General features: G+C 36.3%; 54 protein-coding genes (2 of these 54 running past the window's edge). 49 read left to right on the top strand and 5 right to left on the bottom strand.

The genetic code is table 11. The features are described from left to right. The 7 genes from HUW50_RS06675 to kdsB all read left to right on the top strand — a co-directional run. A protein-coding gene (locus HUW50_RS06675) for an ABC transporter permease (RefSeq protein ID WP_066333152.1) crosses the window boundary here: on the top strand, positions 1 to 684 show its 3' portion. The gene continues 99 nt to the left of window position 1, outside the view; only the last 684 of its 783 coding nucleotides appear in the window; its start codon lies off the left edge, out of view; it ends in the stop codon at positions 682 to 684. A gap of 14 nt (positions 685 to 698) precedes the next feature. Then, positions 699 to 2,231: an ABC transporter ATP-binding protein gene (locus HUW50_RS06670; protein ID WP_066333156.1), complete on the top strand. Its 1,533-nt coding sequence runs from the start codon at positions 699 to 701 to the stop codon at positions 2,229 to 2,231. A gap of 25 nt (positions 2,232 to 2,256) precedes the next feature. Further along, entirely contained in the window at positions 2,257 to 4,827 is a 2,571-nt protein-coding gene (locus tag HUW50_RS06665) for a glycosyltransferase (RefSeq protein WP_066333158.1), read from the top strand. Beyond that, positions 4,796 to 5,539: a hypothetical protein gene (locus tag HUW50_RS06660; protein ID WP_066333161.1), complete on the top strand. Its 744-nt coding sequence runs from the start codon at positions 4,796 to 4,798 to the stop codon at positions 5,537 to 5,539. The genes HUW50_RS06665 and HUW50_RS06660 overlap by 32 nt, the downstream gene beginning before the upstream one ends. Before the next feature lie 73 nt (positions 5,540 to 5,612). Beyond that, complete coding sequence (locus tag HUW50_RS06655) at positions 5,613 to 6,605, top strand: KpsF/GutQ family sugar-phosphate isomerase (protein WP_083964640.1); 993 nt, start codon at positions 5,613 to 5,615, stop codon at positions 6,603 to 6,605. Positions 6,606 to 6,764: 159 nt separating this feature from the next. Then, a complete protein-coding gene (locus HUW50_RS06650; protein WP_185653791.1) occupies positions 6,765 to 8,729 on the top strand; it encodes a capsular polysaccharide biosynthesis protein in 1,965 nt (654 codons plus the stop codon). Between the two features lie 18 nt (positions 8,730 to 8,747). Next, a complete protein-coding gene (gene kdsB / locus HUW50_RS06645; protein ID WP_066333170.1) occupies positions 8,748 to 9,473 on the top strand; it encodes a 3-deoxy-manno-octulosonate cytidylyltransferase in 726 nt (241 codons plus the stop codon). Positions 9,474 to 9,499: 26 nt separating this feature from the next. On the opposite strand, the gene HUW50_RS06640 is transcribed toward kdsB, so the two are convergent. Together HUW50_RS06640 and HUW50_RS06635 are read right to left on the bottom strand one after the other, a co-directional pair. Next, a complete protein-coding gene (locus HUW50_RS06640) occupies positions 9,500 to 9,934 on the bottom strand; it encodes an HIT family protein (protein ID WP_066333173.1) in 435 nt (144 codons plus the stop codon). Between the two features lie 14 nt (positions 9,935 to 9,948). Beyond that, positions 9,949 to 10,743, bottom strand: a complete 795-nt coding sequence (locus tag HUW50_RS06635) for a glycosyltransferase family 2 protein (protein ID WP_066333182.1) — start codon at positions 10,741 to 10,743, stop codon at positions 9,949 to 9,951. 152 nt (positions 10,744 to 10,895) lie between these two features. Between HUW50_RS06635 and HUW50_RS06630 the strand changes: the two genes are divergently transcribed. The 3 genes from HUW50_RS06630 to HUW50_RS06620 are packed head-to-tail and all read left to right on the top strand — an operon-like array spanning position 10,896 to position 14,289. Then, a complete protein-coding gene (locus HUW50_RS06630) occupies positions 10,896 to 12,203 on the top strand; it encodes a UDP-glucose dehydrogenase family protein (protein WP_066333184.1) in 1,308 nt (435 codons plus the stop codon). A gap of 23 nt (positions 12,204 to 12,226) precedes the next feature. Then, positions 12,227 to 13,138, top strand: a complete 912-nt coding sequence (locus tag HUW50_RS06625; RefSeq protein ID WP_066333186.1) for an NAD-dependent epimerase/dehydratase family protein — start codon at positions 12,227 to 12,229, stop codon at positions 13,136 to 13,138. Positions 13,139 to 13,149: 11 nt separating this feature from the next. Next, complete coding sequence (locus HUW50_RS06620; protein WP_066333190.1) at positions 13,150 to 14,289, top strand: glycosyltransferase family 2 protein; 1,140 nt, start codon at positions 13,150 to 13,152, stop codon at positions 14,287 to 14,289. Between the two features lie 74 nt (positions 14,290 to 14,363). Here the strand turns inward: HUW50_RS06620 and HUW50_RS06615 are convergent, their stop codons facing one another. From HUW50_RS06615 to HUW50_RS06605, 3 genes are all read right to left on the bottom strand, one after another. After that, positions 14,364 to 15,449 carry a glycosyltransferase family 4 protein gene (locus HUW50_RS06615; RefSeq protein ID WP_066333196.1) on the bottom strand — a complete coding sequence of 362 codons (1,086 nt, stop codon included), beginning with the start codon at positions 15,447 to 15,449 and terminating at the stop codon, positions 14,364 to 14,366. 235 nt (positions 15,450 to 15,684) lie between these two features. Beyond that, positions 15,685 to 16,719, bottom strand: a complete 1,035-nt coding sequence (locus HUW50_RS06610) for an LCP family protein (RefSeq protein ID WP_066333200.1) — start codon at positions 16,717 to 16,719, stop codon at positions 15,685 to 15,687. Between the two features lie 18 nt (positions 16,720 to 16,737). After that, positions 16,738 to 17,376 (bottom strand): YigZ family protein, encoded by a 639-nt coding sequence (locus HUW50_RS06605; RefSeq protein WP_066333203.1) that lies wholly within the window; start codon positions 17,374 to 17,376, stop codon positions 16,738 to 16,740. A 177-nt stretch (positions 17,377 to 17,553) separates the two neighbouring features. Here HUW50_RS06605 and HUW50_RS06600 point away from each other — a divergent pair, with 177 nt between their 5' ends. The 39 genes from HUW50_RS06600 to HUW50_RS06410 form a co-directional block, all read left to right on the top strand. Further along, positions 17,554 to 18,717, top strand: a complete 1,164-nt coding sequence (locus tag HUW50_RS06600; RefSeq protein ID WP_066333205.1) for a two-component sensor histidine kinase DegS — start codon at positions 17,554 to 17,556, stop codon at positions 18,715 to 18,717. An 88-nt stretch (positions 18,718 to 18,805) separates the two neighbouring features. Beyond that, a complete protein-coding gene (locus tag HUW50_RS06595; protein ID WP_185653790.1) occupies positions 18,806 to 19,492 on the top strand; it encodes a two-component system response regulator DegU in 687 nt (228 codons plus the stop codon). A 470-nt stretch (positions 19,493 to 19,962) separates the two neighbouring features. Next, complete coding sequence (locus HUW50_RS06590; protein WP_066333209.1) at positions 19,963 to 20,805, top strand: DegV family protein; 843 nt, start codon at positions 19,963 to 19,965, stop codon at positions 20,803 to 20,805. Positions 20,806 to 21,164: 359 nt separating this feature from the next. Then, on the top strand, positions 21,165 to 22,655 hold the full coding sequence (locus HUW50_RS06585; protein ID WP_185653789.1) for an ATP-dependent helicase ComFA: 1,491 nt from the start codon (positions 21,165 to 21,167) through the stop codon (positions 22,653 to 22,655). Positions 22,656 to 22,725: 70 nt separating this feature from the next. Further along, a complete protein-coding gene (locus HUW50_RS06580; protein WP_066333221.1) occupies positions 22,726 to 23,010 on the top strand; it encodes a late competence protein ComFB in 285 nt (94 codons plus the stop codon). A gap of 199 nt (positions 23,011 to 23,209) precedes the next feature. After that, positions 23,210 to 23,701 carry a ComF family protein gene (locus HUW50_RS06575; RefSeq protein ID WP_232329038.1) on the top strand — a complete coding sequence of 164 codons (492 nt, stop codon included), beginning with the start codon at positions 23,210 to 23,212 and terminating at the stop codon, positions 23,699 to 23,701. Positions 23,702 to 23,759: 58 nt separating this feature from the next. After that, positions 23,760 to 24,182, top strand: a complete 423-nt coding sequence (locus HUW50_RS06570) for a TIGR03826 family flagellar region protein (protein WP_066333223.1) — start codon at positions 23,760 to 23,762, stop codon at positions 24,180 to 24,182. 67 nt (positions 24,183 to 24,249) lie between these two features. Next, positions 24,250 to 24,513, top strand: a complete 264-nt coding sequence (flgM, locus tag HUW50_RS06565; RefSeq protein WP_066333226.1) for a flagellar biosynthesis anti-sigma factor FlgM — start codon at positions 24,250 to 24,252, stop codon at positions 24,511 to 24,513. A 36-nt stretch (positions 24,514 to 24,549) separates the two neighbouring features. Further along, positions 24,550 to 25,035, top strand: coding sequence for a flagellar protein FlgN (locus HUW50_RS06560; RefSeq protein WP_066333228.1), 486 nt, complete (start codon positions 24,550 to 24,552; stop codon positions 25,033 to 25,035). A 19-nt stretch (positions 25,036 to 25,054) separates the two neighbouring features. Continuing rightward, positions 25,055 to 26,614, top strand: a complete 1,560-nt coding sequence (flgK, locus tag HUW50_RS06555) for a flagellar hook-associated protein FlgK (protein ID WP_066333230.1) — start codon at positions 25,055 to 25,057, stop codon at positions 26,612 to 26,614. Between the two features lie 11 nt (positions 26,615 to 26,625). Next, complete coding sequence (flgL, locus tag HUW50_RS06550; protein ID WP_066333232.1) at positions 26,626 to 27,504, top strand: flagellar hook-associated protein FlgL; 879 nt, start codon at positions 26,626 to 26,628, stop codon at positions 27,502 to 27,504. Positions 27,505 to 27,577: 73 nt separating this feature from the next. Further along, a complete protein-coding gene (locus HUW50_RS06545) occupies positions 27,578 to 28,147 on the top strand; it encodes a DUF6470 family protein (protein WP_066333234.1) in 570 nt (189 codons plus the stop codon). A gap of 4 nt (positions 28,148 to 28,151) precedes the next feature. After that, complete coding sequence (fliW, locus tag HUW50_RS06540) at positions 28,152 to 28,589, top strand: flagellar assembly protein FliW (RefSeq protein ID WP_066333237.1); 438 nt, start codon at positions 28,152 to 28,154, stop codon at positions 28,587 to 28,589. Positions 28,590 to 28,600: 11 nt separating this feature from the next. Continuing rightward, positions 28,601 to 28,834 carry a carbon storage regulator CsrA gene (gene csrA / locus HUW50_RS06535; protein WP_066333240.1) on the top strand — a complete coding sequence of 78 codons (234 nt, stop codon included), beginning with the start codon at positions 28,601 to 28,603 and terminating at the stop codon, positions 28,832 to 28,834. A gap of 171 nt (positions 28,835 to 29,005) precedes the next feature. Further along, positions 29,006 to 30,196: a flagellin N-terminal helical domain-containing protein gene (locus tag HUW50_RS06530; protein ID WP_066333243.1), complete on the top strand. Its 1,191-nt coding sequence runs from the start codon at positions 29,006 to 29,008 to the stop codon at positions 30,194 to 30,196. A gap of 667 nt (positions 30,197 to 30,863) precedes the next feature. After that, positions 30,864 to 31,214, top strand: coding sequence for a flagellar protein FlaG (flaG, locus tag HUW50_RS06525; protein WP_066333252.1), 351 nt, complete (start codon positions 30,864 to 30,866; stop codon positions 31,212 to 31,214). An 18-nt stretch (positions 31,215 to 31,232) separates the two neighbouring features. Next, on the top strand, positions 31,233 to 33,260 hold the full coding sequence (fliD, locus tag HUW50_RS06520; RefSeq protein ID WP_066333354.1) for a flagellar filament capping protein FliD: 2,028 nt from the start codon (positions 31,233 to 31,235) through the stop codon (positions 33,258 to 33,260). A gap of 17 nt (positions 33,261 to 33,277) precedes the next feature. Then, positions 33,278 to 33,679 (top strand): flagellar export chaperone FliS, encoded by a 402-nt coding sequence (gene fliS / locus HUW50_RS06515; protein ID WP_066333256.1) that lies wholly within the window; start codon positions 33,278 to 33,280, stop codon positions 33,677 to 33,679. Beyond that, positions 33,679 to 34,032 (top strand): flagellar protein FliT, encoded by a 354-nt coding sequence (locus tag HUW50_RS06510; RefSeq protein ID WP_066333261.1) that lies wholly within the window; start codon positions 33,679 to 33,681, stop codon positions 34,030 to 34,032. The genes fliS and HUW50_RS06510 overlap by 1 nt, the downstream gene beginning before the upstream one ends. Before the next feature lie 355 nt (positions 34,033 to 34,387). Further along, positions 34,388 to 35,392, top strand: a complete 1,005-nt coding sequence (locus HUW50_RS06505) for an RpnC/YadD family protein (protein WP_066333267.1) — start codon at positions 34,388 to 34,390, stop codon at positions 35,390 to 35,392. Between the two features lie 121 nt (positions 35,393 to 35,513). Then, complete coding sequence (locus HUW50_RS06500) at positions 35,514 to 35,753, top strand: hypothetical protein (protein WP_083964641.1); 240 nt, start codon at positions 35,514 to 35,516, stop codon at positions 35,751 to 35,753. Between the two features lie 124 nt (positions 35,754 to 35,877). Then, positions 35,878 to 36,141, top strand: coding sequence for a hypothetical protein (locus HUW50_RS06495; protein WP_066333272.1), 264 nt, complete (start codon positions 35,878 to 35,880; stop codon positions 36,139 to 36,141). 468 nt (positions 36,142 to 36,609) lie between these two features. Beyond that, a complete protein-coding gene (hpf, locus tag HUW50_RS06490) occupies positions 36,610 to 37,164 on the top strand; it encodes a ribosome hibernation-promoting factor, HPF/YfiA family (protein ID WP_066333277.1) in 555 nt (184 codons plus the stop codon). 56 nt (positions 37,165 to 37,220) lie between these two features. Beyond that, entirely contained in the window at positions 37,221 to 38,114 is an 894-nt protein-coding gene (gene rbsK / locus HUW50_RS06485) for a ribokinase (protein WP_066333281.1), read from the top strand. Positions 38,115 to 38,266: 152 nt separating this feature from the next. Next, entirely contained in the window at positions 38,267 to 40,777 is a 2,511-nt protein-coding gene (secA, locus tag HUW50_RS06480) for a preprotein translocase subunit SecA (RefSeq protein ID WP_066333293.1), read from the top strand. Positions 40,778 to 40,902: 125 nt separating this feature from the next. Then, positions 40,903 to 42,004 (top strand): peptide chain release factor 2 gene (prfB, locus tag HUW50_RS06475; RefSeq protein ID WP_157094406.1). Its coding sequence is split into 2 segments (ribosomal slippage): positions 40,903 to 40,974 and positions 40,976 to 42,004, totalling 1,101 coding nucleotides; the frame shifts between segments, so codons are not numbered across the junction. 412 nt (positions 42,005 to 42,416) lie between these two features. Continuing rightward, positions 42,417 to 43,277, top strand: a complete 861-nt coding sequence (locus tag HUW50_RS06470) for a YitT family protein (protein WP_066333372.1) — start codon at positions 42,417 to 42,419, stop codon at positions 43,275 to 43,277. Positions 43,278 to 43,328: 51 nt separating this feature from the next. Continuing rightward, complete coding sequence (gene cccB, locus HUW50_RS06465) at positions 43,329 to 43,643, top strand: cytochrome c551 (RefSeq protein WP_066333304.1); 315 nt, start codon at positions 43,329 to 43,331, stop codon at positions 43,641 to 43,643. Positions 43,644 to 44,015: 372 nt separating this feature from the next. After that, a complete protein-coding gene (gene ftsE, locus HUW50_RS06460; RefSeq protein ID WP_066333308.1) occupies positions 44,016 to 44,702 on the top strand; it encodes a cell division ATP-binding protein FtsE in 687 nt (228 codons plus the stop codon). Then, positions 44,695 to 45,585: a permease-like cell division protein FtsX gene (ftsX, locus tag HUW50_RS06455; protein ID WP_066333312.1), complete on the top strand. Its 891-nt coding sequence runs from the start codon at positions 44,695 to 44,697 to the stop codon at positions 45,583 to 45,585. Before ftsE ends, ftsX begins: the two co-directional genes overlap by 8 nt. A gap of 261 nt (positions 45,586 to 45,846) precedes the next feature. Next, positions 45,847 to 47,202 carry a murein hydrolase activator EnvC family protein gene (locus tag HUW50_RS06450; protein ID WP_260445666.1) on the top strand — a complete coding sequence of 452 codons (1,356 nt, stop codon included), beginning with the start codon at positions 45,847 to 45,849 and terminating at the stop codon, positions 47,200 to 47,202. Between the two features lie 422 nt (positions 47,203 to 47,624). Next, positions 47,625 to 49,082, top strand: coding sequence for a S41 family peptidase (locus tag HUW50_RS06445; protein ID WP_066333317.1), 1,458 nt, complete (start codon positions 47,625 to 47,627; stop codon positions 49,080 to 49,082). A gap of 173 nt (positions 49,083 to 49,255) precedes the next feature. Beyond that, positions 49,256 to 49,603 (top strand): swarming motility protein SwrAA, encoded by a 348-nt coding sequence (locus HUW50_RS06440; protein WP_066333320.1) that lies wholly within the window; start codon positions 49,256 to 49,258, stop codon positions 49,601 to 49,603. Positions 49,604 to 49,688: 85 nt separating this feature from the next. Then, positions 49,689 to 50,876, top strand: coding sequence for a PDZ domain-containing protein (locus HUW50_RS06435; protein WP_185653788.1), 1,188 nt, complete (start codon positions 49,689 to 49,691; stop codon positions 50,874 to 50,876). Between the two features lie 410 nt (positions 50,877 to 51,286). Next, positions 51,287 to 52,279, top strand: coding sequence for a galactan degradation operon transcriptional regulator GanR (locus HUW50_RS06430; RefSeq protein ID WP_185653787.1), 993 nt, complete (start codon positions 51,287 to 51,289; stop codon positions 52,277 to 52,279). Positions 52,280 to 52,563: 284 nt separating this feature from the next. Continuing rightward, positions 52,564 to 53,841 carry an arabinogalactan oligomer ABC transporter substrate-binding protein GanS gene (locus tag HUW50_RS06425; RefSeq protein WP_185653786.1) on the top strand — a complete coding sequence of 426 codons (1,278 nt, stop codon included), beginning with the start codon at positions 52,564 to 52,566 and terminating at the stop codon, positions 53,839 to 53,841. Between the two features lie 143 nt (positions 53,842 to 53,984). After that, complete coding sequence (locus HUW50_RS06420) at positions 53,985 to 55,241, top strand: galactooligosaccharide ABC transporter permease GanP (RefSeq protein WP_066333335.1); 1,257 nt, start codon at positions 53,985 to 53,987, stop codon at positions 55,239 to 55,241. A 6-nt stretch (positions 55,242 to 55,247) separates the two neighbouring features. Then, positions 55,248 to 56,096 (top strand): galactooligosaccharide ABC transporter permease GanQ, encoded by an 849-nt coding sequence (locus HUW50_RS06415; RefSeq protein WP_396652607.1) that lies wholly within the window; start codon positions 55,248 to 55,250, stop codon positions 56,094 to 56,096. 29 nt (positions 56,097 to 56,125) lie between these two features. Then, positions 56,126 to 57,671: the 5' portion of a beta-galactosidase GanA gene (locus HUW50_RS06410; protein WP_311774043.1), read on the top strand. 518 nt of this gene lie beyond the right edge of the window; the window shows 1,546 of its 2,064 coding nt (coding positions 1–1,546); its start codon is at positions 56,126 to 56,128; the stop codon falls past the right edge of the window.

Below are 57,671 nucleotides of genomic sequence, written 5' to 3'. Positions count from 1 at the left end.
AAGCTGTGGATTGTTATTCAACCTTTCATGTTTATGTTGATTTTAACAGTCGTATTTTCTAAATTTGCTCGTTTACCGAGTGAGGGAGTACCTTACCCGTTATTTTTCTTAACGGCATTACTACCTTGGAATTTTTTCACAAATGCTGTTAGTGCAGCACCAAGTGTCATTGTTGGGCAAACAGGATTAATCAAACAGAGAGCATTTTATCGGCTTTCTTTAGTAGTAAATCGAATGATAACTGAGTCAATTAACTACTTTTATTCGTTGATAAGTCTTGTTATTATTTTTATCTACTTCCAAGTGACATTAAGCTGGACAATGTTATTAATTGTTCCGTTATTTCTCTTACAGAGTTTCTTAATCATGGGTTTTATGATGCTTTTATCATCATTAAATGTATATGTGCGTGATATTGGACTTGCGACACCTATAGTCACTCGTCTATGGTTCTATTTATCTCCAGTCATTTATTCTTACGAACTAATTGGAGAAGAGTATCGAAAATGGCTCATACTAAATCCGATGACAGGTATATTGGACGCTTATAGAAAAGTATTATTACATCAACAAATGCCAGAATGGATCCCTTTAGCATATACTGTGGGATTTTCAATTGTTATATTTATTATTGGCTTTATCGTCTTTAATAAGTTAGAGAAAAAATTTGCTGATGTTTTATAAGAATGGTGGTTAACATGAATTCAACAGATATCGCTATTGAATTTTCTCAAGTAGGGAAAAAATATTCTAGAACAGCAAAATTAACTCGTCTCAAGGACGTGGTTACAAAGGTAACACAGAATTATCGCGGGGATAATGACTTTTGGGCACTAAGAGACATTTCATTCTCTGTCAATAAGGGAGAAGCAATTGGAATTATCGGCTCCAATGGTTCAGGGAAAAGTACACTGTTAAAGTTATTATCAGGTGTTACTGTACCAACTGAAGGTGACATTAATATAAATGGTACTATTGGTGGTTTAATTGAATTAGGAGCTGGATTTCACCCAGAAATGACAGGAAGAGAAAATGTTTATATTAACGGAGCAATTTTAGGTCTTTCTAAGCAGGAGATTGAAGATCGTTTTCCTCAAATTATCGAATTTTCCGGTTTAGCAGACTTTATCGATATGCCTTTAAAAAGTTATTCCTCTGGAATGAAAGTTCGTTTAGGATTTGCAGTTGCTATTACTATTGAAACGGATATCGTCTTATTAGATGAAGTATTAGCAGTAGGAGATAGTTCTTTTAGAAAAAAAGCCTTGCAAATGATGGAGAGCTTTCTTGCTGATAAAACAATTGTCTTTGTCTCACATGATATTGGACAAATAAAGAGAATCTGTGATAAATGCATTGTTTTAAATCGTGGAAAGTTAATATTTACTGGTGAGACAGAGGATGCAATTAAAGTATATCAAGAACTGTCAAATGCTACGCAATCCAGTTTTAATACAAGGCTTCAGAATTATCGAACACATCTAGTGGAAGGCATTCTATTAAACGATAAAGAAGAAGAAACGTCTATTATAAGTTATGGAAACGATCTATCAGTAAAATTAAAAGTGAATATTCATCCGAAAACGAAAAACCCTGTTATTAAAGTGAAAATAAAGGCGGATGAGATTTCGACCTTTACAGATACAATTTCAGAGTTTGTTATCAAACCAGAAGAGCCAGGTGTTTTAGATACGATACTTAGAATAAAGGAACTACCTTTATATAATGGTAAGTATAATATCGATGTAACCATATTAAATGGAGCTAACGATATTGTTGAAGTGAAGAATGATGTGATGAGTTTTTCAGTGATCAACCACAAGCCTGATTTCAAAATGAGAGGGTTTATCGAAGTTCCTCATTCTGTTTCATCTATTGATGAAACGTCTGAACAAATATGGTCTCTCAATGATGTGAATGAAGATGAGATGGAAGTAAAGTTATGCTTCCCAAACGAAGAAGTAAAGTATGGGATTGTAACATTCCATAAAATAATCAATAAGTCATTACATGTACCAATTACACATTTCACAGTACCAATTGACTATGGTAAAACGGGCGTGTTAACGATACGTAAATCTTTTCTAGGTAATGGAAACTATACTTTTGATATTATTACATTAAACAAAGATAAACGAACAATAAAAAAAGAACAAAATGTATTACAATGCTCCATAAATGATAGAAAAGAGAAAACCGGCCTAGTTTTTCTAAAACATTCATGGGATTGACACACAAAGGAGTGCAAACCTAGTTATGAAAAAAATTGATTTTTACTTTGTTGATCAAATTAACTTCCACAAACGAAATTTTGATAACTTTATTTCGTTTGTGGAGGATAATTTCACCTTTAAGTATAACAACGCATATCCATCTTTAAAGAAAAGTTTTGGGAAATATGAACTAAGGAAGATCAGTGGACTTCCAAATTTCTCAAAATATGAAGAGGTATTTAAAGGTCTTAATGAAAAACCTCTTTCAGAGCTGAAGCAAGTTAGCTATAAAGGCTATAATCTATGGGACGTAATCCATGCTGAGATGTATGCTTATTTAACACCAAGAATCTATCAACATTACATAGCGGATGAAATTACTAATCCACAATCTGATTCAGATGATTTATTACAATGGCTTAGAACCTCAAAACTAGAAGATGAGACCTTTCAAAATTTGGTTTTCTATAATTTTGCTATAGGTGCGTTTTGGATTGATTACTGGGCAGCAACATTTAAGAAATTCAAAATAAACAATGTATGTGTGTTCGGCGGTACGACAATCTATTCTAGAGCAGCAACATTAGTTGCACAATGGAACAATACAAATGTGCTTTCATTTGAAGGTTCATTTATTAAGGATTTCCACTATGCGGATAGTGGCTCAGGAATGATTACAAACAACCATCGCTTTGCAGATCATTCAAAATGGGTTCGATTACAAGGGTTAGATTTTCTTGACAAACAAGCTGAATGGCTAGAAAATGTCATGGCGAATCGCTTAAACCTAAATGTTGTCCAGCCTAATAAACTAACGAAAGCAGAGTTATATCAGCGTTATAATATAGATCCTAATAAAAAGTTAATCTTACTCATAGGTCAAGTATTAAATGATTTTTCAATTACGAGAGATTTGAAAAATTATGATTCTTCAATAGACTTTTATGTGGATGTTATTAAAACAATTGCGGATAAAGAAGATTGTCATCTGTTTATTAAGCTTCACCCGTGGGAAAACCATAAACAAAACAGTACAACTGAATTATCTAAGCGCGTTTTAGAGAAAAAATTAGCTGACCTTTCCATTACAAATTATACAGTTGACTATGATGTAAATATTGATTCCCTCATAGAATTCTCGGAAATTGGTCTAACATCTTGTAGCCAAGCAGGTTTAGAGATGCTTTATATGGGAAAAAGAGTTGTTCAGGTAGGAAATGCTTTTTATGGTAATAAAGGCTGGACGGTGGACGTAACACAACCAGAATTTTTACCGCTTGCAATTGACATAGCATTAGCTGAACCTCGTCTTGAAGAAATTGAAATAAAAGAAGTTAGGAAATTTATCTATCATTTACTACATAATCATTGTTTTAAAAGAACGGATGAGGACATAAATTTTGAAAAGAAGTTTTATGAAACGACTGCGTTCAATAAAAATAAAGAAGTGGGCCTCCTACGTCGGATAAACAAAAAATTCAAAAAGTACAAGTTGAAACTAAGACGTGTAAAATCAATTGCTAGAAAAGCTTATAAGGAACCTAAGAAGGCAACTCTAGCGCTAAAATATCGGGCTAGTTTGTATTTTAGTATTCTTCAGGCAAGAATGACTTCGAAAAAAATCGTCAACATGGTTATGGGACAAGCAACATATAGTAAAATCTTTGAGGATATGTTAGCAAGGTTTCGTAATGAATTAAAGGACGACTATTTAATGATTGTGACAGAAAAATCATTGAAAAATGCGGATATTTATCATTACTGGAGACCAAATGCTAGTAAAACGGATATTAAACATCCTGGAATTGTAACCGTACATCATGACTTTGATCGTGATTCAGAGGGTCTTAGCTTAAGACATTTTATTGATAGCTATAAACGAAGTGATATGATCCTATGTTTAAATGAACAACAGAAGCAAAGAATCACAGAATACATTGGTCAAACAAAACCGATTAAGGTTATTCCACATGGATTTGATACAAGCTTTACACCTAAGAAAACATATAAAGAACAGATCAATGCCAACAATAAGCTAGTGATTGGTTTTTCTAGTCGTCGATATCCTCGGTTAATAAAAGGAGAAGAGACGCTTTATAAAATTATCGAGGGCTTAAAAGATCAGCCTGTTAAGTTCATATTTATAGGACAAGATCGGAGTAAAGAGCATGAATTTTGCGAATCACTTGGAGTTGAGTCAGAGGTATATGAAAAAATAGCCTATAGTGAGTTTCCTCGTTTATATGATCAAATGGATTTATTTTTAATTACATCAAAGGCTGAAGGTGGACCGGCGTCATTACCTGAGGCGTTGGCAACTGGGCTACCTGTAGTATCAACTCCATGTGGTTTTGTACCAGATATGGTAACAAATGGACAGAATGGCTATATCGTTGATTATGATGAAGATGAAGCATTTGTTAACCGAATTGAACAATTTATTCATAATCCAGAATTGTTGAAACAAATGGGGTTACATGCCGTAGAATCTAAAAATTTAAAATCATGGGAAAATATTATTAAGGATTATATAGATGCGTATGAAGAAATGTTAGCTTATAAACAAAATGAAGGTGATGAGCTTGAAATTCAACGCAGAAAAGGTATTAGCTAAATACGAAAGAACTGCACATATTGGAGATAATAAGATCAAGTATGTGCTATACCCTTCTAAAAGTGATAAGATGCTTGTTTGCTTTACCACACTTGGTCCACATATTTATGAGAGAATTCGAATGTTTTGGGAAGAAACAGAAGAGTGGGATATTAATTTTCTGTTTATCTCAGATAATAACGGTGCACAAAAAGGTGGCTTATATTATCTAGGATATGAAGATAACTACTTTGTTGAAAAGCAAACGATTGAGTTAATCAAGCTTGTTAGTGAACTACAACGTACAAAAGAAATTTACACGATTGGTTCCTCAATGGGGGGATATGCGGCTATTTATTATGCGGTAAAGCTGAATTTAAAAGGTGCAATAGCGGTAGTCCCACAAGCTAATGAAGAGGTTATTCATCAGTATGGTTGGCAAAAGTGGAAACAAGTTCTACTTGAAGTAGGCCCGTTACCTAATTTAGGTTCATTGATTGCTACATATGATTTACTGCCAAGTCTTTATATTCAATACGGGACATATCCCGCAGACCTAGCAGCTGCTGAAAGCTTGAAAAATTCACTTGAATGTAAAAACGGATTATATATGTTTGATTGTTTTCCAAAAGAAGATCATACTTCAGACTTTATGACTAAAGAATTGGTATTACAAATCCTTCACCTTTTTTCAATAAGAAGTGATCAAGTAGTCAAAGGTGGGATAGGCTAATAACAGAGCGAATTGTTGAATGATGTCAGATCAGATTCACCCCATTTCTTAAGAGATAAAGGAGTGTAAACATATGTCATCACCAAACTCAGTATCCACTAAATATGATCAAATTATTTCTAAAGGTAAGGCGATTTTACATCAGGAAGCACAAGCGATTTTAAATTCAGAATTAGAGCTAGGAGAAAATTTTTATCTTGCTGTTGAAATGATCACAGCTTGTAAAGGGAAGATCGTTGTAACTGGGATCGGCAAATCAGGCTGGATTGGTAGAAAAATATCATCGACCATGTCTAGCTTGGGAATTCCAGCTGTTTACATGAGCCCTGCAGAAGGCTTGCATGGTGACCTTGGAATTGTTCAAAAGAACGATATCGTACTGGCAATTAGTAAAAGTGGTGAATCTCAAGAGATCTCAGATATTCTCCCAACTCTTAAAAAGATTGAACCGAAGATGATTGCGATAACCTCTAATGAAAATTCTACTATGGGAAAACATGCAGATATTGTGTTGAAATTTACGATTGAAAAAGAAGCATGCCATATGAATTTAGCGCCAACTACAAGTACGACTGTTACCCTAGCGTTAGGTGATGCACTAGCACTAGTTGTATCTGAGCAAAAGGGATTCACTTCCAACGATTTTGCTCTTTATCATCCTGGTGGAAGCTTAGGGAAACGTCTAACCTTGAATGTAGAAGATTTGCTAGCAGCTGATTCATATACATTTGTTTCTGATGATGATCACTTCCAAGAAATCGTTATGGAATTAACAAAAAGACCTCTAGGTGGCACAGTTGTTTTAGACTCTAATAAAAAAATGATAGGAGTCATAACAGACGGAGATTTAAGAAGATCGATTGAAAAGCATGGTGAACAATCTTTCCAATTGCAAGCAACACAAATTATGACTAAAAATCCAATTGTTATTAATAAAGGGCTAACAGCCGGTCAGGCTATTCAGGTTATGGAAAAGAAACAGCGAGAAATTTCAGTTATTCCTGTATTGGATGGTCATGAATATATAGGCATGCTGCGCTTACATGATATATTAAAATTAGGATAATTTGAATGTCCTCAGATCTTGATTATTGTTTTACTCAAGAAAGAGGACTTCTTTTGTATGAAGGAAATAGCTAAGAATAGTATTTAATAAACTTCCTTTCACTTTAGAATGATATAGCTTTATTTTCTATGGTTGAATTGATTTTAAGGAGTTAAAAATATGATTGGAGTTTTTTGTCCCAAAGGTCAGCGAATGCCCTTTATGGATTCATTCTTTCAAGAAAGAATTACATATCTACCTGCAAAATACGTGGATAAATTAACGGGTATAACAGCTTATGGTAATGAAACTTACATCCAGCAGGGGAAAAAACTAGCTAGAAAAAAGAATCTACCATATTATACGATAGAAAATGGGTTGTCTAGTCAATTAATTGATGATAAACAGCTATTTGAGTTTGACTATTCATTACTTATTGACAATAATGGCTCCATTAAAAATAGTGAGGATACTACACAACTCGAACAGTTGTTGAATTCGGTTGATATCGATGCGAATTTACTTAAGAAGGCAAAAGAGGTTTTCGACTACATCACGAAGGCTCCATTAACTAGTGAGAACATAGTATTAGTAGATGAAAGATTAGAAAGAAACAATAAGAAAGAAGACACTTTTAAGGAAATGCTAGAGAGGGCAAAGAACACTTATGCAACAAATAACATAAAAGTATTATCTACCTTTGATGAAGAAGGATACTTGAAAAAACTTTGCCAAAACGAAAATGTTGAAATTATTTCTAGCGTGGATAAAGCAAATCAACTCATACATACTGCAAAAAAGGTGTTTGTCATTGAATCGATTACTGGATTTATGGCATTGCTGCAAAATAGAGAAGTTCACTGTTTTGGTTTACCATTTTATTCTGGTTTGGGACTTACAACGGATGAAATCAAAAATAGCCGTAGAACAAAGCAAAGAACAATATTAGAGCTTTTTACAATCTTTTTTTATTTTTATGAAAAGCAAATAAATCCATTAACAGGAATGCCAACTAATTTAAATGAGATTATCAAAATAATAGAAGATAAAAAGGATTCTCAGTTGGAAAGTAAAGAGAAAAAAATCTATTGTTTTGGCATTCAGCCATGGAAAAGAGGGTTTGTACGACCGTTTGTTAAAAATCCTTACAATACAATTTATTTTCCGAAAACTGTACAAGAAGTTCAAAATAAGTTTGACACGCAAAGTGAACTTTTGGTGTGGGGACATAAAGAGCCAGCAGATGTAAGAGAGTTAGCTGAGAAATGGAATAAGCCGGTTATGAGGATAGAAGACGGTTTTATTCGTTCAGTTGGCTTAGGGACAAACGTGACGCTTCCCTGGTCCTTAGCGTTAGATCATAAAGGGATATACTATAATCCACAGCAAGTAAGTGAATTGGAACATATCCTGACTCATCAACTCTTTACTGAAAATATGCTAGAAGATGCGATGAACATCAGAAAGAAGATTGTTGAAAATCAATTAACAAAGTACAATTCTGAGCCAATTGAATCACTAAACCTTCCGAGCGAAGGGAAAAAGGTGATTTTAGTACCTGGCCAAGTAGAAGATGATGCCTCAATTCGTTATGGATGTAAGGACATTAAAACAAATACCGAGCTGTTAAATAGTGTTAGGGAAAAAAATCAAGATGCTTATATTATTTATAAACCACACCCTGACATTGTTTCGAGGAATCGACAAGGCGAGGTAACCTCAGATTTTATTACAGATGCATGTGATCATATTGAAATTGAAGCGAGCATCATTAGTTGTATTAATTATGCCGATGAAGTACATACGATGACATCCTTAACAGGATTTGATGCTTTACTTCGTGATAAAACAGTTTATACGTATGGATCTCCATTTTATTCCGGCTGGGGTCTGACACATGATCGCCATTCTATAGATAGAAGGAAACGTACACTAACTCTTGATGAGCTTATTGCAGGAGCTTTACTCGTATATCCTAGGTACTTTGATTGGGAAAATGGAATAAGGGTTTCCTGTGATACAGTTATAGACAAACTCATTGAAAAGAGAAATATGTATTTTGATAATAGGCAGGCTAATATCAAAATACCAAACCGGTTAAAAAAAGTAGGCTTTTTACTAAAAGAAATGATAGAAAATCATTAAGATGGGGGTATAACATTTATGAAAGTTACAGTTATTGTTCCAGCTCGATATGGGTCAACTAGATTTCCAGGAAAACCACTTGCCAATATTCTTAATAAGCCAATGATTCAGCATGTGTATGAAAATGTTTCTGCTTCAACGTTTGTGGATGAAGTAATCGTTGCAACAGATGATGAAAGGATCAAAAACGTTGTAGAAGGTTTTAACGGTAATTGTTTCTTAACATCTAAAGAACATGCCACAGGGACAGATCGAATCGCTGAAGTTGCACGAGATCTATCAACTGATATTGTGGTAAACGTTCAAGGTGATGAACCACTTATCTCAGCAGATCTCATTGAAACTTTAGTACAACCATTTCTAAAAGACGATACATTACAGATGGCAACTTTAAAAACAAAAATTAATAATCCTGAAGATGTAGCGAATCCAAATGTGGTTAAAGTGATTACAAATAAAGATAATCACTCGATCTATTTTTCACGTTCAACGATTCCATATAACCGGGAAAATATTGCAGTAGACTATTATAAGCATATCGGAGTCTATGCATATCGAAAGTCATTCCTGTTTGACTATATTAACTTACCAGAATCAATACTTGAAAAGGCTGAATCATTAGAGCAGCTAAGAGCAATTGAAAATGGTCATTCTATTTATGTATCGGAAGTTTCAAATGAGTTAATTGGAGTAGATGTACCAGAAGATATTGCCAAAGTAGAGGAGTATTTAAAAGCACGATAATTTGATTATCGTGCTTTTAAAAATGTTTATCCAGCTAAGAATTGTTTTGCCTTTAGAATAAATTTCTCAAATTGCTCTTCTTGGATCAATTCATCATTTTCGTTTGATAATTGTTGTGTAGCTTTTTCAATTAATGAAATTCCTTTCATGCTATTATCTTTATGTCGTGGGATAATATGAAAATGAATGTGGCGCACCATTTCACTAATTGTAACTGAATACACTCTTTCGGCTAGCTGTTCGTTTCTTAAGAGAAGGTCGATCTTTTTGACAGTACTTTGAACATCACTTAATACTTCTAAAGGGATGTCCGACCAGTCTTCAAAATGTTCTACTGGTTCAATATATACATAACCAAGAAGATTGGCATCTAGTGGTGCATGTGAAACCACTATGAACTGATTACGGTAAATTTCTGAAGGATTGTGCTTCTTATTTTTTTCACATATAGGACATTGCATAATTTAGATTCTCCTTATTTTTTGTAATTTAGCATCTCTTTTACTGTAGATAAAAAGGTTTTCGAAGGCTCTTGAATATGTTTTGCCTTTTTTAAAAAGAATAGAATGAGTAATATTGATGCTATCGGTGTGTTTGTTAATCGTTTAAATAATGGCCCTTTACTAATCATTTGTGCTGTTGTTAAGCGGGATGTTTGTTCAGGCTTTTTATGATAGACAATGATTTGTGGAAAATAGCTTATTTTAAGCTTTTTGTTCATTAAATCACTTAAAAATATATTTTCTTCACCAGATGGATACTTTGTACCAAGGCCAAAATTTTCATCAAATGTTAGCTCAGTTGAAGTAACATTTTTTAATCTTACAAATAATTCAATAGAAGACTTCCTAAGGATATCCTTCTTCGAAATCTGACTTTTTGCTTTTTGTTCATAACTTTTATAATGAACCTTCTGCAATGGATCAAAAATTTGAAAGCAGGCTACATCTAGGGAGTCATCCTTTTCAAAAGCATTGATCACGTTTTGAAGTGAATCCTCAGGATACCAGCAATCATCATCTGAAAAGGTGACGATCGATCCAGCTATAGCTTTTAAGCCTTCATTTCTTGAATAGGAGAGTCCCTTTTTATTTAGTTTAATTTGCTTTATTTTCATATCGTATTGTGGTAAAAATTGAATACAATCATGATTTAATTGAGTGACTAATAGGACTTCGAAGTTTTGATAGGTTTGAGAACTAAGGCTATCAAAAAGTCTTCTAAGTTCATCAGGGCGATCGCCAAGAGTTGGTATAATTATGCTTATCATCTAATGCTCCCTTTTCATATTTAAATAAAACTTAACATATATTATCTTATTTTTGGTTTATATTTATGATATAAAACTTTATTGAACATAATCAATAAAGAAATAGTAAAATTCTTATTTACAACACAAAGATATAAGGAGTAAATAAATTGATGAATATTTGTGTAGTAGGAACAGGATATGTAGGTTTAGTATCAGGTGTTTGTTTTAGTGAGTTAGGTAATCATGTTACATGTGTAGATGTAGATGAGCAAAAAATAGCAAAATTAACAGAAGGTAAATCTCCAATCTATGAGCCAGGTATTGAGGACCTCATTCAAAAAAACCTTCATAAAAATCGTTTGCTTTTTACAACAGATTTAAAGCAAGCAATGGAATCTGCACAAATCGTTATTATTGCGGTAGGGACACCTAGAAAACAAAATGGTGAAGCAGATCTTACATATATTGAAAAAGTAGCGGAATCCATCGGGCAGCATTTAAAAAGCTATAAGGTGATTATAACAAAAAGTACAGTGCCAGTTGGAACTGGAAAAATCGTTAAAGAGATTATAAGACGTCATGCAGGAGAAGTGGAATTTGATGTAGCATCAAACCCGGAGTTTTTAAGAGAGGGTTCGGCAATTTATGATACATTAAACATGGAAAGAGCAGTTATAGGTGTTGAAAGTGAAAAAGCAGCGGAGCTTCTTATTGGATTACATAAACCTTTGACATCGAATATAGTTCTTACCAATATTGAAACAGCAGAAATGATCAAATATGCCTCAAATGCATTTTTAGCTACTAAAATTAGTTTTATAAATGAAATTGCGAATGTTTGCGAGTTATTAGGGGCAGATGTAACAAAAGTTGCTGAAGGTATGGGGTATGATAAACGGATTGGACATGCCTTTTTGCAAGCAGGTATTGGGTATGGAGGATCTTGTTTTCCAAAGGATACGAGTGCACTAGTTGCGATAGCTGAAAAGGCAGGTTATGATTTTAGAATTGTTAAGGATGTTGAGCAGGTAAATAAAGAGCAACGCTCCAAGGTAATTGATAAATTAAAAGTTGCATTAAAAAATGAACTATACGGAAAAAGGATTGCTGTACTTGGCTTGGCATTTAAACCAAATACAGATGATATGCGGGATGCTCCATCTGTGGATGTAATCCCAATTCTACAAAACGAAGGAGCAGAGGTTGTTGCATATGACCCTGTTGCAAATGAAAATGCCCAAAAAGTTATTCCTAATTTAGAAATCGCAGATACTATGCAAGAAGCAATTATTAACAGTGATGCAATCATGATCTTAACAGATTGGAAGGAATTTAAAGAGATAGATTTGACTGAAGTTTCAAAGTTAGTCAAACAAAAAATCATCATTGATGGTCGTAATATTTTTTCAAATGAACATATGGAACAAATGGGATTTTATTACGCTTCAATCGGTCGAAAAACAGTCTCTTTCAATTAATAGGATGTAGAGGAGATTTTCAAATGAAAGTTTTACTAACTGGCGGAGCTGGCTTTATAGGATCTAATCTAGCTGAAGAATATATAAAAGCAGGTTATGACGTTGTCGTAGTTGATAACTTAATAACTGGGAAACAGGAACATATTCATCCAATGGTAAAATTCTATGAGGTAGATATATGTTCTCAGGAATTCTATGATATTGCTATCAAGGAAAAGCCTGATCTGATTAATCATCATGCTGCAAATATAGATGTGCAATCTTCTATTAAAAACCCTGGGTTAGATGCGAAGATAAATATTATCGGAACGATAAATGTATTGGAAGTATGCAAGGAATTAGGTGTACCACTGATTTACCCATCATCTGCAGCTGTTTATGGGACACCTAATTATTTAGGAATTGATGAAAAACATGAAATTACACCAATATCTAATTACGGAATATCCAAATATACGCCTGAACAATATATCAGACTCTATCATAATCTCTACAGAGTCCCTTATACGATTTTCCGTTATGCAAATGTGTATGGAATGAGACAAGATCCAAAAGGTGAAGGTGGAGTAATATCTGTATTAATGAAGTCAGCAATTGAAGGGAATTCCTTTAATTTATATGGTGATGGTAAACAAACAAGGGATTTTATCCATGTTTTTGATGTAGTAAGTGCAAATCTGTTAGCAAGTGCAAAGCCTCTAAACGATGTTTTTAACATTAGCACTGGAAAACAAACTGATTTACTTCAGCTTATTAACCTCGTAAAGGAAACGATTCACACTCAGTTTCCCGTGAATTTTATGGCAGATCGCAAAGGGGATATAAAACATAGTTTTCTTCTAAATGATAAGTTTAAGAAGCATGTTGATTGGAAGCCATCAGTCGAACTTTTAGAAGGAATTAACATGACATATCAGTACTATTTATCTCAGTAAGGAAGTGCATTATGGTATTAATACAAGTGTTATTATGGTTTTTTATCTTTCTAATTATTTATATTTATTTTGGTTATCCTACTTTATTATGGATGGTTTCAAAAATAAAACAAGCAAAAACAATTACTGATGACGAATATCAACCGAAGGTAACGATGTTTATTGCGGCATATAATGAAGAAAAGGTCATAAAGAATAAGCTCCTTAACACAATTGATTTATCGTATCCAAAGGACAAATTACAAGTTATTGTCGTATCAGATGATTCATCAGATCGTACAAATGAATTTGTTAATGAAATTGCTGAGGATTATCCTTTTATAAAATTAAATATTGTATATGGGCGTAAAGGGAAGACAGAAGCATTAAATAAAAGTGTCCATTTAGCTAATGGTGATATTCTCGTGTTTTCAGATGCAAATTCCATGTATAAGGAAGATGCAATCCATCATTTGGTCAAATACTATGTTGATGAGTCTATTGGTGGTGTTTGTGGGGAATTAAAATTGATTAATCCAACGAATTCTGCTATTGGTGAATCGGAAGGCGTGTATTGGAAATACGAAAGATTGTTAAAAACATTAGAAAGTAGAACGGGTACAAGTGTTGTGGGAAATGGATCAATCTATAGTATTCGGAAGTCATTATTCAAACCTATGAATCCGAATGTTGGTGATGATATGCAAAATCCGCTCATCATTATTGGACAAGGTAAACGATATATTTATGACCGAGATGCGGTAACGGTTGAAGAAACATCACCTAGTAATGTAGAGGAATTTGGCCGCAAAGTGAGGATTGTGACTAGAAGTTTCACTGGAGTTCTTTCTTACAAACGTTTGTTTAACCCATTTACACGGTTTGAACTATTTTTTAAATATTTATCACATAAATTATTACGATATCTAGTTCCATACTATATGATCATTGTTTTTATCCTAAATATCACTCTGATCACTCAGCCTTTTTATATGGTATTGTTTGGGCTTCAAGTGTTGTTTTATTTATTAGCTTATGTAGGGAAATTTATAAAAAGTTTTGTCACTTACATACCATACTATTTCTGTATCGTTAACCTAGCAGCTCTAATAGGAACTTATCGGGCTTTAACAGGAAAACGACAAGCAGTTTGGAAACCTACTTCTAGATAATGTTGGACAAGGCCATAGTGTAACAAAATAAAAAGTGAAGAGAAACCATCGCTTCTCTTCACTTTATGTGTGTATTAATTATTTTTATTTTTAAGAGGCTCTCTTTTATTTATTAATTTAGCTAAAGCAGTGAGCAATGGCTTGTGGTTTCCGATTAATCCAATTAATTCTGCTAGAAGCTGGAACAATATCAACAATGCTACCATGAATAATAAGGATAACCAAAGTGTCGTTCTTGTAAAGAGGATAGCCGATAATCCAAAGGATACACCAATTGCATAAATGATCATAACTGTTGCCCGATGACTAAAGCCCATTGCTAATAATCTGTGATGAAGGTGAGCCTTATCTGGTGATGAGATACTTTGCTTATTAAGCAATCTTCTCACAATGGCGAATATTGTATCGAAAATTGGAACTGCTAGAGCAATAATTGGTAAACCTAAACTAAAGATTGTCACACTTTTATATAAGCCTAATATTGAGATAACGGCAATGCAATATCCAAGAAATAATGCGCCTGTATCACCGAGAAAAATTTTAGCAGGGTGGAAGTTATACGGTAAAAAGCCTAAAATACTACCAATTAGGATTACAGTTATAGATATAACGAACATTTGCCCATTCAAGATCGAAAGAACAAGTATCGATGATAGCGCAATAGCTGATATTCCTGCAGATAATCCATCAAGACCGTCGATTAAGTTGATGGCATTTGTTATTGCAATTATCCATATTACAGCAATAATATAGCTAAATACCCCAAGTTCAATTTTTTCACCTATAAAGGGGATTATGAAAAAGTCAATCTTAACCCCAGCTGAAACGACGATAATGGCCGCAATTAATTGGCCCAAAACCTTCCATTTGGGTGTTAAATTATATTTATCATCTATCATACCGATAACTAGTATAATAAAGCCTCCAAGCATAACTGGTACTAGATAATTATAAAAAGGCTTTAGATATAGGATACCAGCAGTTGCCCCGAGGACAATGGATAGTCCACCAATCAGAGGTTTAGGTGCTTTATGAACTTTACGATAATTAGGTATATCGACAAAACCGAATCTTTTTGCAAATTTAATAACAAATGGAGTTGATACTAAAGAAACTGTGAATGCAAGTATAAACCCAAATAGTTGGTATATTGTTATCATTGTGTTCACCTCTTTTAAGGTGTAGTTTATTAAATCATCTCATGAGAAGGATAAATGATTTTAATTAATTATGCAATCTTTTTTCTGAAATGTAATCGTTTATTAATAGTAGCATCTTTTATTAGACGTGATTAAGGTAAAAAAGGTTTCAGTATTATTGTTCATCTATTTAATAAGAAATAAACCCTTTTATATGAAAAAAACTGAGGAGAAGAACCCCACAGTTATTTTCACTTTATTCTTCAATAGTACTATCCGCAGAAGTAGTATCAGTACTACCAGATGAGCTACTATTACTATGATTCAAATGAGTTTGTAATTCTGTTGTTAATTCAGCGAGCTTTTCTTCATCTGGGATATAATAATATGTCCCATTTATATACTCATCAGAACCTTCGACTGATAATTGCTCAATAGAAGATGCATTAAAGTTTTTAAATTGACTTTGTAATCCCAGACCTTCACTTACTTTCATATTTGTTTCAACGTTATTCCCAATATGTTTAGCAATATCATCAAATTTTAACAAATTTTTCGGTGACAGCATAGAATTAACAGCAGCAGTGATGATTTGTTTTTGACGATCATTTCGGCCAAAGTCACCTCGAGGATCACGCTTTCTCATCCTTGCATAGGCCAATGCTTCTTCTCCATCTAATTTCATTGTTCCTTCATAAAACTCGATTCTTCTTTTATTCTCCGGATCATCGCTGTTTTCCCAAAAATCGAAAGGGACATCAACCGTAACTCCACCAATTTCATCAACAATTTCTTTAAAACCATTAAAGTTTACTGTTGCATAATAATCTACTGGAATGTCTAATAAGGTTTCAACTGCATTAATTGTTGCTTCTTTACCACCAAAAACATAGGCATGATTAATTTTGTCTTCCTTTTCTCGTTCCTCCTGGTATACCATCGTGTCCCTAGGAATACTAATCAGTTTAACTGATTGATCCTTTGGGTTAATTGTTGCAACAATAATTGAATCTGTTCGGCCTTGTTCACCACCAGAGGAGTAATCCTCAATGCCTAAAAGTAATACTGAAAAAGGATCTTCAGAAATTTCTACTGCTTCAGTTCGAAGCTTAGATTTTTCTCCTCTTTCCAATTCTGAATATGACTCACTTGCCGCTTGATAGGTTTCAAATAAAACATAACCGATATAACAACTGATAACTAAAAATAAAAGAATTGTAAAAAAAAGAATTCTCCTAAGGATAGGACGTTTTCTTTTTTTTCTAACCTTCCTCATTTGTTTTCTATCCATAAATTTCTCCTCTTACAGTTAATTTTGAACTATTTGTTCTAGATAAGTGACTTCGCCTTCTGAAATATAACCTTTCCCATTCGTAAGCTCCGTCATCCAGTCTATAAAGGTACCCTTATTATCTTCTTCTACATATGCTTCCACTTCAACATCATTTAAATAATGAATTTCTTTCAACAAAAATGTGGAAGAACGTAATTCATTTTCCACTTTTCCCAACCATGTATAATCAATTTTTGTATGCATCACACGCATTAGCTTTCGTTCGACAATTCCGATCGCGCCTAACCCTTCAGAAACAGACTTTCCGTAAGCGCGTATCAATCCACCGGTTCCAAGCTTAATACCGCCGAAGTAACGGGTAACAACGACTACCGTGTCTTTTAATTGTTTCTTTTTTAGAACCTCTAGCATGGGAACTCCGGCAGTTCCACTAGGTTCACCATCATCATTTGCTTTTTGGATATGATCATTTTCCCCAATGATATATGCAGAGCAATTGTGATTGGCGTCATAGTGTTTCTTTTTTATTTGTTGAATAAAGCTCTGAGCGTCTTGTTCATTGGTTACTCGCTCTATATAACAAATAAAACGTGATTTTTGGATAATTATTTCATGCTCTCCATAGCCTTTTACGGTATAATAATGTGAAAGCATGCTTGTACACCTCCTGACAAGCAAGCAAAATTAGAATAGCATATTCTTTTATTATAAAACGACATTTTTTTTACTTCAATCGTTAATAATGTGACAAACTAAAAAGAGTTACGTTGAAATTTGTAAAATGGTGTTGTTAGTCAGGTTTAGCTTACATAAAATAGCGGAGGGAAAATCGTGAACTCCAATAAGATAGATAGCAAATTACTCGATGAAGTTTTAGATAAAATGATCCATACGGTGGATGGAAGCAAGGGTGAGATTTTTCAAATTGGTGAGCAGTCTCGTCAGCAATATGAAGAGTTAGTAGTGGAACTAAAGGATATAAAAGTCCAAGTGAGTAAAGTGATTGAAGAAGGAGATAAGCTTGAAGTCCATGCGCGATTTGCACGTAATCGACTTTCACAAGTGAGTAAACATTTTAAGGAGTTTTCCGAGGATGAAATTCGGGAGGCTTATGAAAAGGCTCACAAGCTTCAAGTAGAGCTTACAATGATTCAGCAGCATGAAAAGCAGCTGCGTGTTCGTCGTGATGATCTCGAGCGTCGTTTACTTGGGCTTCAGGAAATTATTGAACGTTCTCAGTCACTTGTTAGTCAAATTACAGTTGTTTTAAATTATTTAAATCGTGATATTCGTCAGGTCGGTTTACTATTAGAGGATGCCCAGCAAAAACAGGACTTTGGGTTACGGATTATCGAAGCCCAAGAGGAGGAGCGAAAGCGGGTATCAAGAGAGATACACGATGGCCCGGCGCAAATGCTTGCCAACGTGATGATGCGTTCTGAACTAATTGAACGGATTTATCGTGAACGTGGTGCTGAGGAAGGCTTTAAGGAAATTCGCAACTTGCGACAAAACGTTCGTAATGCTTTATATGAGGTTCGTCGGATTATCTATGACTTAAGACCAATGGCGTTAGATGACTTAGGACTTATTCCGACCCTCAGAAAATATATGAATACAATCGAAGAATATAATGGAAAAACGAAGATTTATTTTGAAAGTCTTGGCTGCCTTGAGGCTAAACGACTTACTTCTCGATTTGAGGTTGCCCTATTCCGGCTTGCTCAAGAGGCGGTTACAAATGCCTTAAAGCATGCGGAAGCTACAGAGATTTCTGTAAAGGTCGAAGCAGCCGAGAAGACCTTTACAATGGTCATTAAAGACAATGGTAAAGGGTTTAAATTAGAAGAATTCAAAGGGAATAAAGACAAGAAATCATTTGGACTTATTGGCATGAAGGAAAGAGTTGACTTGTTAGAAGGGAAAATGACGATTGATTCTAAGGTTGGTTTAGGGACTTTTATCATGATTCAAGTACCATATCAAGTTGGTTAACAAAGGTATTCAGATAAATACGGTCTAAAGGCTTATTGACGGTATAGATGGCTAATAGACTAGAATAAACTAGTGGGGAGGCGTAAGCATGAAGACGAAAATTGTAATTATTGATGATCATCAGTTATTTCGTGAAGGTGTAAAACGCATTTTAGATTTCGAACCAAGTTTTGAGGTTGTTGCAGAAGGTGATGACGGGGAAGAGGCTTTAGCAATTGTTGAGGCACACAAGCCTGATGTCGTGATCATGGATATCAACATGCCAAAAGTAAATGGTGTCGAAGCAACAAAACAATTAATTGAAGCGAACGCTGATACAAAGGTCATTATTTTATCAATACATGATGATGAGAACTATGTAACGCACGCGTTAAAGACAGGTGCAAGAGGTTACTTATTAAAAGAGATGGACGCAGATACACTAATTGAGGCAGTAAAGGTTGTCGCAGATGGTGGCTCTTATTTACATCCAAAAGTAACCCATAATTTAGTCAATGAGTTTAGACGACTGGCAACATCAAGTGGACAAGCTAATCCAACTCAGCACTTACAACCGGAAATCCGTCGTCCATTACATATTCTTACTCGACGCGAGTGTGAAGTCTTACAAATGCTTGCAGACGGTAAAAGCAACCGTGGAATTGGTGAAGCATTATTTATTAGTGAAAAAACAGTTAAAAACCATGTAAGTAATATTTTGCAAAAAATGAGTGTAAATGATCGTACACAAGCTGTTGTTGTTGCGATTAAAAATGGTTGGGTTGAAGTAAAGTAAATGTAATTAGCGGGTCAGGCTCTTTTTAGGGGTCTGGCTCTTTTTGTTTCGGTTGATATAATTAGCATTATGAATATTTAAGGCTGTTTTAGCAAACTTTGTTGGTAGTACCAAGTTGTGGTGTGGTTGATTTCCGCTCCAGTTGCTCGCTTTCCGCGGGGCGGGCGGTGAGCCTCCTCGGCATAAACGCCTGTGGGGTCTCACCTGTCCCGCTACTCCCGCAGGAGTCTCGCAATCCGTTCCAATCAACCTGAATTAGTTTTTGTTTTAAAAACAACAAGCACATAGAAAAGAGCAAAAACTGGACAAAAACGTACGAACTCGACAATAAAAGCATAACAGGCGACAATAAATTCATTTTCCACTTTAGATTGCTATTGACTTCAATGCTAAAGGTAGTGTAATTACATACATGATCCGTTAAAATATAAGTAAACTATAAGTATTGTTACAAGGAAGGAATTAAAATTATGAAAACGGCTATTTTAACAGATAGTACCGCATATATCACAAAGGAAATCCGTGATAAGCATAAGATCCATATGATTCCATTAAGCGTCAATTTTGGGATGGAAACCTATCAGGAAGAGGTCGAAATTACAGCAGAGCAATTTTTCGCTGAAATTAGAGAGAAGCAGGAGCTTCCTACAACATCACAGCCTCCGGTGGGGATGTTTGTGGAATTATTCGAAAAACTATCTGAAGAATATGATGCAGTCATCTCAATCCACCTTTCAAGCGGAGTTAGTGGTACATACAGCGGAGCAGCAACCGCAGCTACTATGGTTGATCACATAAAGGTTTACCCATTTGATTCAGAAGTGAGCTGTATGGTACAAGGTTTTTATGTGCTTGAAGCAGCAGAAATGGCGCAAGCTGGAAAAACTCCTGAGGAGCTCTTAGCTCGCTTAGAAGAAATGAAGCAGTCAATGCGTGCCTATTTTATGGTTGACGATTTAACGAACTTGCAGCGAGGGGGACGTTTAAGTGGAGCCCAAGCATTGATCGGTAGCTTACTACAAGTTAAACCGATTCTCCATTTTGAAGATAAAGTCATTGTTCCTTTTGAAAAGATTCGTACAAGGAAGAAAGCGTTAAACCGAATGTATGAGCTTTTTAACGAGGATGCTGAAAAAAACATTCCAATCCGAGCAGTGGCGATTCATGCCAATCAACCAGATGTAGCCGAGAAACTGAAGCAGGAGCTTGAATCAAAGTATCCAAATGTTGAATGCTTGACTAGCTATTTTGGACCTGTGATTGGAACTCATCTAGGAGAGGGTGCGATTGGTCTAGGGTGGTATAGGAAATAAGTGTTGTTTTAAATAGGATTTATAAAAAAATGCATAAGGGAAAAGTACAGAAGTTCTAGTACTTTTTTCCTCTATTTTAGTAAATTATGGACAGGCTGGTAAATATCATTCATAATACTCATGTACTATGCAGAGGAAGGTTTGATTGCTATGAGTTTTACCTCAAGTCAAGAAATAAAAAACAAAAGTGAAGACAAGAAAAGAACTTATCGCCATTGGACAACCTTAGAAGACCGCAAACTCTTAGAATTACGCAATAGCGGCATGAAATTTAGACATATCGCTACCCAATTATCTCGTACTGCGATTAGTGTAGAAAAACGATATCGGAAAATTTTAAGAGGTGAATGAGGTGACAAATGAGATTTACTGTTCAAAATAATAGTCTTACTCCAGTACTTTCCCACCAAGAAGGATTGCCGATTTCTAAGTGCACATCCATTCCACAAAACCCAATTAATGAAGAATTTAATTTCTCTCCAGAGCTACAGCAATACCTATCAGGTAAGGAATTGCTTCATTCGGAAATTCCCTTCACAGTTGAACAACTTCACACTCATTATCAGCATGGCTTTATTACATTAACTCATGGTATTTTTCGTGAAAAGGATCACTTAACCTGCAATCGTTGTGGCAACAATAATCCTTCACTATTTGCGTACTTTTCCTGTGCCCGTTGTGGAGAACAGCAATGTCATTATTGCAGAAAATGCATAATGATGGGGCGAGTAAGCGAATGCACTCCCTTATATAGTTGGGTGGGCACTCCACCAGCAGAAAGATCATCCGCATCTCTAGATTGGAACGGAGTCCTGTCGAAGGGACAGGCTCATGCATCGGAGCAGGTAGTAAATGCCATCAAGCATGATCAAGAGCTTCTCGTATGGGCTGTCTGTGGTGCTGGAAAAACAGAGGTATTATTTAAAGGGATTGAATATGCATTATCTATTGGAAAGAAAATCTGCATTGCCACTCCACGCACAGATGTTGTCCTAGAATTAACCCCACGACTTAAAAACGTATTCCCAACCACCGCCGTCGCTGCACTATACGGAGGAAGTGAAGAAAACCACAAGCCCGCATCACTCTATCTTTCAACAACACATCAATTATTACGATTCAAAGAAGCATTTGATACGGTCATTGTAGATGAGGTGGACGCGTTTCCTTACACTGCTGATAGTTCCCTACAATATGCGGTAGAAAAATCCCGCAAAGCCACTAGTTCTCTCATTTATCTAACAGCTACTCCCTCTAAGCAATGGAAAAAAGATGTGGAACAAAAGAAACGAAGAACTGTGAAAATACCAGCTAGATATCACGGACATCCATTACCCGTTCCACAATTTTCTTGGTGTGGAAATTGGAAGAAGCAATTAAAAAAGGGAAGATTACCAAACGTTATTATCAAGTGGATGACCAAACAGCTGCAACGTAACAAGCAGGCGTTTTTATTTGTGCCATCTGTTAAAATCATCGACCAAGTTGTACAGCTGTGCAGGCATTACGATGAGCGAATTGTCGGCGTCTATGCAGAAGACCCAGAGAGAAAGGAAAAGGTAAGGAGTTTTCGTAACGGAGAAGTGCCAATCATAGTAACTTCTACGATATTAGAACGAGGCGTGACAATTGCAAACAGTGATGTAGCTGTGCTCGGCAGTGAGGATGATATTTTTACTGAAAGTGCACTAGTGCAAATATCTGGCCGAGTTGGAAGAAGTGCATCATATCCAACTGGCGACATCATTCTGTTTCACTTTGGTAAAACACAAGCGATGCTGGATGCCAAAAGCCATATTCTACAAATGAATAAGGAAGCAGTAAGGAGTGAGGATTTTACCAATAAATAGTATAGATCTTTCGCATAAATCCTTTCTATGTCATAATCAAAGTAATATTGACAGCAAGGAGATCGTAAGCATGATCATTAACGCGATGGAACGGATTATGAAGGATTTATTAGACGAATATAAAACTCGACTACAGCTAAATTGCACCTGCAATGAGTGCTTAGACGACATCCTAGCCCTCACATTAAATAAAACCCACCCTCGTTATGTGACGAAGGCAGAGAAAGTCATGTATATTAAGGCCGAATTTATTGATAAACAAGAAATGACTTCACTTCTAGTAAAACTAGCTGAATGTGCAAAGATTGTTTCTGATAATCCGACATGCCAAAATCAACAAAAGGAGAAGATCTAAGATTATATGTCTTATCTGTAATGAAGAGATTGCTAACAAGGCTTCATGGACAAGCTTGCTGTTGCTACCTGAAAATACAGCATGTGATGAGTGCTATCAAGCGTTAAAAAAGATTACAGGGGCAACCTGTCCTAGCTGTAGTCGGCCACAGGAAACAGAAACGCGGTGTAGTGACTGCCAAAGGTGGGAGGATGATCCTATGTGGAAAAACATCCTCCACAAAAACATCTCAGTATTTGAATATAATGACGCAGTAAAGGAAGTTCTTGCAACCTTTAAATTCCGTGGAGATGCTGCTTTGGTTAACGTATTTCAAAACGACTTTCTTGGCGTTTATAAAAACCAAATTTCCTCTCAAAATATTGACTATGCAATCCCGATCCCCTTAAGCAAAGAACGCTTGTATGAACGTGGTTTTAATCAAGCAAAACTGCTCGCTGATTTCCTCCCTATTCCCCAACTAGACGTTCTCCAACGAACCCACCATGAAAAACAATCAAAAAAATCACGTCTCGAACGATTAACAGCCTCAAATGTGTTTTCTGTGACAGAATCAAGTAAAATAGATAATAGAAGTTTTTTATTAATAGATGATATTTATACAACAGGGAGCACACTTAGGCATGCTGCAAAGCTACTTATTCAACACGGAGCTACAAGTGTTTCCTCTTTAACATTAATTAGAAGCTAAAAAAATTAATATACCTGCCGATATAAGTAATAGATCATATTCGGATAGGAGAATGACAATGGGAGAACTATCAAACTGCCCAAAATGTAATGCCTTATTTGTAAAAACACAGTTTCGTTCAGTATGTGATGGCTGTTTCAAAATAGAAGAAAAAGCATATGAAACAGTCTACCAATTTTTACGCAAGCGTGAAAATCGCAAAGCAATGCTTCATGAAGTCGTTGAAGCGACGGGTGTTGAGGAAGAATTGGTGTTAAAATTTATACGTAATGGTAGAATTCAGCTTTCTAATTTTCCTAATCTCGGATACCCATGTGCAAAATGTGGAAAAACGATTAAAGAAGATAAGATTTGTGAAAGCTGTAAACAGGATATTCACAAGCAACTGGATCAAATGGAGCAGGTAGAAAAGATTAGTGAGCGGAACCAACTAAAAACGTCTAGTTACACTTACTACTCCCAAAGTACTAAAAAAAGGTGAATCACTAAAACTTGGTTAAAACAATCCGATAAATAATATATATAACGCACGAAAGCGAGGGATCCTCTTGAAAATAAATAATCTTGGTTCTATGGGTGTAAATCCATATAAACGCAGTTTAGAAAAAAGTGCTACAGCAGCACAAAAACCTCAAACAAAGGAAGATAAAGTAGAGATTTCCTCAAAAGCAATCGATCTCCAACAATCAAACGAGGTAACAAAAGCAAGACAAGAAAAGGTTCAAGCGATAAAAACACAACTAGAGAGCGGCACATATACAATTGATCCGAAGGCGATTGCAACGGGATTGGTTAACTTTTACAAAAAATAATTGACTTACAAGCTTTCAATACGGAGGGTTATATAAATGTCAGCTGAGAAATTGATTAAAAATCTAGAGAAACTTTTACAACTTCATCAAAATCTCCATAAAATAACCCTCCAGAAAACGGAAAGCTTGAAGAGTGAGAATATCGAAGAATTAAAGGAATTGCTGAAAAAAGAGCAAATGTTTGTTCAGGCAATTAAACAACTGGAAGCAGAAAGAGTCCAGGTTACTTCAGAATTTCTGGGTCATGCTGAAAATTTAACACTTTCAGCATGTATTGAAAAATCTTCAGGTCATGAAAAACAATCCCTGGAGAGAATCGCTAACGAATTCACCGAAGTGATGGAAAAGCTGACAGCAGCTAACCAGCTAAATAGAGATTTAACACAGCAGGCCTTACAATTTGTGTCCATTTCTTTAGATATGTTAATGCCTCAGGAAAGCCTTACGAACTACAATCGACCGGACGGAAATAAAACACAATCAGATATAAAGCGTCGATCTTTATTTGATTCACAAGCATAACGAAAGGAGGAAAAACTCAATGACATCTACTTTTTATGGATTAGAGATTGCAAAACGAGGAATGTTCACACAACAAAGTGCCCTAAGCACAACAGCACACAATATTGCGAATGCAAATACACCTGGTTATTCACGTCAGCGTGTTAACTTTGTTCAAACAACACCATATCCAACTGTTTCAAAAAATAGTCCTGTCATACCAGGTCAAATGGGTACTGGTGTTGAGGCAGGAACGGTACAACGAGTTCGTGAGGATTTCTTAGATGTTCAATACCGAAGTGAAAATAACAAACTCGGTTACTGGGATTCTCGTGCAAACGCGTTAGAAAAGATGGAGGAAATTATGAATGAGCCATCTGATTCGGGCTTATCTATCACTCTTGATCGTTTCTGGCAATCCCTGCAAGACTTAGCGGTTAACCCAACAAATGCAGGCGCCCGCTCGGTCGTACGTGAACGCGGCATTGCTGTTGCAGAAACATTCAACTATCTTTCAACATCATTGAAATCCATTCAAGGTGATCTGAAAAATGAGCTGGATGTTACAGTAAAGGAAATAAATTCGCTAGCTTCACAAATTAATAACATCAATAAACAAATCTCTGAAATCGAACCGCACGGTTATTTACCAAATGACTTATATGATGAACGAGATCGTTTAATCGACCAACTTTCATCACTTGCTAATGTTAAAGTAACTTCAAATCCTTCTGGAGGTAATGCCCTTGCCATCGCAGAAGGTTCGCTAACAGTTGAAATCGTTGATGACAACGGAAACTCACTTGGTACACTAGTTGATGCAAAAAATAAAAAAGTAAATGAACTAACAGTGGGCTACAAAAAAGATAGCGGCTTAGTTGAAACCGTATCAATTGGTCAAAAAACACTAGGAGTTTTAGAGTTTAATAGTACTGGAAAAATTAGCAGTTTAATTGATTCATATGGCTATACGTATGAAAGTGGAACAAGTATCTTTGAAAAAGGACTATTTCCAGATATGCTTGGAAATATCGATACAATGGCATTTGAGTTTGCTACTAAATTTAATGAAGCACATAAGGAAGGCTGGAGTATTGAGGACTATAATTCAAAGACGCATACTCCTGTAGACTTCTTCGCATTCGGTGAAGATGGATTAACAGATTCAAAAGGAGCAGCAGAGCTTATCAAAATCTCACAAGATATCATCAATTCTACTGATCATATTGCTGCAGCACTGCCTAACGCAGATGGCGAAGTTGCAATAGGTGACAGTCAGAACGCATCCAAGCTTGCCGATGTAAAAAACAAAACATTTAGTATAGATGGAAACACGACTTCCTTTCAAAACTATTATGAAAGTATCATCGGTGGAATGGCAGTTGACGCACAAGAAGCTGAACGCTTAACAGCAAACAGTGGAGTTCTTAAAGATGCAGTAGATGTTAGAAGACAATCAGTCAGTGCCGTATCACTTGATGAAGAAATGACAAACATGATCCAATTCCAGCATGCCTACAATGCGTCTGCACGAATGATCACGATGCAGGATGAAATATTAGATCGTATTATCAATGGAATGGGATTATCAGGAAGGTAGGTAAGTAAAACATGCGTGTAACTCAAGGAATGCTGGCGACAAACTCGCTTCGCCACTTAAGCCAAAGCTATTCAAATATGGGGAAATACCAAGATCAGCTTGCAACAGGCAAGAAGATCAACCGACCTTCTGATGATCCGGTTGTAGCGATTAAAGGGATGTACTATCGAACGAATTTGACTGAAGTGGAACAGTATAAGCGGAATTTATCGGAAGGATATCAATGGATGGAAAGCTCTGAATCTGGTATTGAGCATGCAACACAGGTTATTCAGCGTGTACGTGAGCTAGTTGTACAAGGTAGCAACGGATCAAACAGTCCAGAGGATTTAAAAGCAATCGGAGTTGAAATTGGACAGTTAAAGGAAGACTTAGCAAATGTGGCAAACACACAAGTAGCTGGTCGTTATATCTTTAACGGAACAAAAACTGATAGTGCTCCTGTGACAATTGATGATAGTGGCATTACTGTGGATATGAATACCGATGCATTTAAAGTAGAAGTTTCAAATGGCGTAAAGCTCAAAGTGAATATAAACCCAACAAATGTGTTTGGTAGTGAACTATTTAATACACTGCAATCAATTGAGGATGCGTTAAATAGTGGCAGCATAGAAAGCGGCGATGAATTTCTTAGCAAAATAGATGAACATTTCGATGTCATGTCTGCAGAACGCTCTGAAATCGGAGCACGCTACAATCGTTTAGAAATGATTGATACAAGAATTCAAGATCAGGAAATTATCGCAAGTCGAATTTTATCTGAGAATGAAGATGCTGACATTGAGAAAGTCATCACCGATTTAACAATCCAAGAAAGCATTCACCGTGCATCCTTAGCGGTTAGTTCAAAGATTATTCAGCCGTCATTGATAGATTTCTTAAGATAAGTAACATTAAATAGGATTGATTGGGTCTGACACATTGGGATGAGTCAGACCTTTTTACTAGGGAGTGAAGGAAATGAAAATACCGCAAATTCGCTTGCAAAGTATAACCGCGCAAATTAGTATTCATACTACTAAAGGACAGCAAACAATCGAACAACCAAAAGCAGACCTTTCAATTGAACAGCCGAAAGCCGAGTTATCAATAGAAGCCACCCCGTCTAATCTATCAATTGATCAAACTGAAGCATGGGCAGACATGGATTTGAAGCATATTTCACGGCGAATTAGAGAGGCTGCACAACAGGGACATCAAGATGTAATGGCAGGAATCGCCCGCAGAGCTGAAGAAGGCGAACAATTAAAGCGGATAGAGGACGGAGGAAATCCGCTTGCTGATATAGCGAAGAAACGAAGTCAAAAGCCGATTTATCCATTTAATGTTGGGTTTATACCTTCGGCTGGTAGTGTGAAAATTCAATATGAGCCTGCGAAGGTAAACATCGAGGTTACGCAAAATAAACCTAATATAGACGTATCGCAAAATAAACCAATCATTGACTATCAACCAGGAACGGTTGAAGTGAATCTGGAAAGAAGAAACGAACTCCATACTGATTTTGTACCTGTAAATAAAGGAGAATAAATGAATGAAACTAACAACAAAGTATCATGGGGTTATTGAGATAGAGGAAAAGGACATTCTTCGTTTCCAAAATGGGTTGCCAGGCTTTCTAGATGAGAAATCATTTGTATTACTTCCTTTAGATAGCGATTCACCGTTTTGGATATTGCAATCAACAGAGACACCGGAGTTGGGGTTTGTCACTGTTAATCCGTTTGACTTTTTTGAAACGTATGAATTTGATATTACTGAAAACGATAAGCAATTACTTGAATTAACATCTGAAAAAGATGTAACAGTGTGGACAATATTGAACGTCAAGGATCCATTCGAAGACTCAACTGCAAATTTACAGGCCCCGATCGTTCTTAACACAAGGAATAATCAAGCGAAACAAATTATCTTAACAGATACTCAATATATAACTAAGCAAAAATTAATTCCAGAAAAAGTAGTGAAGTAGGTGGTGGATGGATGCTAGTACTAACAAGAAAACTAAATGAATCAATTCAAATTGGAGATAATATTGAAATTACCGTTCTTTCTGTTCAAGGTGACCAAATAAAGTTAGGAATTAAAGCTCCAAAGGACATTGAGGTTCATCGAAAAGAAATCTATATGTCCATCCAAGAATCAAATAATGAAGCAGCTTCCATACTCCCAAACATCCTAGAACTATTAAAAACACAGCCCAAAAACCTTAAGTAAAAAAACTTGAGGTTTTTTTATTTTTTTCTACAAAATCTATTAAACTTTTCAACCTAGCGACGATATATAAAGTAAGAGGTTGAACCAAATGGCGGCCGACATGAGGGACACCTTAACTTAGAAGATTCACAAGGATGTGGATCATTCATATATTCAAGGAGGAAATTTATAATGAGAATTAATCATAATATTGCAGCTCTTAACACTTATCGTCAGTTGAATAGTGCTTCAAGTGCTCAAGGTAAATCAATGGAGAAATTGTCTTCAGGTCTTCGTATCAACCGTGCTGGTGATGACGCTGCTGGATTAGCAATTTCTGAAAAAATGCGTGGGCAAATTCGTGGATTGGATCAAGCTGCCAAAAATGCTCAAGATGGTATTTCATTGATTCAAACTGCAGAAGGTGCATTAAATGAAACTCATAGTATTCTACAACGTCAACGTGAACTTACTGTTCAAGCATCTAACGGAACAATGACAGATGATGATCGTAAAGAAATACAAAAAGAGTTAAACCAATTAGTTGATGAAATTGATAGAATAGCTGATGATACTACATTTAACACTAAAAATCTGTTAGGTGGAAGTTTAAACGAGAAAATTCATATCGGTGCCGATCAAGGTCAATCAATGGATATTCAGTTCAATGATATGAATGCAGATGCAATTGGAACTGTTTCTGGAAGTGGCCAAGTCTCTAGTGCATCTATTGTTACAGATTTTTCAGGTGCGTTAGATTCTGAACTTGCCTTATCTGCAAATGCTGGTGCTGATACAATGGCAATTACTCTTGACCAAGATTATGGTAGTGTGAAGGGTGTAGTTGATGCAATTAACAATCAAATTCAGGGAAATGCTGTATTTAAGGATTTAGTATCAGTGCAAGTAAAACCAGATGGGAAAATTGCATTAGTAAATAAGACTGATAATGCAGTAACAACTGCTAATGGTGCAGGTGGTACTGTAGATGTAGCAGATTCGTTAAAAATAACTGTTGGAGCAATCGGAGGAACTACTACTAGTGTTTCATCTTTAAAAGTTGATCCTGATACTGCTTCAACTGGTGGAGTTCTAACTCAAAGTGATGCAGATTCTGCTATTAAGGTTATAGATGATGCAATTAAAATGGTATCTGCAGAACGTTCTAAAATGGGTGCTTACCAAAATCGTCTAGAACACTCAATCAATAACTTGAACACATCCTCTGAAAACTTAACAGCTGCTGAATCGCGTGTAAGAGACGTTGACATGGCGAAAGAAATGATGAACCAAACTAAGAATTCTATTCTTTCTCAAGCAGCACAAGCAATGTTGGCTCAATCCAATCAAATGCCTCAAGGTGTGTTACAACTTCTGAGATAATTGATTAGAGGGCGTCTAGCTTGGTAACGAGCTAGAGTATAACTGGGTGAATTGCTGGAACTTTCTAAAGCTTCATCAACCACAACGTAACCAGAAATGGTAGGCGTGAAGGTGTGAAAATGATGAAGATGTGATAATGGATAATCAGCAGCCAAGCTCCTGTGAGGAAACTCTGGAGAAGGTTCAACGACTAGAGAACACGGTCTAAGGCGAAAGCTATGACTATGAATCTCGTAGGGCAGTTAATGCTGTTCGAAGTGCCCAGCCCCTTTCTAGATTAAGGGTGAAGATATAGTCTATTCTATGATCGAAAGACATAGTCGCAAAGCAAGCGAACCAACAACCACAAGGAGTTCTTCAACTTCTTCGTTAATTTTACTAAAAAAAGGCTTTCTCTATTCAGAGGAAGCCTTTTTCCAAATAATACTAGCAATTAAAATATTTCTTTTCACTTCATTTAACTGATTTAACAATTCCACATTTGATCACCTCTCAATTTATTATAATAACGAACTGATGTTTCCATATTACTAAAATAATGTAAAAGTAAGGTATAGATACTATTTTGATAAAATTGAATTCTTATCAGTTTATTTCTCCATTTATTTAAACTTTACCAACTAATAGCCGATATAAATAATAGAGAATAATCAGAGGAGTGTTCCTAATGTCGGTAGAAAAACTATCTTCACAGCCAGCACTTCACAACTTTGAAACAACAAAACCAACTGGCCAAAATGAAACGATCGAACCTAATATAATTGCTAAGCAAAATATACAAGAAAAATCGCCATCTAAAGAGGAAATGGAACGTGTCATAGATGGAATTAATGAAGTATTACAACCGGCTAATACCCATATTAAATTTGAACTTCACGAAAAACTAAATGAATATTACGTAACTGTTGTTGATAACAACACAAATGAGATAGTCAGAGAAATTCCTTCAAAAAAGTGGTTAGACATTTATACTGCCATGACCGATTTTGTTGGGTTAATCGTCGATAAAAAAATTTAGGAGGTGGATGGAGTGGCAATGAGAATAGGTGGACTAGCTAGTGGTATGGATATTGATACGATCGTATCTGACCTAATGAAGGCAGAACGTATGCCGCTAGATAAATTAACGAAAAATAAACAAGTTATAGAATGGCAGCGTGATGCTTATCGCGAGATGAACACACTGCTATTAAACTTCCGAAATCAAACATTTGATATGAAGCTATCATCTAATTTTGGTGCACGTACTGTTACCTCGTCTAACGAAAGTAAAATAACTGCTATTGCAAAAAGTGCAGCAGACCTATCATCCTTTACAATTTCAAGAATTGATCAGCTTGCAACAGCTGCAACAAAGGTGAATGCAGGTGCAATTTCTAAAACTGGAACTAAGATCGATGCATCGGTAAGTCTTTATAGCATGAAAGATAACTTTGCTAATACAAACTTTGGTTGGACTTCTGGGAGTGTTGAAACTCAAACTATATCTCCATCAGCCAACGGAAAAACATTCAAGCTAACTCTGGCAGAAGGTGTAGAATTACAGGAAATTGCTAACCATACAACAGTTAAGGTGGATGGAAAGTCATTTAATATCATCACTGATCCAGCAGCTACTCTTCAAACTGGAGATGTAAGAGTTGATAAAGACGGCAATCTGGAGTTCTTTGATGAAATTTCTAAAGGAAGCACAATTAAGGTTGATTTTGCAGCAACTAAAAAAATTGAAATTTTAAAACCAACAGCCGACTTCACAGAAATCCAATTAGCCAAGAGTCCTATATCTCTACAGGACGAGGTTGTTGTTACAATTAACGGTATTGATTATCGAAATAGCGGTACAAATAAAAATGAACTTTTAGCAGCTGATAACTCGGTGTTTGCAAAAATTGATGAAAGTGGGAAAATTACGTTTACAAATCAACAAGCAAAAGATACGGAAGTAAAAGTAGCTTATGAACAAATGTATTTTGCATTCGATATTGGTTCCCATACTTCAAATGGTCAGGTAAACGAACGATTTCTTGTCCAAGGTTCAGATTCCCTTGATTCAGTATTAAGTAAAATCTCTTCTTCTGATGCTGGCCTATCAGCTTATTATGATACATTCACAGACCAAGTAACATTAACTCGCAAAGAAACTGGTGATTTTAACGAGGCTGGAAATGAAATCATCACTACACCTGGTTTTCTAAATAATATTTTACGCTTTGGAAGTGGATCAGAAACAGGTGGGGATAATGCTGTTTTTACTGTAAACGGACTCAGCACTGAACGTACATCAAACACGTTTGACATGAATGGTGTGACATTTACGTTAAAGGATAAGCTGTTAAGTACAGAACCGAGTATTTCGATTAACGTTGCTAACGATACAAATAAAGTCGTTGAAAATATTACAAAGTTTGTTAACTCTTACAATGAGTTAATTGAAAAAATTCAAACAAAGGTGAATGAGGAGAAATACAAGGATTATTTGCCATTGACAGATACAGAGCGAGAAGGGCTATCTGAAAAGCAACAGGAAAAATGGGAAGAGATGGCGAGAAGTGGTTTACTTCGCAGAGATTCCTTACTTTCAGGCCTACTTTCAAAAATGCGGACTGACTTTTATTCACCAGTAAGTAATGCAACAGTTGATTCCAACGTTAAACAATTATCTAGCATCGGGATAACCACAACGTCGAATTATCTTGAAGGTGGAAAGTTAGTTATTAATGAAGATGAGCTTCGGAAAGCAATTGAAGAAAATCCAGAATCTGTAGAAAAGCTATTTACTAGCAGCGGTTCTACAAGTGGAGAACAAGGAATTCTAAATCGACTATATGACAGTTTAACAAATACAATGGACAGTATTAAAACTAAAGCAGGAAATTTAAATGCAACTAATGATACTTTTACATTAGGGAAAAACCTTAACAGAATTACAGATCAAATGGATCGCTTTGAAGACCGCCTAACACAAGTCGAAAACCGTTACTGGGCACAGTTCACAGCAATGGAAAAAGCAATCCAAAAATCAAATTCACAAATGTCCTATCTCATGCAGCAATTCTCATCATAATAAAAGGAGTGTCACCTATGGCAATGAATAACCCGTACGCAGCCTATCAGCAAAATGCAGTAACAACCGCTTCCCCAGGTGAAGTTACGTTAATGCTATACAATGGCTGTCTTAAATTTATTAAACTAGCTAGCTCAGCAATTGAAAATAAAGAAATAGAAAATAAAAATACCAATATCCAAAAAGCACAGAAAATTATTACAGAACTCATGGTCACGTTAAATATGGATCTGGAAATCTCTAAAAATATGATCGTTATGTACGACTATATTAACCATCGTTTAACGGAAGCGAATGTGAAGAATGATGAGTCAATTTTAAAGGAAGTTGAAGGTTTGGTTGTTGAATTCCGCGATACATGGAAGCAGGTTATTCAAATTACTCGTCAACAACAGCATCGTCAAGGCGGTCAAGCGTAGTGTCTCGATTAAAAAAAGTATACGGAGTAACCGAACAGCTTTTTCAATTGGTGTCACAGCCGATCGCAAAGGAAGCAAGAGATGTATGTATTGAAAAGATAACATCTTTGTTAGAAAATCGTGATCAGCTCTTAAGCGATGTTCAGCCACCTTTTACTAAAAATGATCAGCAACTATTTCAGCAAATTGTCACTTGGAATGAAGTTATTACGAAAAGATTCACTGAGATTAAGCAACAAATCCAACAAGACATGATGCAATTAAAAAAGACGAAGTCGTCCAATCAACAATATGTCAATCCATATCAAGGCATTTCCACATCTGATGGCATGTTCTATGATAAACGAAAATAGGTGAACCGTAATGGTATCCTTAACAAGTGATCAATATGAGTTGATTCTTCACATCTAACTCTGCATTTGATCAAGTGATTTTAACTTTAGTCGGTGAGGCATCCATTTTCACAACTGTTAAAAAAACTTCACGAGTTTGTTAAAACGCAATTAGTTCATATCTATATAAAATGGAAAGAATCCGTTCAGACTCAGTTACAACCCTATATTACACAGTAAAACTCGTCTTTCATGGCGAGTTTTTTTCGTGAAAAGAGGTAGAGGATGAGATAAATATATGATAAAATAAATGAGAACAAATGTTCTGTACATTAAGCAATGAATGTATAAAATTAAAAAGGTATGTGATAAAATAATGTTATTAAACAGGGTTTTTGAGAAACCTCGAGAATACGGAACTGTTGATTATGATGGTCTATGGAAAAAGTTAATCTATGAGTTGTTTGAGGAGTTTGTCTTATTTTTTGTAACTGACCTGTATGAAAAAATTGATTTTTTAAAGGAACCTGAATTTTTACAACAGGAGCTTTTTCAGGAAATTATTCATGAAAGAAAAGGAAGACAAGTTGCTGATCAAATTGTAAAAGTATTTCTAAAAAGTGGAGAGGAGAAGTGGCTGTTAATTCACATTGAAGTACAGGGAGATCGTGATCCTGACTTTGCAAAAAGAATGTTTCGTTATTATTATCGAATATTTGATAAATACGACCAAGAAATTGTTGCGATTGCTTTATTAACAGATACCTCCAAACACTTCCGACCTAACACGTTTCATCGTACATCTTATGGAACAGTGTTAACTTATGAATATAATATTTACAAATTTATTGATCAAGATAAAACAAAGCTTCTGCAATCGAGTAATCCATTTGCTATTGCAGTATTAGCTGGAAAGCTTGCCAATGAAGCAAAAAATGACTCAGAGAAGCGTTATCGTTTTAAACGAAAATTAATCCAATTAGTGTTGCAAAAAAATGATTATCCCCAAGAAGAACGATACATATATTTATCCGCATTAATATACTTCATTGATTATTTATTACAAATCCCGATTGAATTAACACAAAAACTACAGAATGAAATCATTCTTACAAAGGAGGAAATAGAAATGATGTATTTAGATCGAAACAATTTGCCGCCGACTTTTGGGGAATTGAAGAGGTTGGTAAGAGAGGAAGGGAGAGAAGAAGGAAGAGAAGAAGGAAGAGAAGAGGGACGAGAAAAAGGAATTGAAGAAGGTCAGAAGCTGGTTGCAGTTGAACTTTTGAAAGATGGTATGCCTGTAGAACTAGTTGCCAAGTATGTAAAACTGTCAAGTGAAATAGTGAAGGAATTGAAGGGGGAATATCTGAACAATTAGGGGAAATATATTTATCCTTATCCGCATTAATATACTTCATTGATTATATCTATTACAACTCCCATTTGAATTAACACAAAAACTACGGGAAGAAATCATTCTTACAAAGGAGGAAATAGAAATGATGTATTTAGATCGAAACAATTTGCCGCCGACTTTTGGGGAATTGAAGAGGTTGGTAAGAGAGGAAGGGAGAGAAGAAGGAAGAGAAGAGGGACGAGAAAAAGGAATTGAAGAACGTCAGAAGCTGGTTGCAGTTGAACTAATGAAAGATGGTATGCCTGTAGATCTAGTATCCAAGTATGTAAAGCTATCAATTGAGATAGTGGAGGAACTAAAGAGAAAATATATGAACAATTAGGAAAATAAGTCTAAGACCCAAATGTATGTCCAGAATAATAATTCGCTCATCCATAAAATCTTCTAGGGAGAGTATGTAAATTTAGTCATAATGACTTTGAAATAATAATGAAGGAGGTATCATAATGGAACAGGAAACAATGCTAAAGGAAATACTCAATGCATTAAAAATACATTCAGATCATATGGATCAAAAGTTTAAAAAAGCTGATGAAAGATTTGAACAAGTTGATAAAAGATTCGACAATATTGATGACCGATTAGATAGAATAGAGAAGAAAAAGGATGGCTTTCGTGTTGGACTAACAGAGTCACAAGAAACGATTGATTTTATCTCCGTAAAAACTTTACAACATGAGAAAAAACTTCGTAAAATAAATCAATCGTAATACACTTCAGCCCCAAATTCCTCGTGCACTGTCACCACCCGGAAAAGTCCAAGCAATGCAGTAACAAGCAGGTATCAGCCGGCATTTTAAAATTGGAGACTATCATAAATTCACTCGAAATAATGTGGCAAAAACGAAGGGAATTCGATTATATTCGAATCACATTTTCGTGATATCGATATGTGGAACAAACGAAAAGTTCCATTCCTGCTCTAGCCAATCAACAACCTTAAAGAGTTCTGAATTTACTAAAGTAATTTAGTAAGTTTTTTTGTACCTTAATTAACCAATACATATCCCCAAATGTAAGCGCATATACTATTACACTTAATCCTGTATTTACAAAAATAAAACAATCTTCAACATTTTTCACAAATTTTTCACGAAATTTTTACGTTTTAGCAGGAGACAAGCAGGGAAATATAGAATTAAGTATACATAGCTTTATCATAAAGGAGGAGTTCAATCATGAGATATAACGTCAGAGGGGAAAACATTGAAATAACTCCAGCATTAAGAGAATATGCAGAAAAGAAAATTGGTAAGCTTGAGCGATACTTTGAAGATTCAGTTGACGCAAATGTAAATGTAAACTTAAAATTCTATAATGACCAGGAGTCAAAAATAGAAGTAACGATTCCAATGACAGATCTTGTGCTCCGTGCTGAGGAGCATAATCAAGATATGTACGCAGCCATTGATCTTGTGGTAAATAAATTAGAACGTCAAATTCGTAAGCATAAAACAAAAGTCAATCGCAAGCTTCGTGAGCAGGGTGCTCCAAAGTTTGTATTTAGCAATTTACTACCTGAAGAAAACGCTCCATTAGATGAGGAAGATCAGGAAGAGGTTGTTCGTACTAAGCGCTTTAACTTAAAGCCGATGGACAGCGAGGAAGCGATCCTGCAAATGGACATGTTAGGTCATAGTTTCTTTGTATTTACGGATTCTAAAACGAATAAAACGAATGTTGTCTATAAACGTAAAGATGGAAAATATGGCTTAATTGAGCCTCACGTATAAAACAAGGACAGCGCCTAATTAGGGCGCTGTTATTTTATTTCATAGGGGAGAAATTGATGAGTAAACCTAAAATTACCGTAATAGGTAGTATAAACATGGACCTTGTTACGAAAACAAATACAATTCCAAAAGTCGGGGAAACCGTTTTAGGGGAATCCTTTTTCACAATTCCAGGTGGAAAAGGTGCAAATCAGGCTGTTGCAGCTGCTAGATTAGGAGCAGAGGTCACAATGATTGGCTGCGTAGGAGACGACGCATTTGGGAGTGAATTAAAAAATCATTTAACCGCTCAAGGAGTTTCAATGGAAAATGTTAAAACCATCCCCGAAACTTCAACAGGTATTGCCTCGATAACTCTTTCCAATGGAGATAACAGCATTATCATCGTATCTGGTGCAAATCATTTTGTAACACCTGAAGTCGTTAAACAGCATGAACACATCATTGCTGAAAGTGATATCGTGCTTTTACAACTCGAAGTCCCATTACAAAGTGTTATTGAAGCTGTTCAACTAGCAAGAAAACATAACGTGCGAGTGATCTTAAATCCTGCTCCGATTCAAAAACTACCAAAGGAACTAATCCTACAAGTAGATTACATAACACCAAACGAACACGAACAAGAAATGCTCTTATCTAGAAATGACATGACTGACGAAGAATTAATCCAAGTTAAAGAAAAATGCATCGTAACAAAAGGATCAAAAGGTGTAATGCTTTATCAAAATGGAGAAACTTTTATCCAAGGCTATAAAGTCAAAGCTGTTGATTCTACTGGTGCAGGAGACTCCTTCAATGGAGCGTTAGCTTTCTCTTTAAGCAATGGTGCTGCCTTAAAAGAATCCTGCCAATTTGCCAATGCAGTTGCAGCATTGTCTGTTACTAAACTTGGTGCTCAAGCGGGGATGCCGACATTACAGGAAGCGGAAGAGTTTATTTCTACACGGTAATTGTCTCACCAGAGCGATTCGACAAAATTCGGGCGGTGACAGGCACCCGGTTGTACCCCATCTCAAATAGTGCTAAAATAAAGGATAGTTTAACAAAAAACAATCAACAAACAAAAATGATAATTTCACTCTAAACACAGAGGAGCGTTATGATGCTTGGAATTTTAAATAAGGTGTTTGATTTTAACAAACGTGCGTTAAATCGTTATGAAAAGATGGCTGATCAGATTGATGCATTAAGCAGTAAAATGAGCGGTTTATCTGATGATGATCTTAAAGCAAAAACAGAAGAATTTAAGGGTCGCGTTGCAAAAGGTGAATCACTCGACGATCTTTTAATAGAGGCGTTTGCTGTTGTTCGTGAAGCAGCGAAGCGTGTGTTAGGCTTACATCCATACAAGGTACAGTTAATGGGTGGTATTTCCTTACATGAAGGGAATATTTCAGAAATGAAAACAGGTGAAGGGAAAACCTTAACTTCAACAATGCCTGTTTATTTAAATGCGCTATCTGGTGAAGGTGTACATGTTGTCACAGTCAATGAATATTTAGCAAGTCGTGATGCACATGAAATGGGACAGTTATTTGAATTCCTTGGCCTAACAGTTGGTCTTAACTTAAACTCACTTAACAAAGATGAAAAACGTGAAGCATATGCTGCAGATGTTACATATTCAACTAACAATGAGCTTGGATTTGATTATTTGCGCGACAATATGGTTCTTTACCGTGAGCAAATGGTACAACGTCCACTTAATTTTGCCGTAATCGATGAGGTTGACTCGATCTTAGTCGATGAAGCGAGAACACCGTTAATTATCTCAGGACAAGCTGCGAAATCGACAAAGCTTTATATCCAAGCGAATGGCTTTGTTCGCCAATTAAAGCAGGAAGAAGATTTTACATATGATGTGAAAACAAAGGCTGTTCAGCTTACAGAGGACGGTATGACAAAAGCTGAAAAAGCCTTTGGAATTGAAAATCTTTTCGATATCAACCATGTTGCGTTAAATCATCACATCAACCAAGCGTTAAAAGCACAATTTGTGATGCAGCGCGATGTTGACTATGTTGTTGAAGAAGAACAGGTTGTCATTGTTGACTCGTTCACTGGTCGTCTAATGAAGGGACGTCGCTATAGTGATGGGCTTCACCAAGCAATTGAAGCTAAAGAAGGTCTAGAGATTCAAAATGAAAGCATGACACTTGCAACAATCACATTCCAAAACTACTTCCGTATGTATAAAAAGCTTTCTGGTATGACTGGTACAGCGAAAACAGAGGAAGAAGAGTTCCGCAACATTTATAACATGCAGGTTGTCGCAATTCCAACGAACAAGCCAATTGCTCGTGATGATAAAGCTGATTTAGTTTACCGTTCCATGGAAGGGAAATTCCGTGCAGTTGTCGAGGATGTATCACAACGTCATGATCTAGGTCAGCCAATTTTAGTTGGTACGGTTGCTGTTGAAACATCTGAATTAATTTCTCAGCTTCTTAAGAAAAAAGGAGTTCCCCATCATGTGTTGAATGCAAAAAACCATGAGAAGGAAGCAGAAATTATTGAAAATGCAGGTCAGCGTGGAGCTGTTACAATTGCAACAAATATGGCTGGTCGTGGTACAGATATCAAGCTTGGTGATGGAGTTCGTGAGATAGGTGGTTTAGCGGTTATCGGGACTGAGCGTCATGAATCCCGCCGTATTGATAACCAGCTTCGTGGACGTTCAGGACGTCAAGGTGATCCAGGGGCAACACAATTCTATCTTTCTATGGAAGATGAGTTAATGCGCCGCTTTGGCTCAGAAAATATGATGAATATGATGGATCGTCTAGGTATGGACGATACGCAACCAATTCAAAGTAAAATCGTCTCTCGTGCTGTTGAATCTGCACAAAAACGTGTTGAAGGTAATAACTTTGATGCACGTAAACAGCTTCTACAATATGACGATGTATTACGTCAGCAACGTGAAGTTATTTATAAACAACGCTTTGAAGTTCTTGATTCTGATAACCTTCGTGAGATTGTTGAAAAAATGCTTCTGTCAACGATTGAGCGCACTGTAGCTACTTATACACCACAAGATGAGGTTGAGGAAGAATGGAACTTAGAAGGTATTATCGATTATATGAATGCCAACATTCTTCAAGAAGGTGAACTTGGAATATCTGACCTTCGTGGAAAAGATCCAGAAGAAATGACAGAGCTTATTAGCAAAAAAGCAATCGCACTGTACAACTTGAAGGAAGAAGACTTCGGCGATGAGCAGATGCGTGAGTTTGAAAAAGTTATTCTTCTTCGTGCGGTTGATTCAAAATGGATGGATCACATCGATGCGATGGATCAGCTTCGTCAAGGTATTCATTTACGTGCATACGGTCAAAATGATCCGTTACGTGAATACCAAATGGAAGGCTTTGCGATGTTTGAAAACATGATTGCCTCCATTGAAGAGGATGTTGCGAAATATATTATGAAAGCACAAATTCGCAATAATCTTGAGCGTCAAGAGGTAGCGAAGGGCCAAACAGCCGTTCATCCAAAAGAAGGCGATGAACCGCCAAAGAAAAAACCGTCTCGTAAAGTCGTTGAAATTGGTCGAAATGAGCCGTGTATTTGTGGCAGTGGTAAAAAGTACAAAAACTGCTGTGGCCAATAAATAGCTTTCAATAGAGAAAAAGGTATATAATATAGAAATTACTTAAACTGAGAGAGGTGACATTACACCTCTCTCTTGTTTGCGGATTTATCCTGACAACACAAATTAAACCCGAGGTGACTGCAATGGAATTAGTAGAAATTCGACAAGAGCTTGAAAAAACAGCTAAACGTTTAGCGGACTTTAGGGGGTCTCTTTGACCTCGATATAAAAGAAGCTCGTATTCAGCAACTAGAAGGGCAAATGACTGCACCTGATTTTTGGGATAACCAAAACGCTGCACAAACGGTAATAAATGAAACAAACGCATTAAAAGAAATGGTTGACCAGTTTCATGAGTTAAATGAGTCATATGAGAATCTTCAATTAACTTATGAACTCGTGAAAGAAGAAGAGGATGCGGATTTACAGGAAGAGCTTGTTTCTGAAATCAAGGATTTAGTAGGGAAGTTGAATGACTTTGAACTTCAACTGTTACTAAGTGAGCAGCATGACAAAAATAATGCGATTCTTGAGCTACACCCAGGGGCTGGTGGAACGGAGTCTCAAGACTGGGGCTCAATGCTATTACGTATGTACACACGTTGGGCTGAGAAAAAAGGCTTCAAGGTTGAGACGCTTGATTATTTACCAGGTGATGAGGCTGGAATAAAAAGTGTTACCCTCCTGATCAAAGGACATAACGCATATGGCTACTTAAAAGCAGAAAAAGGCGTTCATCGCTTAGTACGTATTTCACCTTTCGATTCATCAGGCCGTCGTCATACTTCATTCGTTTCCTGTGAGATTATGCCTGAATTTAATGAAGAAATCGATATCGAAATTCGGACTGAAGATTTAAAAGTTGATACGTACCGTGCGAGTGGAGCTGGTGGACAGCATATTAATACAACTGACTCTGCTGTTCGTATCACACATGTGCCAACAAATATTGTTGTGACATGTCAAACAGAGCGTTCCCAAATTAAAAACCGTGAGCGTGCTATGAAAATGCTTCAAGCTAAGCTATATCAAAAACGAATTGAAGAGCAAGAAGCTGAGCTTGCGGAAATCCGTGGTGAGCAAAAGGACATCGGCTGGGGCAGCCAAATTCGTTCTTATGTATTCCACCCATATTCAATGGTAAAGGATCACCGTACCAATACAGAAATCGGAAACGTACATGCGGTCATGGATGGAGAATTAGATCCGTTTATTGATGCGTTCTTACGTTCGAAATTATCATAAAATAATGAAGCAACTCGTATTGTGAACGCAATCGGGTTGCTTTTTTTATAGCTGGGGCTAAGGGCATTGAATTAGTCAAATGCAAAATTATCAGTAAAAGTTGCAAAAAAATCATCCGCATTTGCAAAATTATTAATAAAAGTTGCAAAATTAGTATCCAAACTTGCAAGAATCACTAGTTAACTCCTCTAAACCTTCTATAGTGCCTCACATTTCTATGAACTTTTTCCTCTATAAAACCCCACTTCGTAATTTTTTCTCCAAAGTAGCAAACACTAATAAAAATTACCCTCTCTTTACCTCGTTACCACGTTATTTAGCTGTCATTCACAGACAAAATAACGAGTGCTATACTCATTTAGGACATCTCATGAATAACAAAAAAGCTAAAAAGGAGGTACATTTCCTATTGATTCGCAAAAGAAATCATTCATACAATCCTAGGCTAGAAAAAGTGATTGAATACATATACATATTAATTGGTTCATCATTCGTTGCGATCGGTTTTAATTTATTTTTACTGCCAAATCGAGTTGCATCGGGTGGTGTAAGTGGTATTAGTACGATCCTTGATGCGACATTTGGATTCGAGCCTGCGTATGTGCAGTGGGCCTTTAATATTCCGCTATTTATCGCCGGTGTGATTTTATTAGGGAAACAATTCGGTATCAAAACATTAGTTGGAACTATTTTTGTACCACTTGTTGTCTATCTTACGAGAAACTGGGAGCCGGCCACAATGGATCCTTTGCTCGGTTCATTATTTGGTGGAATTGCCATCGGACTTGGTTTAGGTATTGTATTTAGAGGAAAGGCATCAACTGGAGGGACAGATCTTGCTGCACAAATTATTCATAAGTATACAGGGCTTACACTTGGTACTTGTGTAGCACTACTAGATGGATTTATCGTGCTAGCGGCGGCGTTTGTGTTCGATATTGAAAGAGGGCTTTATGCGTTAATCGGCTTATATGTGACGAGTAAAACGATTGATATCGTTCAAATTGGCTGGGGGCGTTCGAAAATGGCGATGATAATAACTAATCAGCAAAAGGAGATTCAGGATGCGATCCTCCATGAAATTGATCGAGGTGTGACCCGGTTAGCGGCACACGGGGGGTTTACGAACAATGAACGACCCGTTTTAATGTGTGTTGTTGATCAAACGGAATTCACAAAATTGAAACAACTCGTTAAAAGCATTGATCCATATGCATTTGTTACTGTAACAGATGCTTCAGAGGTTCTTGGCGAAGGTTTCAAACGTGCCTAGTTAGGTTATAATAACCTAGAAATTATATACATAATGAAGGAGGAAATCCTGTTGAAAACCAAGCTACTTACATTATTACTTGGAACATCGGTTATTCTTGGCGCTTGTGGTGGTGGAGAAGAGCCTAAGGAAGAAGCAAAAGGCGAGGCTAGCGGTGATGCAGAAACGATCGTTCAACAAAGCTGTATTGGCTGCCATGGTGAAAATCTAGAAGGCAAAAATGGTCCAGACTTACGTGAAGTCGGAGCGAAATATGAAAAAGAAGAAATAAAAGAGATCCTAATCAACGGTCGTGGAGGCATGCCGGGAGTATTACAGGATGCTGACGCTGAAGTTGTCGCAACATGGTTGGCAGAGAAAAAATAAATCGCCCTAAATGAAATATATTGTAATAAAATGAAAGGTTGACTCCGACAAAGGTCATCCTTTTTTTATTTTTTCTTGCAATATTAGTCAGAAGGTTCTAAAATTTTAATAGTAAAACGCTTACTTATACATAATCCTTTTGTCACATTATCCCATACAACCCTCAAAAAAACTTATTATATCAAGGTTTTTGAAGGTTTAATATGCTTGAAATGAAATTGTAATATAAATTTAGTCTATTTTTGACGAAAATTGATGGTATAATAAATCTTGTAGTTTTGAAGACAAGGAATTATTATGTCTGTTTAGTCGACAATTTACGACAATGAACGACATATTTCCAAATAAAAACAACTATTAGGTGGTTTTTCTATGATAGAAATGTCAGAAGTATATAAAACATATCCCAATGGTGTTTTAGCCATTAATGGGCTTGATATAATGATTAACCAAGGTGAGTTTGTTTATGTAGTTGGACCTAGTGGAGCTGGGAAGTCAACATTTATTAAAATGATGTACCGTGAGGAAAAACCTTCAAGCGGGAAGATCATCATTAATGGTGTCGATTTATCAAAGCTTAAGGAAAATAAAGTTCCGATGTTAAGACGTAGTATTGGTGTTGTGTTCCAGGATTTTAAACTATTACCAAAGCTAACAGTCTTTGAAAATGTTGCTTTTGCATTAGAAGTGATCGGTGAAAACCAAAAAAATATTAAAAAGAGAGTACTAGACGTACTAGATTTAGTTCAGCTTAAGCATAAGGCACGATTCTTCCCTAATGAATTATCAGGTGGGGAACAGCAACGTGTTTCTATTGCGCGTTCAATCGTTAACAATCCTGCAGTAATGATCGCGGATGAACCAACTGGTAACCTTGATCCTGATACGTCATGGGAAATCATGCACCTGTTTGAGGAAATCAATAATCGTGGTACAACGATTGTTATGGCAACACATAACAGGGAAATTGTAAATACGTTGAAAAAGCGTGTCATCGCAGTCGAAGATGGAAAGATTGTGCGTGATGAAGCAAGAGGGGAGTACGGTTTATATGATTAATACTCTTGGTCGTCATTTCCGTGAAAGTTTAAAGAGTCTAGCAAGAAATGCATGGATGACGTTTGCATCAGTCAGTGCAGTAACTGTGACATTAATTTTAGTTGGTACATTCTTAGTCATTATGATGAACCTAAACAATGTTGCAGATAATCTTGAAAACGATGTTGAAGTTCGTGTTCTTATCGATGTAACCGCTAAAGAGGATGCACAAGCAAAGCTTAAAAGTGAGATCGAAAAGATTAAAGAGGTAGATTCTATTGTTTACTCTCCTAAGGAAAAAGAGTTAGATAACTTAGTTGAGAGTTTAGGTGAAGAAGGAGAATCCTTTGAGCTTTTTGAGCAAAATAATCCATTAAACGATGTTTTTGTTGTCAAAGCAAAAGAACCACAGGATACAAAGCTAATTGCAGATAAAATTGCAAAATTTGAAAATGCATCAAAAGTGAAATATGGCCAAGATGAAGTTGAAAAGCTTTTTGATGTTATATCACTTTCTCGAAATATTGGATTAGGTCTTATTATAGGTCTGATTTTTACAGCGATGTTCTTAATATCTAATACAATTAAAATTACGATTTTCGCTCGTAGACATGAAATCGAAATTATGAGACTTGTTGGTGCCACAAATGGATTTATACGCTGGCCGTTTTTCTTAGAGGGTTTATTTTTAGGAGTACTCGGTGCGGTTGTTCCGATCGTGCTTATCATAGCAGTATACAAATCGTTATACACATGGGCTTTACCAAAGCTTCAAGGCTCGTTTGTTGAGTTCTTGCCGTTTAGTCCATTCGTATTCCAAGTATCAGCCATCCTATTATTAATCGGTGCTTTAATCGGTGTATGGGGAAGCTTAATGTCAGTACGTAAATTCTTAAAAGTGTAAACTAGCAGTTTTTTGACTGCTAGTTTACTAGTTTTTGTAGATTAGGAAATTATAAAATTCTTGGACTATGGATATGAGCTCGACATCCAGCTCCAGCGCCTAGCGCCTAGTGAACTTCACACTCCTTATACGCTAAGTCAACATCGAATCGCTTACGCTCTTCGTGTTTCCTTTATCTCATACGGAGTGCTCCAGTTCATACGTCGCTGACCAAGGCGCTTGCGCTTTTGATACATAATGCAGGGGAGGAAAGAGAAAAACATGATGAAAAGAAAAATAGTAACGTTCAGCTTGGCTGCGATCATTGGGACAAGCGGGTTATTTCTGCCATATAACAATCTTGCCTTCGCTGAAACGTTAGATGAGAAAAAGAAGGATATTCAAAGCAAGCAATCTGACGTATCTTCTAGTATTGATGAAAAGGAAAGTGAAATCACAAACCTAGAGCAAGAGAAAGAACAGCTTAACGCGGATATCAAAAACATTGATATGCAAGTTGCTGAGACGAACGGTGAAATTAGAGAAAAAGAAGCTACTATCGAGGAAACAAAGAAAAAGATTGAAGAGTTAAAAGCAGAAATTGAAGTTGTAAAGGCAAGAATTGCTGAGCGTAATAAATTATTAGAAGACCGTGCACGTTCTCTTCAAGAGAGTGGCGGTATGGTTAGCTATTTAGATGTGCTACTTGGTGCTCAAAGCTTTGGTGACTTTGTCGGACGTGTTAGTGCCGTTACAACAATTGTCGAAGCAGACCGTGAAATTCTTAAAGCACATGAAGAGGATAAACAACTTTTAGAGCAAGCAGAGGCAGATCTAAATAGCCAGCTTCAATCGTTAGAACAATCACTAACTGAATTAGAAGGTCTTAAGGAACAATTAAGTGCTCAAGTCAAACAAAAGCAAGAACTTATGAAAAAAGTAGAGCTGCAGCATGATGAAGCGGTTCATGAAGTTCATGAATTAGAAGATGAAGCAGAATTTTTGGCGGAACAAGCAAAGGCAATTGAACTAGAACAACAAAGACAAAAAGAGGCAGCCGAAGCAGCAGCTCGTGCAGCCGCAGAAGAAGCAGCTCGTGCAGCGGCAGAAGAAGCTAAGAAGAAAGCAGCTGCTACTTCAAGCTCGAGTTCAAGTTCAAGCTCAAGCTCAAGTTCGTCTCCAGGCTCAACTACTTCAACAGCTTCAACAGAAAAACCAGCTGTTTCAAGTGGTAACTTTATGTGGCCAGCGTCAGGAAGACATTCTTCTGAATATGGATATCGTATCCATCCGATTACAGGGAATCAAAAATTACATTCAGGTATAGATATTGCAAATAGTACAGGTACTCCAATTGTTGCATCAGCTAGTGGGACTGTTATCCGTTCACATTATTCTAGTAGCTATGGAAATGTAGTCTACATTTCACACAACATTAATGGACAAGTTTATACAACCTTATATGCCCATATGGAAGCTCGCTATGTAAGTGCAGGTCAGTCCGTATCTAAAGGTCAACAAGTAGGTACTTTAGGTTCGACTGGGCAATCAACTGGACCACATTTACATTTTGAAATTCACAAAGGGCCATGGAACGGATCATCAAGCTCTGTAAATCCTAGAAGCTATCTACCATAAACATACCCTTTCAAAAACCTCTAAAACATCATGTTTTAGAGGTTTTTTTGTGTCTAACGCATTAAATTCCTCATCGCTAAATTAGCATAAAAAAGCGAATCCTATATCTCATACGGAGTGCTTCTATTCATGCGTCCCTAAACGAGTGCTTTTGTTCTACACCAGAATTTATATCTTTTCTTAATCAGTTTGGTGTCTAGCTCCAGCGCCTAGACCCTCTTAGGTCTACAGCCACTCAGGAATTGAAGACAAAGAACGTCTTCTATTCCTGAGCGTCTTATGCCTGCCTTAGTCTGTTCAAGGCGCTTCCGCTTTTCTTAGATTGCCTTACATGATTTGTACAAGCTTGACATATACTAAAAAAAGTCTAAATATCAGCTGTTTTACATAAACCTGGCTACATTGGAAATAGGAGGTATAGGATGAATCAGAGAATAACAGCATTGTTGATCGCATTAGCATTAGTAGTAGGGGCAGGTGGCATGTATGTTGGAATGGAGTTATCTGCTCATGAAGCTCCAAAAGAAGTTGAGGCAGTCCCGACACTTGGTAGTGTTTTTAATGCAGAAGAACAGGCATCAGAAATTGAGGGGTTTGATAAATTCAAACAAGCACTTGAGTTAATTTCAACTCGCTATGTGGAGGAAGTAGATGAGGAGGAGCTGTTAGAAGGGGCGATCCAAGGCATGCTCTCCACATTAGATGATCCGTACTCAGTGTACATGGATAAGGAAACGGCAAAGCAATTCTCGCAGTCACTTGATTCTTCCTTTGAAGGAATTGGTGCAGAGGTTGGCATGAAAAGTGGTAGAGTAACCATTGTTGCTCCTTTCAAGGGATCTCCTGCCGAAAAGGCTGGACTTCAACCAAATGACCAGATTGTTAGCATAGATGGTGAAGATGTAGAAGGATTAGATCTTCATGAAACAGTGTTAAAGATTCGTGGTGAAAAAGGAACAAAGGTAGCAATTGAGGTTGTACGACCAAATTCAAGGGAAAAGATAACATTTGATGTTGTTCGTGATGAAATTCCACTTGAAACCGTTATTGGTTCAACAAAGGAGTATAAAGGGAAAAAGGTAGGGTACATCCAAATAACCTCTTTTTCTGAAAATACAGCGGAAGACTTTCAAAAGACGCTAACAAAGCTAGAAAAAGATAATATTGAAGGGCTTGTATTAGATGTACGTGGAAATCCTGGTGGTTACCTGCAAAGTGTGGAGGAAGTTCTAAAACAATTTGTAACAAAGGAAAAGCCTTATATCCAAATTGAAGAGAGAAACGGTGATAAAAAGCGTTACTTTTCATCACTCACTAAGAAAAAGGAATACCCTGTCAGCGTGTTAATCGATAAAGGGAGTGCTTCAGCTTCTGAAATCCTTGCGGGGGCTTTAAAGGAAGCGTCAGGCTATGACATAGTCGGTGTCACCTCTTTTGGTAAAGGAACTGTACAACAGGCAGTACCAATGGGAGATGGCAGTAACATTAAACTAACCCTCTATAAATGGTTAACACCTGAAGGGAACTGGATCCACAAAAAAGGTGTTGAGCCAACCATTAAGGTAGAGCAGCCAGAAATATTCCAATTAAGCCCGATCCAGCTCGAAAAAAGTTTAGAGCCTGATATGAATAATGACCAGGTAAAAACAGCGCAACTTATTTTAAAAGGGCTAGGCTTCAAACCGGGAAGAGAAGATGGCTACTATAGCAAGGAAACAGAAACAGCTGTAAAAGCCTTTCAAGAAGCAAATGAACTACCAATAAACGGAAAAATCGATCTCCAAACTGCAGATACACTAAATCAAAAAATAGTTGAATTAAAAGGGAAAGAAGAAAATGACCTCCAGTTAAAAACAGGGATCAAGGCGTTGTTTGAATAAATGTTTGAGTGTTTGGGGACAGTCCCCCGCCGCTTTAAAGCGGTGAGGGACTGTCCCCATTTTAATTCATCACATAAGGACGTAAAATTACCAGCCGTTCCGAAATAGTATAAATAAAGAGATCTTAGGTATCTTAGGTATTTAATATAAGAGAGAAGACCGGGGGGTTCAACATGAAAAAGTCCAGTTACCTGAAGGAACAGGTTTATCAACATTTAATTTCGGAGTTAAGTGAAAAGAATTCGGCAGCGCATTCATATGCTAGTTCTAGTAAATGGATTCGATTGTTTTGTATGTATTTAGCAAATTATACAACGATTAAAGAGATTGACCAGGTGGACAAAGCTAGTGTTCAGAAATATTTTACGTATTTATTAGATAATCATAAGCGCTTGTCTCTTAGTTTGACAGATATAAAGAAGTCAATGCAAATGATCGAGGAGATTTTACATATTGAGGTAGGTAATTCTTTGAATGATTTTTCACTGTCTAATACTAGTCTGTGGAATAACTTAAAATAAGCATACTCAATCCTCTCCTTAGATGGTAAAATATGAATAACCTACTAGATTCGTACGGGTAGAAACAGTAAGGTGGGATTCTGTTTTGATAGAAAATTGGTTACTTGAGTTGCTTTGGGCAATTGGACGTTTCTTTATTCATCCACTCTTTTATTTGTTCCTTCTGTTGACACTAGCATACGGCTACTTTCGCATAAAGCGCGAAAGGAAATCCTTCCATGTACGTGTCCAGGACATTTACAACGAAATGAAATTTACTTATACAAAGGGATTACTCATAGGTTGTATCGCATCGCTCGTCCTCTTTGGAATTGGGTTAAGCTTACCATTTGGAACAATTGTGTTACTAACGACTGTCACAGCTCTATTAGGGTTTACATTTCAGTTACGTTGGCTTTCAGCTGCTTTTTCAATTGGGATAACGCTCTTTGCAACTGCGATTATAACAAATGTAGATGCTGGTGGCTTTGAACAATTTTTTGTAGGATTATCTGAAACAAGCTACTCGTCACTTAGTATAGTTGCAGGCTTAATGATTATTGCGGAAGGTGTATTGATTTACCGTACTGCATACCAAAACACTTCACCTTTCTTGAAAACGAGTACAAGGGGCTTACCGATTGGTACTCATGTAGCAAACCGTACATGGATGTTGCCCTTGTTATTTCTTGTACCAGGTGGCACGCTAACCTCAACTCTCCCGTGGTGGCCAATTTTAACGATTAATGGAGAGCCATTTTTACTTATGTTCATTCCATTCTTCATTGGCTTTCATCAACGTGTTCAAGGGTCACTTCCACAAGAAAGTATTAAGGTTACGGGACACCGCGTTATTTGGCTAGGTGTACTGACTTTATTCCTTTCTGTCGTAAGTATTTGGTTTACAGTTGCTGCCTTTATCGCCATTATCATTGCAATAGTTGGTCGGGAATTTATTACAATCCGTCAAAGAGTGAACGACAAATCTGCTGCATTTTATTTTTCAAAAAGAGATCAAGGCTTAATGGTCTTAGGAATTCTTCCACAATCACCAGCTGAGAGAATGAATTTGCAGGTTGGGGAAATGGTGACAAAGGTGAATGGACATGCTGTGAAAACAGTCGAGGAGTTTTACCAATCTGTACAGAAAAATCGTGCATTTTGTAAACTAGAAGTCATCGGCTTTAATGGTGAAATTCGCTTTGTTCAGCGCGCATTGTATGAAGGTGAGCATCATGAATTGGGGATTCTTTTTGTTGTTGATGAGAAGAAGTGGGAAATTGAAGCGGTATAATTGTAGTTTAATATAATCCGGAATCTGTACAAATTTTTCCAGTTTCTATAGGATTAATCATTAAAAATATTGAGATTTTAAAAATTTATTAACCATAAAGAAATAAGCGTAAAAATGGCAAAATTAATAACCAAATTAATTTTGCTATTTTTATATACATTTTTATGATAGCGCAACCAAAAAGGAAGAGTTATTCATTGATTACATAACATATTACGTCCCTCTTTTCTAAAATAGGAAAAAAGTTTGTATTATGAATTAGCATCTTGACTTTCTTACGTAAATGAGTAAAAATATTAGTAAAATATTTTACTTGTGAAATATACTATTACTTAGGATAATAAGACATAGAAATAGTTATCCATTTTTAGAGTGTAAAATGAAAGGTACCAATAATGGAGGTGGGAAGAATGGCGACAATTAAAGATATTGCAGAAGAAGCGGGGTTTTCTATTTCTACAGTTTCTCGTGTTTTAAATAATGACCTTAGCCTTTCTGTTCCAGATGAGACGAGAGACAAAATTTATGAGGTTGCTGATAAATTAAATTATCGTAAGAAAACATTAAGGTTAATCGTGAAAAATATTGCTTTTTTATATTGGCTTACAGATAAAGAAGAATTAGAAGATGTCTATTTTAAAACGATGAGGTTAGAAATAGAGAAACTTGCAGGAGAATTTAATGTAGAGTTAACAACCTATAAAATTACTGAAGGAATCACAAAAATCCCAGATAATATCGAAGGGTTCATTGCAGTAGGTACCTTCTCGGATAAAGAGTTAGAATATTTAAGAGGGATAACGCCAAACGGAGTGTTTATTGATTCTACACCTGATCCAAATCATTATGATTCAGTAAGACCCGATTTAGCGCAAGTGACAACAACAACAATTGACTTTTTAATTGAAAAGGGACATAAAGATATTGGTTTAGTTGGGGGTACATATCATAATCCCAACACGGATGAAGATGAAATGGATATACGTGAACGAACATTTCGTAACTATATGATGGAAAAAGGTTTATTGAAGGATGACTATATTTTTTGTCATAGAGGATTTTCTGTTGATAATGGCTATAATTTGATGACGAATGCAATTGAAAAATTGGGAGATCAGTTACCAACAGCCTTTTTCGTAGCTGGGGATCCGATTGCAGTTGGTTGTCTTCAAGCGTTGAATGAAAAGGGGATTGCAATACCTAATAGAGTAAGTATTATTAGCATTAATAATATTAGTGTTGCGAAGTATGTATCGCCACCTTTAACTACTTTTCATATTGACTTGCAGGAGATTTGTATAAATGCAATCGAATTACTGCTAGAACGAGTCATAAAAAAACGGAAGATTGTTAAAACATTATACCTTGGATCAGAATTAGTAATTAGAAAGAGTACAAATTAAATCAGTTAAGCTGAAAATAACTTAGGAAACTAAGTTATTTTTTTGTTGTGAAGGAAACTACTAATTAGTGCTGTGATAATGCTTTGTTATCCGGTACCGGCGCTGCGCACCTAATAGACTTCCATTGCAAAAGGTAAACAACTTTTTATTTTCGTAAACTTTTTTACTTATAGTAGTAAAAAAGTTGTTTACAAGTTTTCTTGCAGGTGCTATATTTATTCTTGTAAAACGCTTTCACCTTAAATGATATCGTTTTGAATCTATTTTGAAGGGATGTATTCTCCATGAAGAGCTATAAAAAGTTATTTGGAATGATGAGTGGTATTGCTTTAAGTTTAGCGCTAGTTGGTTGTGGACCTCAGGAAAGTAGTGAAGAAGGTTCAGAGGTTAAGGACGAAACGAAAACTCAGGAATTATTAGTGTGGGAAGATATAGAGAAATCATCAGGTATTAAAGATGCCGTTGCAAAATTTGAAGAAGAGCATGATGTTACCGTAAAAGTTGTAGAAAAGGCTTATGCTCAGCAAATTGAAGATTTACGTTTAGATGGTCCAGCTGGTACAGGTCCAGATGTATTGACAATGCCTGGTGACCAAATTGGAACGGCAGTGACAGAAGGATTAATTAAAGAATTGGATGTTAGTGAAGATATACAATCTATTTATACTGAAGTTGCTATGCAGTCGCAAAAAGTAGATAACAAAGTTTACGGATTACCAAAAGCAGTTGAAACAACAATGCTTTATTATAATAAAGATCTTGTTTCTGAGGAAGAGCTACCAGCAACATTAGATGAATGGTATGAGTTTTCTAAAGAAGTAACTGATGGTGAAAAGTTTGGATTCTTGGCATTATTTGATCAAATTTATTATGCGCAAAGTGTTTTGAGTGGATATGGCGGATATATCTTTGGTAAAGATGATAGCGGTGCATTTGATGCAGCTGATATCGGTTTAAACAATCAAGGTGCAGTTGAAGGTGCGCAGTACATTCAGAAGTTTTATCAAGAGGGATTGTTCCCAGCAGGAATTATCGGAGAACAAGGTATTAATGTATTAGAATCTTTATTCACAGAAGGAAAAGCTGCAGCTATTATCTCTGGCCCTTGGAATATTGATCCTTTTACAAAGGCAGGAGTTAATTTCGGTGTAGCTAAATTACCAGCATTATCAAATGGTGAAAACATGAGCTCATTCGTTGGTGTGAAAAGCTACAATGTCAGCAGTTATTCAAAAAATGCTGAGCTTGCTGAAGAGTTAGTGGAATTCCTTGCGAACGAAGAAAACTCTAAAAAACGTTTTGAAGTAACAAAAGAAGTTCCAGCGGTACAAGCTTTAGCAAATGATCCTGTTGTAGCAGAAAGTGAGGCAGCACAAGCTGTTGCGGAACAATCTCAGTTCTCAGAATTAACACCTAATATTCCTGAAATGAACGAAGTTTGGACACCAGCAGATGCAGCATTACAAACAATCGCTACGGGTAAGGCACAACCGAAAGCAGCATTAGATCAAGCGGTTGAAACAATTAAAGGACAAATTGAAGCAAAACACGGTGGTAAATAAAGTGTAGACATCCTGTCCGTTAAGGATAGAAAAATTAGTTCATAAATAGTGGTGTCAAACGCTATATAAGTTTGGCGCCATTTATTATAAGGAGGAATCGATGAATTAATCTGATCTTCTCCTATATATAAAGAGGTGAAAAAATGCAACATCGTAGAATTGCCTTACTATTATCGATTATTCCTGGGCTTGGTCAATTTTATAATAAACAATGGATAAAAGGCTTTATGTTCTTAGTTCTTGGTGTATCGTTTTTTGCAGTATTTGCAGACCTGTTGAACATGGGGTTTTGGGGTCTTTTTACGCTTGGAACAGAGGTGCCGCGTGACAACTCGGTCTTCCTTTTAGCGGAAGGGATAATCGCGGTAATCGTTACGTGTTTTGGTCTAGCAATCTATTACTTAAATTTACGTGATGCGTTTAAAAATGGAAAATTACGTGATGAGGAAAAGGAGCTAAGTTCTCTTAAAGCTCAGTATCAGAATTTAATTTCACAAGGCTATCCATATGTGGTAAGTGGACCATCACTATTTATTTTAATCTTTGCTGTCATTTTTCCAATCTTATTTAGTTTTGCGTTAGCATTTACGAACTACGACTTATATCATTCCCCACCTGCTAATTTAGCTGATTGGGTAGGCTTACAAACATTCGCTGAAATTTTCACGGTTGATATTTGGCGGGCAACCTTCTTTGATGTGTTAGCTTGGACGGTCATATGGACTTTAGTAGCTTCTACTATTCAAGTTAGTATTGGTATTTTCCTAGCTGTATTAGTGAATCAAAAGGAAATTCGATTTAAGAGGTTTATCCGTACAGTACTAGTGTTACCATGGGCGGTTCCAGGGTTTGTTACCATTTTAATTTTTGCTGGATTGTTTAATGATAGCTTTGGAGCGGTTAATAACGATATTTTAGCCGCATTTGGAATTGATGCAATTCCTTGGCTGACAGATGCGAATTGGTCAAAATTAGCCTTAATTCTCATGCAAGGCTGGTTAGGATTCCCGTATATCTTTTTAGTGACAACTGGTGTTTTACAATCAATTCCTGAAGATCTTTATGAAGCAGCGACAATTGATGGTGCATCAGTGTTTGCGAAGTTTAAGAATATTACAATGCCAATGATTTTAATTGCAATGGCGCCAATAATCATTACCCAGTATACGTTTAACTTTAATAACTTTAATATTATCTATCTTTTCAATGGCGGTGGTCCTGCAGTTCCTGGATCAACGGCTGGAGGGACGGATATATTAGTTTCCTGGATTTACAAGTTAACGATGCAATCAAGTCAATATTCTCTAGCGGCAGCATTAACGATCTTGTTATCTGTCTTTGTTATAGCGATTGCTTTATGGCAATTCAGAAGAACAAATTCATTTAAAGAGGGGGCTTAAGAGGTGATGAGAAACATGAAGACAAAAAAATCCTTTGGTCTCTTTATTTCTTATACAATATTAGCTTTTATGATGGTTATCATTATTTACCCTTTACTTTGGACGGTTGGTGCTAGCTTTAATCCTGGTAACAGCTTAATTAGTACGTCAATCATTCCGAAAAATCCAACATTGGATCATTATCGAGAATTGTTCGCTGGTAAGGAAAGTTTACAATATGGCCATTGGTATTTAAACTCACTAAAAATTAGTTTGTTTACGATGTTAGGTACCATTGTGAGTGTCTCCTTTACAGCCTATGCATTCTCGCGTTTTCGCTTTAAAGGTAGAAAGAATGCCTTAACGTTATTTCTCTTGCTACAAATGATTCCTCAGTTTTCAGCGTTAATTGCTTTATTCGTTTTAGCACAGATCTTAGGGATGATGAATAGTCATTGGTTGTTAATCCTTCTTTATATTGGTGGGCAAATTCCAATGAATACGTATTTAATGAAAGGGTATATGGATTCGATTCCAATTGATTTAGACGAAAGTGCCAAGATTGATGGGGCGAGCAATACGAGAATCTTTTTACAAATTATTATGCCTTTATCAAGACCAATGGTGGCAGTCGTTGCGATGAATGGCTTTACAGGTCCACTTGGAGATTTCGTTTTATCCTCGACGATCCTGAGATCACCTGAAGCTTACACACTGCCAATTGGTTTATATAACCTTGTAAATGATGTAATGGGTGCAAGCTACACAACTTTCGCAGCAGGAGCAATTTTAATCAGTATACCAATTGCTATAATCTTTATTCTTTTACAAAAGAACTTTGTATCAGGCTTAACAGCAGGTGGAACGAAAGGTTAATGGAAATATGGTTTTAAAAGGAGATCGTTATGACAAAAGGTGATAAAACATATACAACAAAAGCAAACTTTATGCTCCATGGCGGAGATTATAATCCTGATCAATGGTTAGATCGACCAGATATTTTAGCTGATGATATCAAATTGATGAAGCTTTCACATACAAATACGTTTTCTGTTGGAATCTTTGCTTGGAGCGCACTTGAGCCTGAAGAAGGGGTATATAACTTTGAATGGCTAGATGAGATTTTCGAAAATATTTACAAGAATGGCGGACGTATTATTCTAGCCACACCAAGTGGGGCGCGTCCTGCATGGTTGTCACAGAAATATCCTGAAGTTTTGCGTGTGAATGCGAGTAGAATGAAACAATTACATGGTGGAAGACATAATCATTGTTTTAGTTCAGAAGTTTACCGTGAAAAAACACAGAATATAAATCGGTTGTTAGCAGAAAGATATGGTAATCATCCAGGTCTCATCATGTGGCATATTTCAAATGAATATAGTGGGGAATGTCATTGTGATCAATGTCAACATGCCTTTAGACATTGGCTTAAGCAGAAATATGATCATGATCTAAAAGCTTTAAATGATGCATGGTGGACAAATTTTTGGAGTCACACGTACAGTGATTGGTCACAAGTAGAATCCCCATCACCAATCGGGGAAAATGCCGTACATGGCTTAAACTTGGATTGGCGTCGATTTGTAACTGACCAGACGATTTCGTTCTTTGAAAATGAAATTGTTCCATTAAAAGAAATGACACCTAATATTCCAATTACAACGAACTTTATGGCTGACACATTTGATTTAATTCCATTTCAAGCACTAGATTATAGCAAGTTTGCCAAACATCTTGATGTTATAAGTTGGGATGCGTATCCTGCGTGGCACAATGATTGGGAAAGTACAGCTGATTTGGCGATGAAGGTAGGCTTTATTAATGACTTGTACCGAAGTCTTAAACAACAACCATTTTTATTAATGGAATCTACACCAAGTGGAGTTAACTGGCATGATGTGAATAAAACAAAACGTCCAGGTATGCACTTGCTTTCATCGATGCAAATGCTTGCTCATGGATCTGATAGTATCCTATATTTCCAATGGCGAAAATCCCGTGGATCTTCGGAAAAATTCCATGGTGCTGTTGTCGATCATGATAATAGTTCAGAAAATCGTGTTTTCAAAGAGGTTGCTAAAGTTGGTGAAACGTTAGAAAAGCTATCTGAAGTTGTGGGTACGAACCGTACGTCAGATGTTGCGATTTTGTACGATTGGGAGAACAATTGGGCGATAAATGATGCACAAGGCTTTGGAATGAAGACGAAGCGTTACCCGCAAACATTACAACAGCATTATCGCACCTTCTGGGAAAAAGATATTTCAGTAGATGTGATTACGAAAGAACAAGATTTTGCTGCGTATAAATTATTGATCGTTCCAATGCTCTATTTAGTAAGTGAAGAAACGATTTCACGATTAAAAGCATTTGTCGCGAGCGGCGGTACATTGGTTATGACCTATATAAGTGGTATCGTGAATGAACATGATTTAACCTATATGGGTG

The organism is Metabacillus sp. KUDC1714 (genome assembly GCF_014217835.1).
Classification (GTDB): Bacteria; Bacillota; Bacilli; order Bacillales; family Bacillaceae; genus Metabacillus; species Metabacillus rhizosphaerae.
Note: the sequence above shows the minus strand (reverse complement) of the source record. Positions and strands in the feature narration are given on the sequence as shown.

What these genes read in the sequence shown, in the direction of transcription:
- HUW50_RS06670 (WP_066333156.1), top strand. Translation starts at nt 699, where the DNA reads ATGAATTCAACAGATATCGCTATTGAATTTTCTCAAGTAGGGAAAAAA.
- HUW50_RS06665 (WP_066333158.1), top strand. Translation starts at nt 2,257, where the DNA reads ATGAAAAAAATTGATTTTTACTTTGTTGATCAAATTAACTTCCACAAA.
- HUW50_RS06655 (WP_083964640.1), top strand. Translation starts at nt 5,613, where the DNA reads ATGTCATCACCAAACTCAGTATCCACTAAATATGATCAAATTATTTCT.
- HUW50_RS06650 (WP_185653791.1), top strand. Translation starts at nt 6,765, where the DNA reads ATGATTGGAGTTTTTTGTCCCAAAGGTCAGCGAATGCCCTTTATGGAT.
- kdsB (WP_066333170.1), top strand. Translation starts at nt 8,748, where the DNA reads ATGAAAGTTACAGTTATTGTTCCAGCTCGATATGGGTCAACTAGATTT.
- HUW50_RS06640 (WP_066333173.1), bottom strand. Translation starts at nt 9,934, where the DNA reads ATGCAATGTCCTATATGTGAAAAAAATAAGAAGCACAATCCTTCAGAA.
- HUW50_RS06635 (WP_066333182.1), bottom strand. Translation starts at nt 10,743, where the DNA reads ATGATAAGCATAATTATACCAACTCTTGGCGATCGCCCTGATGAACTT.
- HUW50_RS06630 (WP_066333184.1), top strand. Translation starts at nt 10,896, where the DNA reads ATGAATATTTGTGTAGTAGGAACAGGATATGTAGGTTTAGTATCAGGT.
- HUW50_RS06625 (WP_066333186.1), top strand. Translation starts at nt 12,227, where the DNA reads ATGAAAGTTTTACTAACTGGCGGAGCTGGCTTTATAGGATCTAATCTA.
- HUW50_RS06620 (WP_066333190.1), top strand. Translation starts at nt 13,150, where the DNA reads ATGGTATTAATACAAGTGTTATTATGGTTTTTTATCTTTCTAATTATT.
- HUW50_RS06615 (WP_066333196.1), bottom strand. Translation starts at nt 15,449, where the DNA reads ATGATAACAATATACCAACTATTTGGGTTTATACTTGCATTCACAGTT.
- HUW50_RS06610 (WP_066333200.1), bottom strand. Translation starts at nt 16,719, where the DNA reads ATGGATAGAAAACAAATGAGGAAGGTTAGAAAAAAAAGAAAACGTCCT.
- HUW50_RS06605 (WP_066333203.1), bottom strand. Translation starts at nt 17,376, where the DNA reads ATGCTTTCACATTATTATACCGTAAAAGGCTATGGAGAGCATGAAATA.
- HUW50_RS06595 (WP_185653790.1), top strand. Translation starts at nt 18,806, where the DNA reads ATGAAGACGAAAATTGTAATTATTGATGATCATCAGTTATTTCGTGAA.
- HUW50_RS06590 (WP_066333209.1), top strand. Translation starts at nt 19,963, where the DNA reads ATGAAAACGGCTATTTTAACAGATAGTACCGCATATATCACAAAGGAA.
- HUW50_RS06585 (WP_185653789.1), top strand. Translation starts at nt 21,165, where the DNA reads ATGAGATTTACTGTTCAAAATAATAGTCTTACTCCAGTACTTTCCCAC.
- HUW50_RS06580 (WP_066333221.1), top strand. Translation starts at nt 22,726, where the DNA reads ATGATCATTAACGCGATGGAACGGATTATGAAGGATTTATTAGACGAA.
- HUW50_RS06575 (WP_232329038.1), top strand. Translation starts at nt 23,210, where the DNA reads ATGTGGAAAAACATCCTCCACAAAAACATCTCAGTATTTGAATATAAT.
- HUW50_RS06570 (WP_066333223.1), top strand. Translation starts at nt 23,760, where the DNA reads ATGGGAGAACTATCAAACTGCCCAAAATGTAATGCCTTATTTGTAAAA.
- HUW50_RS06560 (WP_066333228.1), top strand. Translation starts at nt 24,550, where the DNA reads ATGTCAGCTGAGAAATTGATTAAAAATCTAGAGAAACTTTTACAACTT.
- flgK (WP_066333230.1), top strand. Translation starts at nt 25,055, where the DNA reads ATGACATCTACTTTTTATGGATTAGAGATTGCAAAACGAGGAATGTTC.
- flgL (WP_066333232.1), top strand. Translation starts at nt 26,626, where the DNA reads ATGCGTGTAACTCAAGGAATGCTGGCGACAAACTCGCTTCGCCACTTA.
- HUW50_RS06545 (WP_066333234.1), top strand. Translation starts at nt 27,578, where the DNA reads ATGAAAATACCGCAAATTCGCTTGCAAAGTATAACCGCGCAAATTAGT.
- fliW (WP_066333237.1), top strand. Translation starts at nt 28,152, where the DNA reads ATGAAACTAACAACAAAGTATCATGGGGTTATTGAGATAGAGGAAAAG.
- csrA (WP_066333240.1), top strand. Translation starts at nt 28,601, where the DNA reads ATGCTAGTACTAACAAGAAAACTAAATGAATCAATTCAAATTGGAGAT.
- HUW50_RS06530 (WP_066333243.1), top strand. Translation starts at nt 29,006, where the DNA reads ATGAGAATTAATCATAATATTGCAGCTCTTAACACTTATCGTCAGTTG.
- flaG (WP_066333252.1), top strand. Translation starts at nt 30,864, where the DNA reads ATGTCGGTAGAAAAACTATCTTCACAGCCAGCACTTCACAACTTTGAA.
- fliD (WP_066333354.1), top strand. Translation starts at nt 31,233, where the DNA reads ATGAGAATAGGTGGACTAGCTAGTGGTATGGATATTGATACGATCGTA.
- fliS (WP_066333256.1), top strand. Translation starts at nt 33,278, where the DNA reads ATGGCAATGAATAACCCGTACGCAGCCTATCAGCAAAATGCAGTAACA.
- HUW50_RS06505 (WP_066333267.1), top strand. Translation starts at nt 34,388, where the DNA reads ATGTTATTAAACAGGGTTTTTGAGAAACCTCGAGAATACGGAACTGTT.
- HUW50_RS06500 (WP_083964641.1), top strand. Translation starts at nt 35,514, where the DNA reads ATGATGTATTTAGATCGAAACAATTTGCCGCCGACTTTTGGGGAATTG.
- HUW50_RS06495 (WP_066333272.1), top strand. Translation starts at nt 35,878, where the DNA reads ATGGAACAGGAAACAATGCTAAAGGAAATACTCAATGCATTAAAAATA.
- hpf (WP_066333277.1), top strand. Translation starts at nt 36,610, where the DNA reads ATGAGATATAACGTCAGAGGGGAAAACATTGAAATAACTCCAGCATTA.
- rbsK (WP_066333281.1), top strand. Translation starts at nt 37,221, where the DNA reads ATGAGTAAACCTAAAATTACCGTAATAGGTAGTATAAACATGGACCTT.
- secA (WP_066333293.1), top strand. Translation starts at nt 38,267, where the DNA reads ATGCTTGGAATTTTAAATAAGGTGTTTGATTTTAACAAACGTGCGTTA.
- ftsE (WP_066333308.1), top strand. Translation starts at nt 44,016, where the DNA reads ATGATAGAAATGTCAGAAGTATATAAAACATATCCCAATGGTGTTTTA.
- ftsX (WP_066333312.1), top strand. Translation starts at nt 44,695, where the DNA reads ATGATTAATACTCTTGGTCGTCATTTCCGTGAAAGTTTAAAGAGTCTA.
- HUW50_RS06450 (WP_260445666.1), top strand. Translation starts at nt 45,847, where the DNA reads ATGATGAAAAGAAAAATAGTAACGTTCAGCTTGGCTGCGATCATTGGG.
- HUW50_RS06445 (WP_066333317.1), top strand. Translation starts at nt 47,625, where the DNA reads ATGAATCAGAGAATAACAGCATTGTTGATCGCATTAGCATTAGTAGTA.
- HUW50_RS06440 (WP_066333320.1), top strand. Translation starts at nt 49,256, where the DNA reads ATGAAAAAGTCCAGTTACCTGAAGGAACAGGTTTATCAACATTTAATT.
- HUW50_RS06430 (WP_185653787.1), top strand. Translation starts at nt 51,287, where the DNA reads ATGGCGACAATTAAAGATATTGCAGAAGAAGCGGGGTTTTCTATTTCT.
- HUW50_RS06425 (WP_185653786.1), top strand. Translation starts at nt 52,564, where the DNA reads ATGAAGAGCTATAAAAAGTTATTTGGAATGATGAGTGGTATTGCTTTA.
- HUW50_RS06420 (WP_066333335.1), top strand. Translation starts at nt 53,985, where the DNA reads ATGCAACATCGTAGAATTGCCTTACTATTATCGATTATTCCTGGGCTT.
- HUW50_RS06415 (WP_396652607.1), top strand. Translation starts at nt 55,248, where the DNA reads ATGAGAAACATGAAGACAAAAAAATCCTTTGGTCTCTTTATTTCTTAT.